Annotated in this window: 51 protein-coding genes and 4 pseudogenes (1 of these 55 only partly in view); 33 read left to right on the top strand and 22 right to left on the bottom strand. The window is 70.9% G+C overall.

Features of this window, described 5'->3' with window-relative positions:
* Positions 1-188 carry the 3' end of a HEAT repeat domain-containing protein gene (locus AB0435_RS19350; RefSeq protein ID WP_366427491.1) on the top strand. It extends 922 nt beyond the left edge of the window, so only the last 188 of its 1,110 coding nucleotides appear in the window; the start codon falls outside the window, past its left edge; its stop codon occupies positions 186-188.
* Between the two features lie 42 nt (positions 189-230).
* Here the strand turns inward: AB0435_RS19350 and AB0435_RS19345 are convergent, their stop codons facing one another.
* The 4 genes from AB0435_RS19345 to AB0435_RS19330 form a co-directional block, all read right to left on the bottom strand.
* On the bottom strand, positions 231-1,223 hold the full coding sequence (locus AB0435_RS19345; protein ID WP_366003475.1) for an alpha/beta hydrolase: 993 nt from the start codon (positions 1,221-1,223) through the stop codon (positions 231-233).
* A gap of 227 nt (positions 1,224-1,450) precedes the next feature.
* Entirely contained in the window at positions 1,451-2,068 is a 618-nt protein-coding gene (locus AB0435_RS19340) for a hypothetical protein (protein ID WP_366003473.1), read from the bottom strand.
* A gap of 28 nt (positions 2,069-2,096) precedes the next feature.
* A complete protein-coding gene (locus AB0435_RS19335) occupies positions 2,097-2,795 on the bottom strand; it encodes a hypothetical protein (RefSeq protein WP_366003471.1) in 699 nt (232 codons plus the stop codon).
* 398 nt (positions 2,796-3,193) lie between these two features.
* A complete protein-coding gene (locus AB0435_RS19330; RefSeq protein WP_366427490.1) occupies positions 3,194-3,949 on the bottom strand; it encodes an SOS response-associated peptidase in 756 nt (251 codons plus the stop codon).
* A gap of 211 nt (positions 3,950-4,160) precedes the next feature.
* Between AB0435_RS19330 and AB0435_RS19325 the strand changes: the two genes are divergently transcribed.
* Positions 4,161-5,246, top strand: coding sequence for a polyprenyl synthetase family protein (locus AB0435_RS19325; protein WP_366427489.1), 1,086 nt, complete (start codon positions 4,161-4,163; stop codon positions 5,244-5,246).
* 41 nt (positions 5,247-5,287) lie between these two features.
* On the opposite strand, the gene AB0435_RS19320 is transcribed toward AB0435_RS19325, so the two are convergent.
* The 4 genes from AB0435_RS19320 to AB0435_RS19305 form a co-directional block, all read right to left on the bottom strand.
* The gene (locus AB0435_RS19320) at positions 5,288-7,675 is read right to left on the bottom strand and encodes an excinuclease ABC subunit UvrA (RefSeq protein WP_366003468.1); all 2,388 of its coding nucleotides are present in this window, start codon (positions 7,673-7,675) and stop codon (positions 5,288-5,290) included.
* A gap of 286 nt (positions 7,676-7,961) precedes the next feature.
* Positions 7,962-8,372: a VOC family protein gene (locus AB0435_RS19315; RefSeq protein ID WP_366003467.1), complete on the bottom strand. Its 411-nt coding sequence runs from the start codon at positions 8,370-8,372 to the stop codon at positions 7,962-7,964.
* A gap of 10 nt (positions 8,373-8,382) precedes the next feature.
* A complete protein-coding gene (locus AB0435_RS19310; protein ID WP_366003466.1) occupies positions 8,383-8,823 on the bottom strand; it encodes a helix-turn-helix transcriptional regulator in 441 nt (146 codons plus the stop codon).
* A 116-nt stretch (positions 8,824-8,939) separates the two neighbouring features.
* Positions 8,940-9,515, bottom strand: coding sequence for a helix-turn-helix domain-containing protein (locus AB0435_RS19305; RefSeq protein ID WP_366427488.1), 576 nt, complete (start codon positions 9,513-9,515; stop codon positions 8,940-8,942).
* A gap of 84 nt (positions 9,516-9,599) precedes the next feature.
* Here AB0435_RS19305 and AB0435_RS19300 point away from each other — a divergent pair, with 84 nt between their 5' ends.
* Positions 9,600-10,523, top strand: a complete 924-nt coding sequence (locus AB0435_RS19300; RefSeq protein WP_366427487.1) for an SDR family oxidoreductase — start codon at positions 9,600-9,602, stop codon at positions 10,521-10,523.
* A 1-nt stretch (position 10,524) separates the two neighbouring features.
* Here the strand turns inward: AB0435_RS19300 and AB0435_RS19295 are convergent, their stop codons facing one another.
* Complete coding sequence (locus tag AB0435_RS19295) at positions 10,525-11,166, bottom strand: hypothetical protein (RefSeq protein ID WP_366003463.1); 642 nt, start codon at positions 11,164-11,166, stop codon at positions 10,525-10,527.
* 8 nt (positions 11,167-11,174) lie between these two features.
* Between AB0435_RS19295 and AB0435_RS19290 the strand changes: the two genes are divergently transcribed.
* The 3 genes from AB0435_RS19290 to AB0435_RS19280 all read left to right on the top strand — a co-directional run bounded on the left by AB0435_RS19290 (position 11,175) and on the right by AB0435_RS19280 (position 12,481).
* Positions 11,175-11,312, top strand: a complete 138-nt coding sequence (locus tag AB0435_RS19290; protein ID WP_366003461.1) for a hypothetical protein — start codon at positions 11,175-11,177, stop codon at positions 11,310-11,312.
* 265 nt (positions 11,313-11,577) lie between these two features.
* Positions 11,578-11,970: a VOC family protein gene (locus AB0435_RS19285; RefSeq protein WP_366427486.1), complete on the top strand. Its 393-nt coding sequence runs from the start codon at positions 11,578-11,580 to the stop codon at positions 11,968-11,970.
* A 49-nt stretch (positions 11,971-12,019) separates the two neighbouring features.
* Positions 12,020-12,481: a GNAT family N-acetyltransferase gene (locus AB0435_RS19280; RefSeq protein WP_366427503.1), complete on the top strand. Its 462-nt coding sequence runs from the start codon at positions 12,020-12,022 to the stop codon at positions 12,479-12,481.
* Positions 12,482-12,530: 49 nt separating this feature from the next.
* Here the strand turns inward: AB0435_RS19280 and AB0435_RS19275 are convergent, their stop codons facing one another.
* The 4 genes and pseudogenes from AB0435_RS19275 to AB0435_RS19260 form a co-directional block, all read right to left on the bottom strand.
* The gene (locus AB0435_RS19275) at positions 12,531-13,052 is read right to left on the bottom strand and encodes a putative immunity protein (RefSeq protein WP_366427485.1); all 522 of its coding nucleotides are present in this window, start codon (positions 13,050-13,052) and stop codon (positions 12,531-12,533) included.
* A gap of 28 nt (positions 13,053-13,080) precedes the next feature.
* Positions 13,081-13,626 (bottom strand): HAD domain-containing protein, encoded by a 546-nt coding sequence (locus tag AB0435_RS19270; RefSeq protein WP_366427484.1) that lies wholly within the window; start codon positions 13,624-13,626, stop codon positions 13,081-13,083.
* 53 nt (positions 13,627-13,679) lie between these two features.
* Positions 13,680-14,928 (bottom strand): annotated as a pseudogene (locus tag AB0435_RS19265) (FAD-dependent monooxygenase).
* A 277-nt stretch (positions 14,929-15,205) separates the two neighbouring features.
* Positions 15,206-15,727 (bottom strand): hypothetical protein, encoded by a 522-nt coding sequence (locus AB0435_RS19260; protein ID WP_366427483.1) that lies wholly within the window; start codon positions 15,725-15,727, stop codon positions 15,206-15,208.
* Between the two features lie 452 nt (positions 15,728-16,179).
* Between AB0435_RS19260 and AB0435_RS19255 the strand changes: the two genes are divergently transcribed.
* From AB0435_RS19255 to AB0435_RS19225, 7 genes are all read left to right on the top strand, one after another.
* The gene (locus AB0435_RS19255; protein ID WP_366427482.1) at positions 16,180-20,121 is read left to right on the top strand and encodes a hypothetical protein; all 3,942 of its coding nucleotides are present in this window, start codon (positions 16,180-16,182) and stop codon (positions 20,119-20,121) included.
* A gap of 56 nt (positions 20,122-20,177) precedes the next feature.
* Positions 20,178-21,923 carry a hypothetical protein gene (locus AB0435_RS19250; RefSeq protein ID WP_366003453.1) on the top strand — a complete coding sequence of 582 codons (1,746 nt, stop codon included), beginning with the start codon at positions 20,178-20,180 and terminating at the stop codon, positions 21,921-21,923.
* Entirely contained in the window at positions 21,920-24,226 is a 2,307-nt protein-coding gene (locus AB0435_RS19245) for a pentapeptide repeat-containing protein (protein ID WP_366427481.1), read from the top strand. The genes AB0435_RS19250 and AB0435_RS19245 overlap by 4 nt, the downstream gene beginning before the upstream one ends.
* Positions 24,227-24,269: 43 nt before the next feature.
* On the top strand, positions 24,270-24,902 hold the full coding sequence (locus AB0435_RS19240; protein WP_366003451.1) for a hypothetical protein: 633 nt from the start codon (positions 24,270-24,272) through the stop codon (positions 24,900-24,902).
* A 331-nt stretch (positions 24,903-25,233) separates the two neighbouring features.
* Positions 25,234-25,914: a hypothetical protein gene (locus AB0435_RS19235; protein ID WP_366003450.1), complete on the top strand. Its 681-nt coding sequence runs from the start codon at positions 25,234-25,236 to the stop codon at positions 25,912-25,914.
* Between the two features lies 1 nt (position 25,915).
* Complete coding sequence (locus tag AB0435_RS19230) at positions 25,916-26,476, top strand: hypothetical protein (RefSeq protein WP_366003449.1); 561 nt, start codon at positions 25,916-25,918, stop codon at positions 26,474-26,476.
* Entirely contained in the window at positions 26,473-27,726 is a 1,254-nt protein-coding gene (locus tag AB0435_RS19225) for a hypothetical protein (RefSeq protein ID WP_366427480.1), read from the top strand. The genes AB0435_RS19230 and AB0435_RS19225 overlap by 4 nt, the downstream gene beginning before the upstream one ends.
* Positions 27,727-27,771: 45 nt before the next feature.
* Here AB0435_RS19225 and AB0435_RS19220 read toward each other — a convergent pair whose 3' ends face one another.
* On the bottom strand, positions 27,772-29,391 hold the full coding sequence (locus AB0435_RS19220; protein ID WP_366427479.1) for an alpha/beta hydrolase: 1,620 nt from the start codon (positions 29,389-29,391) through the stop codon (positions 27,772-27,774).
* Positions 29,392-29,709: 318 nt separating this feature from the next.
* Between AB0435_RS19220 and AB0435_RS19215 the strand changes: the two genes are divergently transcribed.
* Positions 29,710-30,546, top strand: coding sequence for a peptidoglycan recognition family protein (locus tag AB0435_RS19215; protein WP_366427478.1), 837 nt, complete (start codon positions 29,710-29,712; stop codon positions 30,544-30,546).
* Between the two features lie 4 nt (positions 30,547-30,550).
* On the opposite strand, the gene AB0435_RS19210 is transcribed toward AB0435_RS19215, so the two are convergent.
* Complete coding sequence (locus AB0435_RS19210; protein WP_366427502.1) at positions 30,551-31,021, bottom strand: hypothetical protein; 471 nt, start codon at positions 31,019-31,021, stop codon at positions 30,551-30,553.
* A gap of 12 nt (positions 31,022-31,033) precedes the next feature.
* A pseudogene (locus AB0435_RS19205) lies at positions 31,034-31,687 on the bottom strand (AMP-binding protein); the annotation flags it as partial.
* Between the two features lie 47 nt (positions 31,688-31,734).
* On the opposite strand from AB0435_RS19205, the gene AB0435_RS19200 reads away from it, so the two are divergent.
* The 3 genes from AB0435_RS19200 (at position 31,735) to AB0435_RS19190 (ending at position 34,684) form a co-directional block, all read left to right on the top strand.
* Complete coding sequence (locus AB0435_RS19200; protein ID WP_366427477.1) at positions 31,735-32,139, top strand: HIT domain-containing protein; 405 nt, start codon at positions 31,735-31,737, stop codon at positions 32,137-32,139.
* Positions 32,140-32,166: 27 nt separating this feature from the next.
* A complete protein-coding gene (locus AB0435_RS19195) occupies positions 32,167-33,054 on the top strand; it encodes a LysR substrate-binding domain-containing protein (protein WP_366003441.1) in 888 nt (295 codons plus the stop codon).
* A gap of 85 nt (positions 33,055-33,139) precedes the next feature.
* Positions 33,140-34,684: an AMP-binding protein gene (locus AB0435_RS19190; RefSeq protein WP_366427476.1), complete on the top strand. Its 1,545-nt coding sequence runs from the start codon at positions 33,140-33,142 to the stop codon at positions 34,682-34,684.
* A 72-nt stretch (positions 34,685-34,756) separates the two neighbouring features.
* Here the strand turns inward: AB0435_RS19190 and AB0435_RS19185 are convergent, their stop codons facing one another.
* From AB0435_RS19185 to nadE, 3 genes are all read right to left on the bottom strand, one after another.
* A complete protein-coding gene (locus AB0435_RS19185; RefSeq protein ID WP_366427475.1) occupies positions 34,757-35,323 on the bottom strand; it encodes a Clp protease N-terminal domain-containing protein in 567 nt (188 codons plus the stop codon).
* A 2-nt stretch (positions 35,324-35,325) separates the two neighbouring features.
* Positions 35,326-35,535, bottom strand: coding sequence for an HTH domain-containing protein (locus AB0435_RS19180; RefSeq protein ID WP_366003436.1), 210 nt, complete (start codon positions 35,533-35,535; stop codon positions 35,326-35,328).
* Between the two features lie 63 nt (positions 35,536-35,598).
* Positions 35,599-36,429 (bottom strand): ammonia-dependent NAD(+) synthetase, encoded by an 831-nt coding sequence (gene nadE / locus AB0435_RS19175; RefSeq protein ID WP_366003435.1) that lies wholly within the window; start codon positions 36,427-36,429, stop codon positions 35,599-35,601.
* Positions 36,430-37,055: 626 nt separating this feature from the next.
* Between nadE and AB0435_RS19170 the strand changes: the two genes are divergently transcribed.
* On the top strand, positions 37,056-37,484 hold the full coding sequence (locus AB0435_RS19170; protein ID WP_366427474.1) for an Hsp20/alpha crystallin family protein: 429 nt from the start codon (positions 37,056-37,058) through the stop codon (positions 37,482-37,484).
* Between the two features lie 74 nt (positions 37,485-37,558).
* Positions 37,559-38,209, top strand: a complete 651-nt coding sequence (locus AB0435_RS19165) for a CatB-related O-acetyltransferase (protein ID WP_366003432.1) — start codon at positions 37,559-37,561, stop codon at positions 38,207-38,209.
* A 187-nt stretch (positions 38,210-38,396) separates the two neighbouring features.
* Here the strand turns inward: AB0435_RS19165 and AB0435_RS19160 are convergent, their stop codons facing one another.
* Complete coding sequence (locus AB0435_RS19160) at positions 38,397-39,602, bottom strand: cytochrome P450 (RefSeq protein WP_366427501.1); 1,206 nt, start codon at positions 39,600-39,602, stop codon at positions 38,397-38,399.
* 198 nt (positions 39,603-39,800) lie between these two features.
* On the opposite strand from AB0435_RS19160, the gene AB0435_RS19155 reads away from it, so the two are divergent.
* The 3 genes from AB0435_RS19155 to AB0435_RS19145 are packed head-to-tail and all read left to right on the top strand — an operon-like array spanning position 39,801 to position 40,972.
* Positions 39,801-40,490 carry a helix-turn-helix domain-containing protein gene (locus tag AB0435_RS19155; protein WP_366003430.1) on the top strand — a complete coding sequence of 230 codons (690 nt, stop codon included), beginning with the start codon at positions 39,801-39,803 and terminating at the stop codon, positions 40,488-40,490.
* 6 nt (positions 40,491-40,496) lie between these two features.
* A complete protein-coding gene (locus tag AB0435_RS19150) occupies positions 40,497-40,760 on the top strand; it encodes a WD40 repeat domain-containing protein (RefSeq protein WP_366003429.1) in 264 nt (87 codons plus the stop codon).
* A 44-nt stretch (positions 40,761-40,804) separates the two neighbouring features.
* The gene (locus AB0435_RS19145; RefSeq protein WP_366427473.1) at positions 40,805-40,972 is read left to right on the top strand and encodes a hypothetical protein; all 168 of its coding nucleotides are present in this window, start codon (positions 40,805-40,807) and stop codon (positions 40,970-40,972) included.
* A 168-nt stretch (positions 40,973-41,140) separates the two neighbouring features.
* Here the strand turns inward: AB0435_RS19145 and AB0435_RS19140 are convergent, their stop codons facing one another.
* The gene (locus AB0435_RS19140; RefSeq protein ID WP_366427472.1) at positions 41,141-42,703 is read right to left on the bottom strand and encodes an amidase; all 1,563 of its coding nucleotides are present in this window, start codon (positions 42,701-42,703) and stop codon (positions 41,141-41,143) included.
* A gap of 90 nt (positions 42,704-42,793) precedes the next feature.
* On the opposite strand from AB0435_RS19140, the pseudogene AB0435_RS19135 reads away from it, so the two are divergent.
* Positions 42,794-42,904, top strand: a pseudogene (locus AB0435_RS19135) (GNAT family N-acetyltransferase); the annotation flags it as partial.
* A 109-nt stretch (positions 42,905-43,013) separates the two neighbouring features.
* On the opposite strand, the gene AB0435_RS19130 reads toward AB0435_RS19135, so the two are convergent.
* Positions 43,014-44,312, bottom strand: a complete 1,299-nt coding sequence (locus AB0435_RS19130; RefSeq protein WP_366427471.1) for a cytochrome P450 — start codon at positions 44,310-44,312, stop codon at positions 43,014-43,016.
* 593 nt (positions 44,313-44,905) lie between these two features.
* Between AB0435_RS19130 and AB0435_RS19125 the strand changes: the two genes are divergently transcribed.
* From AB0435_RS19125 to AB0435_RS19080, 10 genes and pseudogenes are all read left to right on the top strand, one after another.
* Positions 44,906-46,150, top strand: a complete 1,245-nt coding sequence (locus AB0435_RS19125; RefSeq protein ID WP_366427470.1) for a hydroxymethylcytosylglucuronate/cytosylglucuronate synthase — start codon at positions 44,906-44,908, stop codon at positions 46,148-46,150.
* A gap of 75 nt (positions 46,151-46,225) precedes the next feature.
* On the top strand, positions 46,226-47,218 hold the full coding sequence (blsE, locus tag AB0435_RS19120; protein WP_366427469.1) for a cytosylglucuronate decarboxylase: 993 nt from the start codon (positions 46,226-46,228) through the stop codon (positions 47,216-47,218).
* Entirely contained in the window at positions 47,206-48,135 is a 930-nt protein-coding gene (blsF, locus tag AB0435_RS19115; RefSeq protein ID WP_366427468.1) for a CGA synthase-related protein, read from the top strand. Before blsE ends, blsF begins: the two co-directional genes overlap by 13 nt.
* A 33-nt stretch (positions 48,136-48,168) precedes the next feature.
* A complete protein-coding gene (blsG, locus tag AB0435_RS19110; protein WP_366427467.1) occupies positions 48,169-49,335 on the top strand; it encodes an arginine 2,3-aminomutase in 1,167 nt (388 codons plus the stop codon).
* Positions 49,332-50,510 carry a DegT/DnrJ/EryC1/StrS family aminotransferase gene (locus tag AB0435_RS19105; protein ID WP_366427466.1) on the top strand — a complete coding sequence of 393 codons (1,179 nt, stop codon included), beginning with the start codon at positions 49,332-49,334 and terminating at the stop codon, positions 50,508-50,510. Before blsG ends, AB0435_RS19105 begins: the two co-directional genes overlap by 4 nt.
* Positions 50,507-51,790, top strand: coding sequence for an ATP-dependent carboxylate-amine ligase (locus tag AB0435_RS19100; RefSeq protein WP_366003420.1), 1,284 nt, complete (start codon positions 50,507-50,509; stop codon positions 51,788-51,790). Before AB0435_RS19105 ends, AB0435_RS19100 begins: the two co-directional genes overlap by 4 nt.
* Entirely contained in the window at positions 51,787-53,019 is a 1,233-nt protein-coding gene (locus AB0435_RS19095) for an MFS transporter (RefSeq protein ID WP_366427465.1), read from the top strand. Before AB0435_RS19100 ends, AB0435_RS19095 begins: the two co-directional genes overlap by 4 nt.
* Positions 53,020-53,135: 116 nt before the next feature.
* Complete coding sequence (locus tag AB0435_RS19090) at positions 53,136-54,995, top strand: hypothetical protein (RefSeq protein WP_366427464.1); 1,860 nt, start codon at positions 53,136-53,138, stop codon at positions 54,993-54,995.
* 52 nt (positions 54,996-55,047) lie between these two features.
* Complete coding sequence (locus tag AB0435_RS19085) at positions 55,048-55,665, top strand: class I SAM-dependent methyltransferase (protein ID WP_366427463.1); 618 nt, start codon at positions 55,048-55,050, stop codon at positions 55,663-55,665.
* Positions 55,666-55,820: 155 nt separating this feature from the next.
* Positions 55,821-55,946, top strand: a pseudogene (locus AB0435_RS19080) (quinone oxidoreductase); the annotation flags it as partial.
* Between the last annotated feature and the right edge of the window lie 91 nt (positions 55,947-56,037).

The raw sequence follows: 56,037 nt of genomic DNA, 5'->3' as shown, positions 1-56,037 counted from the left end.
TGGCCGGATGCCTGAGCGATGACGAGGAGGACGTACGGGTCACGGCGGCAGGCTGGCTGGCCATGAGTGACGATCCGCGTGCCGACGAAGTGCTGTGCTCCTACGAGGGCATCGGCGAGGACTCGCCGTACTACGGGGAGCTGTACAGCGCGTGGCGGCGCCGCGAGCGGCAGGTCGCGGCCCGCTGAGGGCTCCGGTCCGCGGCGGATCGGCTGGACGTGGGCCCTGGCCTATCCGGCATCGGGCCGTGTGAGGACGCGGCGAAGCCAGCGGGTGCGGGCATCGCGGGCGTCCTGGCTGAGGGCCGCTTGCGGGGCGAAGGTGTCGAATCCGTGGAAGGCCCCGGGCCACACGTGGAGTTCGGCCTGGCCGCCGGCCTGCCAGATCGCGTCGGCGTAGGCGACGCCCTCGTCCCTGAGCGTCTCGGCCGACCCGACCTCGATGTAGGCGGGAGGCAACCTGGACAGGTCCGTGGCGCGGGCCGGAGCCGCGTAGGGCGGCAGGTCCGCGGCGCCGTACCGGTCACCCAGCAGCGCCTGCCACGCGGTGGTGTTGGACGTCCGGTCCCAGGTGTCGACGCCGGCCATCTGGTGGCTGGAGAAGGTGTTGTCGCGGTCGTCGAGCATCGGGCACAGGAGCAGCTGCCCGATCGGAGTGGGGCCGCCCCGGTCACGGGTGAGCAGGGCGAGGGCGGCGGCGAGCCCGCCGCCGGCGCTCTTTCCGCCGATGATGATGCGGTCGGGGTCGATGCCCAGTTCGCCCGCGTGCGCGGCTGCCCGGACGAGTCCGGCGTAGCAGTCCTCCAGCGGACCGGGGTAGCGCGTCTCGGGTGCCAGCCGGTATTCGACGGAGATGACGGCCAGTCCCAGCGGGAGGGCCCACTGTCGCAGCAGTTGCGGGAGCACGGACCACGCGTTGCCCATGATCATTCCGCCGCCGTGCATGTAGTAGAGCAGCGGCAACGGCCCGGCCGTCCCGGCGGGCCGCGCGCTCACGAGGGTGACGTCCGGCTCACCCGGCGCGCCCGGCACGCGTAGCTCGTCCGCCTCGAAGCGCCCGTCGGCTCGGAGGTCCCGGAGCGTCGGCCTGGGCCGGGTCGCGGCATCCTGCTCCTGCCAGGCCGCGAGGTTCTCGGGGGTGACCGGCTCCTTCACGGCGGGCCCCAAGGCTGTCAGCACCGCCTTCAGTTCGGGGTCGAAAGGAGGCGCGTCCCCGGCACTCATGGCCGACCGGCCCGTCGGGTGAGGGAACACCGGCCGGCACGGCTTGCGAGCTCGTCCGTGCGTACAGGGGACATTCGCGCGAGATCCATGCGGCGTAGTCAATCACCCGTGGCGGCATCGGGTCGCCGGGCCCGGCGGCCCTCTCGGTACCAGGGCCGGACCTCGGCACGGCACCGGTCGTGGATCCGTGGACAGCTCGGCTGTTGCAGCGGACGGCCCAGCCTGTTCTAGCCCAGGTCGTCGCCCGGAAGGCCCGTGGAGAAGGTGGGCCGGCCCCGCACCGGGCCGGTCGGCCGGAGGTCGTGCGCCGCGACGGTCACAGCGCGCTCGACGATGGTGTAGGTGAGACCGGCGTCCATGCCGTCGGCCCCCAGCCCGGCCAGGGGGACGCGAACCTCCACCACGTCGCCGCGCGAGGTGCGCCCCACGGCGACGTCCGTGTTCCGGTCGCCGTCGGTCTCCACTCGGAGCAGCTCGACCGGTTCGGCGAGGTAGGCGTACCAGGCGTCGCTCCGCCGCCCGAGTTCGTCGAGCAGCCAGCCGTGGGCGGTGAGCGGTGAGGTCGTGGGGTCCGCCGGCTCGTCGTCGGTGAGCCGGGCGGGGCCGGCCGCGGCGATCGACTGCAGGAGCGCGTCGCGGCCGGCCTCGGGGTCGGGCAGGAGGGTGGTGGTGGCACCGGGCCATTGCACGGTCACCTGTGCGCGGCCGGAGGTGAGGTCGATGTTCCGGACGCACAGGCCGAGTTCGGCGCTCCCGCGCTGAACGGCACCCAGGTCGACGAGCAACGGCGCCCACCACTCGGCCGCAGGCAGTGTGCGGGACGGCCGGACGGGGTGTCGGCTCATCGGGTGGACCCTCCTGACACGGGGCGGATCAGATGTTGATGGCGTTCTTGACCCAGTCGGGGCAACGCCCCTGCACACCCTCGCAGTAGGCGGTGATGACGCCCTTGGGCAGCATCGGGATTTTGGCGCTGAAGTCTACTCCCGCGCGGACGGCCTGGACCTTGTCGACGCGACAGGTCTTGAAGATCCACCAGCCGCTGCACTTCACGTGCAGCACGTCGGTGAAGTAGTTCCAGGTGTCCGGATACCCGGCGAACTTCTGCTTTCCGGCGGCTCCCGGGCGCGGGTACTGCGTGGTGGCCTGGACGGCCTTCATGGTGAGGTTGTGCTTCTGCTCTATCTTGGTGAGCCCGAAGCCCTTGTCCTTGGAGGGGTCGTAGTACCCCTGCCGCATGTAGACGGTCCAGCCGTCACGGTCCTTCCACTGCCCCACCAAGTCGTCGGGGCCGCGGAGCGTCGCGCTGTCCGTCGCGGCGGTGCGGGGTGTCTTCCCGGCGCCGAGCTGCTTCACCGCGGATTCGGGGATCCCGTGCCGGTCGAGATCGGCCAGCCGGAACGAGGAATCTCTCGGAATCCCGGACCCGTTGTCGAAGACGGAGAACTCCACGTCCCCGGACGAGCCCTGGGCGGTGGGCGCTGCTGTCATCGCGGACGCCGGTGCCGCTGCGAACAGCCCGGCCGCGAGGCCGAGGGCCGCCGAGGCGACGGCGTACCGACGTGCATTCACCTTACGCATGGTCCCCCTTGAGGTGACTGCCGTGCACTTCCGTTGCCGGACCCTCACGCTGCGATCCGGCCACCAGCAAGCTAGGGAGACCACTCGTGACGCGTCGACCCCCGCGGGGGCGAATCGGCCAGCCTCAGTTGCCTCCGACAGCAATCACCATTTGCAACAAGGGCGTTGCACGCCGCACAGCTCACCTGCTCGGGGCCGCGGACCGGGGGCGGGTTCCGTTTTCAGCAGGCCGGGGCCCGCAATGTGACCGAAAAGTTTCGGACACGGTCGGGCGACAGCCGCTCCCAGGACGAGCTCCCGATGGCGGCCTACGGGCCGTACCACCGGGAGACGCTAAAACCCCGACAGCACCGTACGAGAATGCCCCTCCGGCCATCACCACCGATGGCTCAGGCACCGGGCTGGTCGTCAGCGGCGTCGTCCAGGAGGTGCGGGCCGTTGTTGCGCACGCTGTTGACGGCCGTGGACACCGCGCGGGCATCGAGGTGGCCGTCGGCGGGGGCGGTCAGCAGGGGGCGGAGTTCGTCCGGGTCCTGATGCGCGGGGTCGAGCCAGCTGTCCCAGTCGGCCGGGGCGACGGCCAGCGGCATGCGCGGGTGGATCCGTCCGGCCGCGTCGGTGGCCTCGGTGGTGATGATCGTGCAGGTCGTCCACCAGGCCGCCTGGTCGTCGTCCGCCGTCACCGCGGGGTCGCGCCAGAATTCGTACAGTCCTGCCATCGCCATCGCCATCGTCCGGCCGTCCTGGGGGCTGATGAAGTAGGGCTGCTTGTACGCCTTGGCGGTGCCGATGGCCGAGACCGTCCGCCACTCGTAGAAGCCGTCCGCGGGCAGCAGGCAGCGGCGCTTGGCGAACGCCCGGCGATAGGCGGGTTTCTCCGTGACGGTCTCCACCCGAGCGTTGATCATCTTCGCCCCCACGTCCACGCTCTTCGCCCACGACGGCACCAGCCCCCACCGCAGCTGCCTCAGTTGCCGCACCACCTCACCCGTCGCGCGGTCGGGACGGTCCAGCACCGACCACACCTGATCGGTGGGGGCCACGTTCCAGCTCGGCGCGAGGGTTTCCCGCGGATCCCAGCGGGTGACCTGGAACAGCCCGGCCAGATCCTGCGGGCTGCGGGTGGAGACGTATCGGCCGCACATGACTCCACACCCTGCCACGCGACGGTCCCCGGTGGCCGGTTGCCACGGCGTCAGGCGCGGGGCGGCGCGACACCGGAACAGTGCGGTCTCATCATCCCGACTGGCTCAAAGGACCCTGGCCGGGCACGCCTGTCTGGCAGATGCTGAGGACGCTCGTTCGGACGGCGCTCGGTAGCTGCACGGACACCCCCGTCGAGAGGTGGACCGATCGGTGAACGAAGTCCTGGCCACAAGCTCCTCTCAGGGCACGGCTGCGAGCGGAGGAAGAGTCGATGCCTGTCTGAGCGACTTCCTGGCGTCCAAGATTCTCGACGCCGAGGAGCGGTGCCTGTCCGTCGAGGTCACCCAGGCGTTGCGCGACTTCGTCTGTGTCAGTGGCGGCAGACGCGTCAGGCCCGAGCTGTGTGTGGCCGCCTGGAGCGCCGCGGCCGGCGGCGGACCGGCGCCGGCCCCGGTGGTGCGGGCAGCGGCCTCACTTGAGCTCTTCCACGCCTTCGCCCTCATCCACGACGACTTCATGGACCGTTCGGCCACCCGCCGCGGCCGCCCGGCCCTCCATCGGCTCCTGGCCGACCGCCACGGAGCCGCTCGGAGCGCGACCGATGCCGGGCACGTGGGGGCCAGTGCGGCGATCCTGACCGGCAACCTCGCCCTGGCCTGGTCGGACGAGTTGCTCCACACCGCCGGTCTTACCCCTGATCAGCTCTTACGTATTCTGCCGCTGGTCGCCGGCATGCGGGAGCGGGTCCTGCACGGGCAGTATCTCGACATCACCGCCACCGGCCCGGTGCCCGAGATCAACACGGCTCTGCACGTCGCCCGCTGCAAAACCGGCAGCTACACCTGCGAACACCCTCTTCAGGTCGGTGCGACGCTGGCCGGGGCCTCCGGCGACCTGCTCGAAGCGCTGTCCGCCTTCGCACGTCCACTGGGTGAGGCGTTCCAGCTGTGCGACGACCTCCTGGGTGTCTTCGGCGACCCGGCCGCCACCGGCAAGCCTGTCCTCGACGACCTGCGGGAAGGGCGGCACACCGTGCTCCTCGCGCTGGCCTGGCAGCGCGCCACCCCTGGCGAGCGTGGCGTGCTGCGCGCCGTGGTCGGCAAGAGTGACATCACGGAGGAGGACGCCCTGCGCGTACGGGAGATCCTCACGGCGACCGGCGCCCGGTACGAGGTCGGCCGGATGATCGCGAACCGCCGCCGCGAAGCCCTCGATGCCCTGCGGTCGGCGCGGTTGCCCGCCGATGTGGTCACACGGCTGGCACGCATCGCCGATGTGGCCACAGGTTTCGCCTGATCCCGTAGGACGAGGAAGTGAGACGGCTCCGCACTTCAGAGTCAGGCTCCGACATACGCCGCCAGATGCTCGCCGGTGAGAGTGGGGCGAGCCGCGACGAGGTCCGCCGGGGTGCCCTCGAAGACGATCCGGCCACCGTCGTGACCCGCGCCGGGACCGAGGTCGACGATCCAGTCGGCGTGCGCCATGACCGCCTGATGGTGCTCGACCACGATGACCGACTTGCCTGAGTCGACGAGCCGGTCGAGCAGACCGAGCAGTTGCTCGACGTCGGCGAGGTGGAGGCCGGCGGTCGGCTCGTCGAGGACATAGACGCCACCCTTGTCGGCCATGTGCGTGGCCAGCTTGAGCCGTTGCCGCTCACCGCCGGACAGTGTGGTGAGCGGCTGGCCGAGGGTGAGGTAGCCGAGGCCGACGTCGGCGAGCCGTTCGAGGATCTTGTGCGCGGCCGGCGTGCGCGCCTCGCCGGCGCCGAAGAACTCCTCGGCCTCGGTCACCGGCATCGCGAGCACCTCGCTGATGTCCCGCCCGCCGAGGTGGTATTCGAGGACCGAGGCGTCGAAGCGCTTCCCGCCGCACTCCTCGCACGTGGTGGCGACACCGGCCATCATCGCCAGGTCGGTATAGATGACACCGACACCCTTGCACGTGGGGCAGGCACCCTCGGAGTTGGCGCTGAACAGCGCCGGCTTCACACCGTTGGCCTTCGCGAACGCCTTGCGGATCGGGTCGAGCAGTCCGGTGTACGTCGCGGGGTTGCTCCGCCGCGAGCCGCGGATGGGGCTCTGATCGACCGACACCACGCCCTCCCCGGCGGGGACCGACCCGTGCACGAGCGAGCTCTTGCCGGAACCGGCGACGCCCGTGACGACGGTCAGCACACCGAGCGGGATGTCGACGTCGACGTCGCGCAGGTTGTGTGTCGTGGCACCGCGGATCTCCAGCGCGCCCGTGGGCTCGCGCACCGTCTCCTTGAGAGTGGCCCGGTCGTCGAAGTGGCGGCCGGTGACGGTGCCGCTGGACCGCAGCCCCGCGACCGTACCCTCGAAACAGACACCGCCGCCCGCCGTACCGGCGCCGGGGCCGAGGTCGACGACGTGGTCCGCGATCGCGATCATCTCCGGCTTGTGCTCCACGACGAGCACCGTGTTGCCCTTGTCCCGCAGCCGCAGCAGCAGGTCGTTCATCCGCTGGATGTCGTGCGGGTGCAGGCCCGTGGTGGGCTCGTCGAAGACATAGGTGACATCGGTGAGCGAGGAACCGAGGTGGCCGATCATCTTGACGCGCTGGGCCTCACCGCCCGACAGTGTGCCCGAGGGCCGGTCGAGCGAGAGATAGCCGAGGCCGATCTCCACGAACGAGTCGAAGGTATGCCGCAGTTTCTCCAACAGCGGTGCCACCGAAGGCTCCTGGAGACCGCGCACCCACGCGGCCAGGTCCCTGATCTCCATCGCGCAGGCGTCCGCGATGCTGACCCGCTCGATCTTCGACGCCCGGGCGCCCGCACCGAGCCGGGTGCCGTCGCACTCCGGGCAGGTGGCGAAGGTGACCGCCCGCTCGACGAAGGCCCTGACGTGCGGCTGCATCGCCTCCTTGTCCTTGGAGAGCATCGACTTCTGGATCCGCGGGATCAGACCTTCGTAGGTCATGTTGATGCCCGCGATCTTCATCCTGGCCGGCTCGTGGTGGAGGAAGTTCTGCAGCTCCCGCTTGGTGTAGTCGCGGATCGGCTTGTCCGCGTCGACGAGGCCCGACTCGCTGTAGAGCCGGTGGTTCCAGCCGCCCGCCGTGTAGCCGGGGATCGTAAGCGCGCCCTCCGCGAGCGACTTGGAGTCGTCGTAGAGCTGGGTGAGGTCGATGTCGGAGACAGCACCGCGGCCCTCACAGCGCGGGCACATGCCGCCGGTGCGGTCGTAGGTCACCTTGACCGCCTTCCTGTTCCCGCGCTCGACGGTCATCGCACCGGCCGCCCGCACCGACGGGACGTTGAAGGCGTAGGCGCTGGGCGGGCCGATGTGCGGTTCGCCGAGCCGGCTGAAGAGGATGCGCAGCATCGCGTTGGCGTCGGTGGCGGTGCCGGCCGTGGAGCGGGGGTCGGCGCCCATCCGCTGCTGGTCGACAGTGATCACGGTGGTCAGCCCGTCGAGGACGTCGACGTCGGGCCGGGCGAGAGTCGGCATGAAGCCCTGGACGAAGGCGCTGTACGTCTCGTTGATCAGCCGCTGCGACTCGGCGGCGATCGTGTCGAACACCAGCGAGCTCTTGCCCGAGCCGGAGACGCCGGTGAACACCGTCAGACGGCGCTTCGGGATCTCGACGCTGACGTCCTTGAGGTTGTTCTCGCGCGCACCGTGCACGCGGATCAGATCGTGGCTGTCGGCGACGTGCGGCGCGGGCGACTGCGCGTCCGTCTTCGGGGCCTTGCTCATCGTCTCTCCATCTGTGGGACGGGCGAGCGGCGGAAGCCGAGGGCCTGTCCGGCGGATCTTGTGATCGAGTGCGGGTGGTTGTCGTCCACACCACCGCTGCGCGGCGGTGTCCTCAAACGCCGGACGGGCTTGAGTTAGCTGATGTGGGTGCGCAATTTCAGCCCATGGGGGCACCTCTGGGGGCACCCCCGGACGGAGTCTGGGGGAGATTGAGGACACGCCCGAAGGGCGCCCCGCCGCAGGCAGCAGACGACCCCAGCCCGGCAGCGGTCCGCCGGGCAGGCGGCTACGCCGCGGGCGCCTGCGAGATCCGCACCATGGTGCCCGAGGGGTCGCGGAAGGCGCAGTCACGCGGGCCCCAGGGCTGGTCCATGGGCTCCTGGAGCACCTCGGCGCCCGATGCCCGTACCTTCTCGAAGGTCGCGTCGAGGTCGTCGGTGCGGAAGACGATGTTCGGCAGGACACCCTTGGTGAGCAGCTCCTGCAGAGCGTCCCCGTCGGCCTGGGGCCGGCCGGCGTGCGGCTCGGAGAGCACGATCTCGAGGCCCGGCTGGTCGGGGCTGCCGAGGGTGACCCAGCGGAATCCGCCGGAGGCGACGTCGTTGCGCACTTCGAGGCCGAGGGCGTCGCGGTAGAAGCCGAGCGACTCGTCCGGGTCGTTGACGGTGATGTGGCAGTACTGGAGTGCGATGGTCATGTCGCCAACGTTAGGCGGCGCTTTCCCTGGCCGCTTCTCCGATCCTGCTCGGCTTGTTCCTGGTCGGTCTGGTGTTCACCTTCGCCACGCACGCGGGCATCGCCGTCACCGCGGGGTGCTCCCGCGTGCCGTAGGCGCTCGGCGTCTCCCCCACGATTTCGGCGAACCGCGAGCTGAACGAGCCGAGCGACGTACAGCCGACCGCCATGCACGCGTCGGTGACGCTCACACCCGCGCGCAACAGGGCCATCGCCCGCTCGATGCGGCGGGTCATGAGATAGCTGTACGGCGTCTCGCCGTAGGCCGCCCGGAACTGCCGCGAGAAGTGCGCGGGAGACATGAGCGCGTGCCGGGCGATCGTCGGCACGTCGAGCGGCTGCGCGTACTCCCGGTCGATGAGATCCCGCGCCCGGCGCAGGTGCCGGAGGGTGGCGAGCTCTTCGGGGGTCATGGGAGCAGGGTATCAGCGGCCTCTGGAAAACGCCTCTGACCTGCGGTTATGTGACTCTACGGGGTTCCGTCGGCGACTGGGTCGGAGGCGCGCGAACCGATCGTGGGACGCACCAGTCAGCCTATCCGGCCGCCTGCGGTCACAGCCTTGAGCTCGGCCAGCGATTCCCGCGTCAGCTGCGACAGCTCGCGTTCCTCGCCCGCCGCGACCCAGCGTTCGAAGCCGACCTTGAAGACGGCGACCCCCGCCTCGGCGAGCAGGCTCGCCCCCGATTCGGCCATGCCGCGGCCGCGCAAGGCGTCGGTGAGCGCCGCCGCTATCGAAGCCAGCTTGATGAGCTCGCGCTCCCGGAGTTCCGTGGTCGCCGTGATCACCGCCTGCCGCTCACGCGCGAACTCCCGGCGGTCGGCGAACATCCCGGACACCGCGTCGAGCCCTGCCACCAGTGCGTCGACCGGTGTCGCCGACCGCGGAGCACCGGCGACGCCCTGTACGAACACCTCCCGCATCTCGGCCGAGCCGGAGAAGAGCACTTCGCGCTTGTCGGCGTAATGCCGGAAGAAAGTCCGTTCCGTGAGCCCGGCCCGGCCGGCGATCTCCGCCACGGTGGTCTGCTCGTACCCGCGCTCGCTGTAGAGCTCCAACGCCGCTTTCGCCAAGCGCCCGCGCGCGTCCGGCTCCCATCGTCCCATGCGCGGATTCTACGTGATGACAGAGCCTGACATCGGGTGTAGCGTTGATGACAGGAACTGACATCAACAGTTTGGGGTTCTCCCATGCGCATCTTCGTGACCGGCGCTTCCGGCTGGATCGGCTCCGCCCTCGTTCCCGAGCTCATCGACGCGGGGCACCAGGTGGTCGGGCTCGCACGTTCCGACGCCTCCGCCGCCGCGCTCACCACGGCCGGGGCGGAGGTCGTCCGCGGCAGCATCGACGACCTCGGCGTCCTGCGGGACGCGGCCGCCGCGTCGGACGGCGTGATCCACCTCGCCTTCAAGCACGACATCGCCTTCTCCGGCGACTTCCAGGGCGCCGTCGAGGCCGACCGCCGCGCCGTCGACACCTTCGGCGACGCGCTCGCCGGCACCGATCGCCCCTTCGTCCTCGCCTCCGGGGTCGTCGGCCTCAAGCCGGGACATCCGGCGACCGAGCGGGACACTCCCGCGGTGGACGGCTCCCCGGTCTCGATGCGGTCGACCACCGCCGAGGCCGCGCTGGCACTCGCCTCGCGTGGCGTGCGCTCGTCCGTGGTACGGCTGTCTCCGACCTGCCACGGCGAAGGGGACCATGGCTTCATGGCGACCCTGGTATCCATCGCCAGGGCCAAGGGCGTGTCCGGCTACATCGGCGACGGCACCAACCGCTGGTCGGCCGCCCACCGCCTCGACGCCGCACGGCTGTTCCGCCTGGCGGTGGAGAAGGCACCCGCCGGATCGGTGCTGCACGGAGCCGCGGAGGAGGGCGTCGCGATCCGCGACATCGCCGAGGTGATCGGCCGTCACCTCGACGTGCCGGTGGCCTCCGTGTCCCCTGAGGCCGCGGTCGACCACTTCGCCTGGCTGGGTTCCTTCCTCGGTGTCGACGCCCCGGTGTCAAGCACCCTGACCCGCGAACTGCTGGACTGGAAGCCGACACATCCCGGCCTCCTCGAAGACCTCGACAAGGGCCACTATTTCCACTCTCCTGCCGCTGCGGCCTGACCTACGGCGTCGGCAGTACGGCCGGCGGGGACAGGGCGAGGGCCCGAGCGAGGGCGGCGGTGACAGGCGCAAAGCGGCCGGGCAGCCAGTGGGCGGCCCAGTCGGCGGCCAGCGCGAGGAAGTTGGCCAGGTCGTCCTCGGCACCGTCGAGCAAGCGGCGGAGCTCGGTGACGGGCAGCTCGATCACAGGACTGTCGCTCTGCTCCGCGTCGACGGTCAGCCGGACGGTGTCGCCGAATCGCTCGGCGAGCGGGGCGGGGTCGTGACCGAAGGAAGCCCAGCCACTGCCGTCGACGACCTCGCCCCAGTCCCGCCACTCCTCCAGCCCGTTGCAGCAGCCGGGCAGGAAGGTGGCACCACCGGAGGTGTCCGTGACCCGCATGCCGCCCGCCGCGAAGAGGTCGTCGAAGGTCAGCAGTCCGTGCAGGAAGAATCCGAGCGGGTCGGCGGGCCGTGGCGGCCGCTCACCCTCCTCGGGGTCGATGTCATTGCAGCCCGCGATGCTCATCACCGCCGTTCCGACCTCGGCGGGGGTGAGCTCGCCGCTGAGCGGCAGGTGGCTGAACGGCTCGATCTCGGCGACGGGCCATAGGTCGAAGCCATCGGGGGTACGGGCCTCCAGGACAGGCTGCATCACGATCATCCGGTGAAGTGTTCCGTATTTCTTCCCGGTTGCCCCTGACCGGCGCTGTGGCGCCCCTGAGCATCGAGAAACTGCTCCGCGTGCGCGAGCGTCCACTCGCCAAGAGCGAGCAGCGGGCCGTCTGCGAGGCCGGCGCCCAGCCGTGACCGACCGCGCCAACGCGGTGGACCACGCCTCCGGCGCGCCCGCTGTGCTCGGCGGCCCGGCAGCTCGAAGAAGTGGCGGGCTTCGTCATGCGCCTGGCCGCCGCGGGCCGCGACCCCGCCACTGCCGTGCCCTTCATCGCCCCTTCAGAACGCTGAGCAGATCATTTAAAGTTCGGCGACGAGGGCGTCGAGGTCCGTCGCCTGGCCTTCGGCACCCTCGTCATGCCGTTGAGATCGCCGCTCGCACCGCCCCCAAGGGACATCGATGGAACTCTCCCAAGTCCGTCTTCTCGTCACGGACTTCCCCGGCTGCTACCGCTTCTACCGGGATGTACTGGGACTCAAGCCGCAGTTCGACGCGGAGGACGGCCCGTACGCGAAGTTCACTCCCGACGGCGGCACGGCGGGCATCGCTTTGCAGGACCGCGCGCAGCTGGCCCGGGTTCTGGGCGAACTCGACGCCGAGCCGCACGGCCACCGCTCTCTCGTCGCCCTGCGGGTTGACGACATCGACCGCTGCTGCGAGGAGTTTGCCGCGCGGGGAGCCGTGTTCGTCCATGGCCCTGCCCCGATGACGGATCGCATGCGCGTCGCCCACCTCAAGGATCCGGAGGGAAATCTTGTCGAACTTCAGGAGTGGCTGGTCCTCCGTGGGTGACATACGTATCAGACCAGGCGGCCCGGCCGACGCACCGGCCATTCTGAGCATGCTCGACTCCGCGGTGGCCTGGATGAACGCACACGGCAACACCGAGCAGTGGGGCACAACACCGTATTCGCAGAAGCCCGGTGGCGTGACGCGGGTCGAGCGGTACACGACCGAGAACTCGCCGTACGTCGCGGAGTGGGACGGAACACCCGTCGGAGCCCTGGTGCTGGACTCCGGCCCCAGCCCGCAGATGCCGATCGCCCCGGCCGGGGAACCCGAGCGGTACGTCCGGCTGCTGGTCTCCGACCGACGGTACGTCGGCAAGGGCATCGGGGCGGCACTGCTTACCCATGCCGCCGAGGAGACCCGACGGGCCGGCGTGGAACTGCTGCGGGTCGACTGCTGGGCGGGCGGCGGGGGCGAACTGGTCGCGTTCTACGAGCGCAACGGTTTCACCCCTACTGACCGCTTCCTCTCCGATTCCTGGCCGGGACAGGTGCTGGCCAGACGGGTCGGCTGACGACAGTACCGGTGAGCTGCTCGGCGTGCTCCCCGGCTGGGCTCACCGATCAGCTGCGAAGGGCCGCGTCGAGCTCGTGGTGGAGCGAGTCCAGCCGGCTACGACCCGCGCTGCGCGGCGGCATCCGACGCAGCAGCTCGCGCACTTCCGGCGGTGCGTGCTCGATCGCCCGATAGATCTCCTCGTCACCGACGCCGGTGTCATCGCCCGCCGCGATCTCACGAGCGCGCGCCGCGTAGACCGCGGGGCCAAGGATGTGCTTGGACTGGTGAGAGGTGGCCAGTGGGTGGATGTACGGGGTCGCCGCCGCGTAGCACGCGGCGCGGGCGGCGGCCGCGGCTGCCGGATCGCCCACTTCGCGTGCGGCTTTGTGCGCCGCCCAGGCGAGGGAACGGAGTCGCGCTGTCCGTCTCCCCTCGCGCACGAAGGTCCGGATGCCCTCGATCGCCTCGCGAGGGCGGGTGTCGCAGGGAGCCTTCGTCTCGAACAGCGGGAGCACGCGCTCGACGCAATCGGCAGCCCAGACTCCGAGAAGTCGGCGGTCGTCGTCGCTTATGTTCACCTCGTCCATCCGCACATCATGCCGGTTCGATTGCCCCCTAAACGTGCCCGGGCGAGGCCGGCCGCCGCAGCCACGACTTGAGGACGGCATAGTCGTCGTCGGTCAGGCCACGGCGGGGATCGACGCGGTGGAGAAGGGCGTGTCCCTGGTGATGGGTGGCGACCCATGTCCGGTCCGTGTCGGTGATCTCGTCGTCGACCCAGGCGAACGGGCGGCCCGCCGCCCATGCGACAAGGGCGCGGGTCTTCCAGTGCAGACCGTTCCGTTCGTCCAGGTCGTCGGTGTCGGACGGCTCCGGCCAGGCCACCACGGCGAGCTGCGGCAGACCGAGGCGTGGGGCGATGCACTCGTTCGCGTCGGCCATCCATGTCGTGGCCCACACCACCTCGCACGGAAGCTCCGCCAACCGCCGCCCGTGTTCGGGATCGATCCTGGTCAGCAGCGGGTTCGCGGCAGCGTCGAGCGATTCACGACCTGTCGCACAGGTCGGATAGGTCGGGTACTCCTCGGGAGCCGCGCCGAACGGGATGAGTGGGCCGTCGACGTCGAGAAACAACAGGGGGCGCTGCGTGTAACCAGTCACGGAAGCACGATAACGACCCCGTCGGCCCGGCTCGGAACGAGCCGCCCGTGCGCTCAGCCGGCGGCGGTGCCGAACCACCTCGGCAGTTGGCCGAGCAGATCCTGCTGGTCTTCACCGGCCCACGCCGAAGTCGTAGCGGACCCCGACCGCGGTGATCATCTCGGTCACGTACCGGTTCACCTCCTCGAAGTCCATCAGCTTCGAGAACAGCTCCCGCAGCGCGGTCGGTCCCGCCTCGGCTCCCATCAGCGTGATCTGCGCACGGGTGTTGTCCAGCACGGCGGCGCCCACCGGGTGCCGTTCCGCGTGATAGCTGTCCAGCAGCCCCTCCGGCGCCCAGCCGTCGATCTCGGCGGCCAGCTTCCAGCCGAGGTTGAACGCGTCCTGCACGCCGAGGTTGAGCCCCTGCCCGCCGGTCGGCGGGTGGATGTGCGCCGCGTCGCCGGCCAGCAGCACCCGGCCGGCCCGGTAGCGCTCGGCCTGCCGGGAGGCGTCGCCGAACCGGGACAGCCAGCGCGGCGAGTGCGCGCCGAAGTCGGTGCCCGCGAAGGCGCGCAGCTGCTGCTTGAACTCCTCAAGGGTGGTCGGGGCCGTGCGGTCCTCGACCACGCCTTCGGCGGGCACGATGGCGCGGTACGTCCCGTCGCCGAGGGGCAGGGCGCCGAACCGCCGTTGGGTCTTGTTGACTTCCGCGACGACGGCGGCGATCGTCGCCGCGTCCTCGGTCATCTCCATGACGCCCAACAGCGTCTCGACCTTGCTGGGCTCGCCGGGGAATCCGACGCCGAGCAGCTTGCGCACCGTACTGCGGCCGCCGTCGCACCCGACGAGGTAGCGCGAGCGCAGGCGCGTGTCTCCCCCGCCCGCCGCACCCTCGTCGGCGGGGGCGCCCGCCAGCTCGACGGTCACCCCGTCCTCGTCCTGGCTCAGCCCGATCACTTCGCGGCCGCGCCGGATCTCGGCGCCGAGTTCGAGGGCACGCTCGTCGAGCAGCCGCTCGGTGACCGGCTGCGGGACGGCGACGCCGTACGGGTGCGCGGTGTCCAGCCGGTCCGGCCACGGCTTCATGATGCCGCCGAAGAGACCGCCGACGCTGAACTTCTCGCTGGTCGCGAGGAACCGGTCCAGCAGACCACGCTGATCCATCATCTCGACGCTGCGCGCGTGCAGGCCCTGCCCGCGGGACTCCTGCGTCGGCTCGGTCAGCTTCTCCAGCACGACCACGTGCACGCCGTGCAGCCGCAACTCGCAGGCCAACATCAGACCGGTCGGCCCACCGCCGGCAATGATCACGTCAATCATGAAATCCCTGTTTCCGCTGGTCCTGGCTTCGGTCGATGATTGTGCGGCACGACCGGGGCCTTGCGGCAAGCCCCCCTGTGCGCTATACCTTGAGAGTGGCAAGGAGAGGTTCCACCTCCTTGCCTTTTCCTTTTCCCGCCCGCTGCGGCTCCTGCCCACTGCGGCCGGAGGGCCGTGGCTGCCCCGGACCGCCCGGTCCGGCTCCGGTACGGGAGCGGCCCCGGGCACGGAGCTCTGACGCGACCGGGCCGCCCCCATGCCTACCCGGTTTCCGGGCCTATTCGCCCCCCACCGAGGCCTGGATGCTGTTCACATCACCCACCTTCAGGTTGTCCGGCGTGCTGTACTCCCCATAGCCGGCGATGACCGAAACGGACACCCCGGAATCGGGCTGCCAGAACCTCCGGTAGTAAGGCGCGTTCGCCGGGTCCGGGATCTCCACCAGGGGGACGCCGCGGCGCTCCAGCAGGCGCCGCAGCTTCTCGAAGCGGAGCCTGGGGGCGAAACGCCCGTAGCGAGCGCGGAGCGTCTCCTCGACGAGGGTGCGGTCCCGGCGCGCGAGCCTGTGCACCTGCAAGGTGAGGTGGTGGCCCGACCAGGGGTGGTCCGCGGAGGGGCGGTCCCAGAAGAACTCGGTCAGGCCGTAGTCACGGCACATGCTCCGGTCACCGAAAACGTTCTCGCCGAAGTCCGGCCCCAGGACCTCGGTGACACGGTCGGGAGAGTCCGTCGGGCGTATGCCGAGCACGGTTCCGGTGGCGACGACGTCCGTGTAGAACGCCAGGGAGTACGGAGTCAACTGCGTTTCCTCGAAGCGGTGGGTCAGAAAGGGTCCACCGATTATCGCTCGACATGTGTGCGCCCCGAGTTCGACGGCATGCTTGGTGACCTCCACACACCGGGAGGCAAGGCACGTGCGCCTCCTGGAAGGCCGTGTCGGCGATGGCCGCGCTCCGGGTGGGCGCACTCGAGCCTGGTTCCCGTGGCCGGCGACGGGACATCACGGGCAGCACAATCTGACGCTGCGGCAAATCCTTCCTCTGCCGGACGGCGGAAACTGAACGCCTTATTCATATGATCCGATCGAATGACGACTTAGTTATTGAGATTTCGTGTTTGGTCGCTCGGTCTCGTGGACAGCCTGCGTGCGCTGTCGACGCGCCGTAGCCCAAAGCGTCGCAGAGCGCACCACCCCGATCAGCGCAAGTGGACAGAGCTCTTCTCCCGTTCCGCGTCTGCCCGGAGGAATTCGTGCCGCTTCTTCACTTCGATCTGGACCATCTCAGCGACACCAGCGGCCTGTTGGTGGAGTACGCGGGGGTGACGGTCACACCGGCTGCTCACACCGCCAAGACCCGGAATCTGCGGGACGCGAACCGGGCGCTGCGTTCAGCTCCCCTGCTGCGGAGCGGGTCCGTCTTCACCCACTTCGTCAATCTGCCGGACCCGCGTGACGACGACCCGGCGATCGACGGGCTCCGCTGGGTCAAGGTGACCCGTCCGGGGCCGGGGACAGCCAAGCTGCGCGAGGTGGTGCTGATCGCGCCGATCTTCCCGGAGCGTCAGCTGGAGGTGTTCTTCCGAACCGCCTTCCGCATGCCGGGCAAGCCGTACGAAAGCCTGGTGCAGCGGCGGTCCGGGCTCAGCGCCCTTCCCGCTGTGTACAGCGGGAAGGGCGCCTGGCTGGGCTTCCACGAACTGTCGGTGAAGGGGAAGGCCGGGGAGGACGACGCGCTGGCGGTGCTGCGCGACGCTCAGACCCTGATCACGCCGATGGACACCGCGGCCGGCCTGGTCGGCCACTACGCGGACCTGGCCAGCACCGACCCGTACACCGCCACCGTGGTCCACCACGACCACATCCTCCCCGATCCCGAGGTCGCTCCCGACCAGTACAACGCCATGTCCCTGCTGGCCAAGCGCATCCGCGAAGCCGGTGACTCGTGGTCCCCGGTCGTCCCCTGCGAGGACCACAAGGGCAATCCCTTGACGGCGGAGTACGCGCTGGGTGACATCGAGGTCGGTGACACGATCCACACCTACGACGTCGAGCCCGCCGTCCTGGAGGCGGCCGGTCCCGCCGTCGCGGGAGCCTGTCGCACCGCCGCGGACGATCCGCGCCTGCGCCGGCGGCTGTGGTCTCGTTCGTCGGGGACCTCGACGCTGGTCACCCACCGGTCCGGGGCGACAGCAGGCGAGAGCGGTGAGCCGTCCGGCATGGGCACGCGGTCCCCCGCCACCGAGGAGGCGGGGGCCGGGAGCACTCCCGCGTACAAGTGGACGCTCGACCAGCGCACGGAACACCACGGTGTGAGCGTCGCGCTGGGCGGGGCGCCGGCCGGGGACACACTGCGCGTCGATGTCTGCAACGACTACCTCCGTACGCTCTACGCCGGCTATCAGCTGTTCGGGGCCGAGGGCGGCACTGTCGGGAAGGTCGAAGGGCTCAGCGCGGTCTCCGCGGTCAACACCGTCCTGGGCATCCCGATGCCGACGGACCCGCATCGCCTGGAGGTCCCGCTGGCGGACGCCGCTTCGGTGGAATTCCTCTTCGGCAGCTTCGGCACCTCGGACTGGGTGGGGGACGTCAGCACCAACGGAGCCGTTCTCACCGCGCTGTGGCAGTACGCCGTGCCTGTCTTCTGCCTGGCCGCCGGGGCGGCCATCACCCATACGAGCCTCTACCACGACCTGGTCAGCGATCCCGATCTCTACATGCCGGCGATCGCCCTCTTCATCGCGATCGCGGGCGGGAGCATCGCCACGGGCTCGGCGCTGTACAACTTCAAGTACGTCACCAGCCTCGCCGCCAAGATCATCGGCGGGCTCCTGCTCCGCAAGGGCATGGAGAAGCTGGGGAAGTGGCTCGTGAAGCAGGTGGCCGTAGGGACCGTCTCCCAAGCGTTGGGCCCTTTGGGGTGGACGCTGCGGCTCTGCGCGGTGGCCCTCAACGCGAGCGCCATGGCGGTGACCACCTGTCAGATCCTGTCCTCTCCGGCGTGTGTGCGGGTGCGGGCCCGACGGGCCCTCGACGTGGCCGTCACGGTGCTGCCCGACGAGCGGCACGGCGAGGCCGGGAAGCCCGAGACGGCAGTGTGGCCGGCGCTTGCCCGACGGTACGAGGCCACCCTGGTCTACGAGGGAGGCACCACCCGCAAGGTCACCGGCGCGATGGCCGCCACCACCAACTCGACTCCGCTGAAAGTGCGGTTCGACGACGTACCGGCGGGCGGCCGGGCCCGCGTCCACGTAGGGGTCTACAGCGACAGCGGCTGGCTGACCGGTGCCTGGCAGAGCGACTGGTTCGCCACCAGGCCCACGAGCGGTCATCTGCTCGATCTCGGGTCGGTGCGCATCACCGAGCACCTGGTGCCGCTGGCGGGGAGCACCCAGTACCGCTACAAGGAGAAGATCGCCTATCAGGACGGCAGGTTCTCCTGGCGGGCCGGTGACGAGCCGCCGACAGCCACCCGTGCCGACCTGGACTGCCAGGGGCGGCAGCACCTCTGCGAGGTGGTCTCCGCCACGCTCAACAACAGCGCCCAGCAGATCGGTTACCTCTGGCGCGCCTCCGGCCAGCACCTGCCGCCCGACCACGGCTCGTTGCCCGGGTCGGACGAGCAGCTGTACGTCGCCCAGAACCTCTCCTTGCTGGAAGACCCCGACAGCCGGCTGCGCTGTTCGGACGTCGGGCTCACCCAGCGCCCGGCCCTCGGATATGCCGCCGGCACCAAGAGCGGCAAGGCGATCGATCCGGACAACTACCTGCTGGATCCCCGGGGTGACGGGGAGATGCACCTGCGCAGGGTCGCCCTCGACAGCCGCAGCGACCTCCCGCTGGCCCTGCCCGGCCCGTCCTGGGGACGGTTCCCCCTGCCGTCGGTCGACGCGCTGGTCGTACATCCCGACCGGGCGGTGCTGGCCGCGTCCTGGCGCCACCACAAGTTGATGATCCTGCAGCTGCCGGAGACGCCGAGCGAGGACGACAGCAAGGCGCCCGTGGCAGTCATGGTCGGCGGCGAGGGCATCTCCGCGGGCCTGCTCCGGGGGCCCAAGGCGATGGCTGTCGCGCCGGACGGCCGGATCCTGGTGCTGGAGTCCCTCAACAACCGGGTGCAGGCTTTCGACACCAAGGGGAATCCGGTGCCGAGCTTCACCACCGCTCCCCCGCTCGGCACGGTGCGCACGGCCGACGTCCGGGCCGACCTCGACGCCGGGACGGTCCCGGAGGTGGTACGGACCGTGCTGCGCGGCGCTCTCACCAGCGTGGCCTGCCGCCTGGGCACGGAACACACCGCCCAGCTGGACAAGGCGGCCTTCGAGCCCCGGCACGACCCGCTCATCGGTGACCTGGGCCGGCGGGGCGTCCATCTCGCCTACGACCCCGAGCGGATGGGCGATCCGGAGGTCAGTGCGCAGATCGCCGTGATCCGGGCCGGTGCGGAGTGGCGGATCAGCGACCCCCGTCACTTCGCCTGGGACGTGCGGCTGGAGGAGGAAGAGCTCTGGGTGTACCGCCGGATCACCCGGTACACCGTCGAGGTCCAGGAGGCGGGCCGCCAGTGGCTGGTCCGGGACGCCGACTCCACCGACGCCTGGAAGCTCGCCCCGGCCCGCTCCTCCTCGACCGGCACGGACGTGCTGTCCTGCACGTCCTTCTTCGGCCTGGCCACCGGCACCGGGAGTGCCGTGACCTACCTGGACCTGGCGGTCGAGGCCCAAGGCCACATCTATGTGCTCTCCGCCGCGGGACCGGGTGCAGCCTCCCGCGACTACGTGCTGGGGGTGTACGGCCCGGACGGCCGCTTCCTGTTCCGCAGCCCGGACACCAACCTGACCCGTACGCCGCAGAACATCGCCGCGGGCGCGATGGCCGTCGACATCTGGCGGAGTCTCTACGCGGTCGGCTACGAGACGCTGTTCGCCCAGCAGGGCACGCCCCAGCCGACGGTCGCCCACTGGGTCCCCACGCCACCGCTGTTCAGCCTGCCGCTGGGGGCGCGCGAGAGGTACGACGACCGCAACATCTCCGCCATCGCCGAGGACTTCTCCGCTCGCGGTATCGACCTGAGCAACGACGCCTACGCCACCGTGGTCGCCAAGGGGGAATCGTGGGAGGTGCGTGACGGGCCGACCGTCTACCGCGTGTACCGCACGGCCGAGGGACTCCAGGTCTACGACCTTCCGGTGTGACGACCCCGAAGCACCCCGCGAGGCTTCCCGCCCACAGCCGCGAGAAGAGGAGTGGCATGCAGGCCCTGACCCTGGCCATCGGCCCGGAAGGCGTCAAGTTCTTCACCCGGTGGCTGGTGAACGAGTCACTGATGTCGAGGCTCCAGCAACTCAAGCCGCCCGGCCGGACCATCAACCTGCCCAACTTCGATACAGGGGCGAGCACCAGGTGCCGCAATCTGCAGATCGTCCTGAGCAACAGCCGGCTCGATGACTTCCGGCCGAGCTACCAAGGAGTGACCCAGGGAAATGGCGGCAAGTTCTCCGTGGGGCTCAAAGCGGTGGATTTCGCGGCTTCCTACAACTGGAGGGAGACCTGGCAGCAGGAAAGGTGCACACCACACATGTGCTACTACAGCGACATGGGCCCCGACGACTACCAGTACCGTCCCCTGGTCGCCTCCTTGAAAACGTCGGTCACCCTGGGCTTCGCGTACCGGTCGGAGACCAACACCTACGACGTCACCTGCGAAGGGATCGGCACACCGGCCGTCGACTCGAACGGCGACATCCCCGGCGGCAGCATCCTGAACAGCGGACGGGACTGCTATCACAACCAGGCCAAGGACGAGGCCGCGAACGCCCTCAAGAACATCGACTTCACCTCCGCCCTCAACGGCGTGATGCCCAAGCTCATCAAGTCCATCGCGGCGAGCGGCGAGCTGGTACCCGGCCTGATCACGTACGACTTCGCCGTCGGGGACTCCGGAGTGACCTTTCCCGACAACGACCAGGGAATCCGCATCGGTGTCACCGGAAGGGTGGCCTACCAGGGCACCTGGTATCCCGGCGCGGAACCGCCGAACCTGCCGGTCCCGACACCACCCGGTGCCGGCGGCAAGCATCTGCGGGCGTACGTCTCCGACTACGAGATCAACGCCCTGCACTGGGCCTACTTCAACGCCAAGCGGCTCAACCGGGTGGTCAAGCCGGGAGACCCCAGCATCACCAACCCCGACGTGCTGAAGGTGAAGACCTACGCGAGGAAACTGCCGTCCCTGCAACCGTACGACTGGTGCACCTTCCGCGTCGAAGCGACCCCGCTCATCGCTCCCGTCGCCGCGTTCCAGAAGGTCTGGCACTACACCAAGGCCGTCATGGACACCCTGGCGACACAGCTGCCGGAAGACGTCGTCAAGAGGATCCAGGGCCTGGGCGGAGAGGTATTCGCCGAGCGGAAGACCGTCGTCGACCGGCTGATCAAGTCCAAGGTCCCGGCGGAGCACCACTCCAAGATCGCCGACACCGCGGAGACCATGGGCATGGTGATCAGCCAGGACGTCCGGTTCAAGATGGTGATCCAGGAAGACGACGGCGAACCCGACATCATCTTCCGGATGAAGCGGACCAACTGCCTGGTCGACCTCGGGCTGGGCCGGGGAACCGACGACTCCAGGATCCAGACGATGAAGTACAGGTTCCACCGGGTCTCGGAGAAGCCGCCGGAGGTCTCCTTCGTGTCCTCCACCGTGCCCGGCTTCGAAGGGCAGGACTTCGGCGGGGACTTCTGGGACTACACGGGTGAGACCGCGTACGCCCAGACCCTCGACATGATGGGGCAGAACGGCGTTCCCCTGCCCATCATGGACGGCTTCGGCTTCCGCTTCGACGACGCCAAGCTCCGCATCCAGACCGGCTACGTCGAGATCGACAGCAACATCGAGTTCGTCAGCCGACGGGTCCGGCCCGCGCCGGGGACCGACGGGCGCCGGTCTGCCGGGACCACGGACCCCGCGGAGGACAGGGAGCTGGTCGCCGTATGACGCGCCTCGGACGCTTCGCCGGAAAGTTCACCTTCGGCTCCGACCCGGCCCAGGGCGAAACCGTCTACCTCACCGCCCGCAAGCTGCCCTCCGGGCGCTACGCCCCCGCGATGATGGCATCGACCGCGGGTGACGAGGAGCGCGTGACCTGGTACCGACAGGACGACGGCACCCTGCTGATCGCCCTGCCCGGTCCGCTCTGGATCACCCTCGACGAGGCGTCGTCCCTCGGGTACCTCAGCCTCTCCGCCGACTTCACCCAGGCCGCGCGTCTCACCACGGAGACCGTGGGGAAGGAACAGCGCTGGACCGTACGCACCAGCCAGGGAGAGGAACGGCGGGTCCGCTACACCCTCGACACCGTCGCACCTCTGATGACCACCAAGGGGTCCGAGGACATGCCGGACCTGCTCCACCCCGCCTCACTGGCTCCCTCGCTCACCACCATCCAACAGACCAAGGACGCGTTCGGCGCCGACCTCTCCGACGTCGACCTCGCCGGGCAGGACCTGTCACAGGTCGACCTCAGCCAGGCGGACCTGCGAGGCGCGGACCTCACCGGAACCCGGTTCGACGGCGCGACACTGCACTTCACCCGCTTCGCCGGGGCCACGCTCGCCGGCATCCGCTGCGAGGGGGCCGATCTGGACGACGCCAACTTCACAGGAACCGGCCTCGACGGTCTCGCCTGGGGCACACCGAGCAGCGCGCGGCGCCTGTCACTGTCGCAGAGCTCCGCACGAGGCTTCCTCCCCGCGACCAAGCCGACCGACTTCACCGGGGCCAACTTCTCCGCCACCGACCTCACCGGGGCCGATCTCCGGCAGCTGACACTCACCGGAGCCCAGTTCCCGGGAGCCGTCCTGGACCGCTGCCGACTCGACTCCGTGGACCTCACCGGGGCCAGCCTCAGGGACGCGGTCGCCGTCGGTGCCGTGCTGCGCCGGGCCACCCTGCGCCAGGTCGACGCGCACGGTGCGGTCCTCGCCCGGGCCGACCTCTCCGGCGCGGACCTCTTCCAGGCGCGCATGGGGGCCAACGCCTTCCTCTTCCCCCTGACCGGCATCGCCCCCGGCGACCTGGAATCCGGGGTCTACGTCACGTCCAAGGTGATCGCGGCATTCGCCGCCCAAGGAGGCATCACCCTGCGCTCGGACGACAAGATGCGGACCGTGCAGGCCGGGAAGCGCTGGCTGGTGCTCAACGACGGTGGCCCCTACGACATCCGGCTCACCGACTCCACCATGGACGTGTACAACGACGCCCCGCACCTGCGTCCCGCGGTGCTCCACGGCGCCTCCTGCGTGGACACCAAGGCATCCGGCGCCGGTCTCGCAAAGGCCGATCTTCGCGGAGTCCGCTGGCACGGCCCCAGGGCCACCCTGGACCACGCCGACCTGGAGGGAGCCGTGCTGACCGGCGGTCTCTTCGTGGGGACGGACATCAGCCAGGCGTTCCTCGCCGGAGCCGACTTCACGGGCGCGGTCCTGATCCAGGCCAAGTTGCGCGGCTGCTCCACCACCTCGGGCGAGGGCGGACACACCCTCTGTCTCTCCGGCGCGCTGCTGCACGGCGCCGACCTGTCCGAGACGGTGATCCGCTCCGGATCCGCTGTCGGCGCCACCGTGGCGACCGCCGAGGGGGCACCGTTGTTCAGCCTCCCGGCCAGTGACCGCGAGTCCTTCGACAAGAAGGACGTCCCCGCTCTCGCACCCAAATTCGCCAACGCCGGCTTCCCGCTCTCCGACAACGCCCGGATCTCGGCCACACAGCTGTGGCTGCTCGACAACAGCGGCAGCGGTGACCCGGGGTCGCCACGCCGCTACAAGGTCATGACGATGAGCACCCGGCTTCGCGTCATGAACGCGGACAACGACCAGCACCTCTTCTACCTTGCGTCGGAGGACAAGAAGCACCTGGAGGGGGCCGCTCCCACGCCGGCTCTGGTGCGTCTCTTCAAGGACGCCGGCTACGCGCTGGACGGATCGGCGCCCATCACCGCCCGAACGTACTGGACGGTCATCACCGGAACCGGGACACCGACAGGCGTCCCCACCTCCTACGGCACCCTCCGCGTGTTCCCCACTGCCGACCGCTTGCGGGTGACGGGTGTCTCTCCCGTACGCCTGCGCGATCACCCGGAGTACACCGACGGCGTCGCTTTCGGTGCCACGGCAAATCTGACCGGTGCGTTCGATGCCAACACCCTCGGCCCCAGCGGCCACCCGCGTCGGCACGTCGACGAGGGGCTGCTGGACCGGGACCTGTACCTCACCCCGGCAAGCACCGAGTCCACGAGCTGACACGGGTGCCGAGCTCCCCGACAACGCAGAGGAGAAGAACGGTATGCCCGGACCCGCCGGCTCCGCCCCCGACCGACTGACCCGTCTGGTCAGGCCCGACCCCCTTACCCCGGGCAGCGAGGCGACCCTGTTCGTCATCGGCCTGCCCTACGGGACAAGCCTTGAGAAGACCGAGTTCCGCTCGGCCATGTGCGAAGGCGGACCGGAACGGGCCTACCCCATGCAGCCGTTCGAATCCGGCACCGCCGCCGGGCTCTTCCAGGGCGGCTTCACCGTGGGCCGTGGTGCCGCGCCGGGCACCTACAGTCTCGTGGTCCGGCAGGAGTGGACGGAGCAGAGCCCAACCGAGGAACCGTTCACCGTGGTCATCGGCGACCCGCGCAGGCGCTTCCCCCGCCGTCACCTCACCGCTGCCTACGAACTGAGCGACAAGCAGATCGTCCGGGCCTGGGCCGACCCCGGCTCCCCCACGGTCCTGACCGTGCCGTACGGCGAGACCGTCCTGGGCATCACCGAAGCGGCACTCGTGGAGCCGTCGCCCGCACCGGGCACCCTGCACTGTGAACTACGGGCGGTCCACAACGACAAAGCGCTCGTCGCACTGGTGCCACTGACCCACGACCGCCCGGCGACCTGCCGGCTGACCGTCAGGGTCACAGGTTTCGGAACACTGTGAACGCGCCCACCCGTCCTGCCCGTGCCACCCACGACGTGCCCAGCCGTGCGCTGTCGCACCTCCGGCACGGGCAGGGGGGGCAGTCGCAGGCGGCACATGCCACTCGCATACCCGAACTCGAATAGCACATACGGTCAAGAGTGCCTTATTCGCCATACATGCGTTCCATAGCCGTCGTAACGTCCCCGCCACAAGGCCGCCCGGGCCGCCACCGGGGCGACTCGCGGTCCAACAGGGGGAGTTGGGTGCCGTGCGGGTACCTCCTGACGTCTTCATCGTCCATTTCGGCATACGCAAGTCACGTTCGGCCGGCCGGAGGGTGACCGGTACCGTGGCCGCGGGACTGGCGCTGGTGCTCGTCGCGGCGTTCTCCGGTGCGGCCCCCGCGAACGCTATGGCGCCCCGCCCCGCCCCGGCGGTGGATCCGGGGCAACCCGTGGCCGGTACGAACGCGTTCCCGGCCGACGCGTCCTCCCTTTGGGGCGCCCACTACCAGGGCACCGCGAAGGTGACGGCCACCCCCTACGACTACTGCGGTTCCGGCAACTCCCTCGAGGCCGGTCAGGCGCAGACGTACGAGCTGCCCGCCACGCTCGACCTCGGGAAGCCACGTGAGGCCGGCGGGCAGAGCGACGGGAACCCGTTCACGCTGCAGCTCGCCGTCGGACCGCCGTCTCAGGACGGCGCCATCTCCCTCCAGTCGTCGGCGACCGCGTCCGGTCAACTGCTGCTGACGTACTGGCACCTGTCCTGGGACGGCAGCGACCTCAGCGGCGAGCTCACCGACACCCACGTCAAGGAGGGGGCCGCCCTCAACCTCGTCAACTGGCCCGGCCTGCTGGTGCCGTGCCGCCCCGAGCTGGGCAAGATGCCCGGCGGACTGCCGCACGACATCGCCACCGGTTCCACCCTGTCGGGGAGCCTCAGCCGCGGCAGCACGTCCCTCACGGCCAAGGCGAAGAGCGAGGACGGACTGGTGGAGTTCTCCTTCGACTTCAGCGGGAGCTCCTGAGATGACCACGATGGACCTCGAACAGTGGGGGGCGCGGATAGCCTCCCTCGTCGCTCCGCACGAGGCCGAGCCGGCCGGCGCGGTGGTCCGGGCCTACGCCGCCGGGGGCCGGCAGCGGCGGGATCTGTTCCGGGGAGCGGGGGACGCGCCCGGCGGCATGGGCGGTTCGCTGACGACCGTACTGCCCGACGTGCTGGACGCCCTGGCCTGGGCGGGCCGGACGGTCAACGCGGCGCTGGGCAGCCGGCAGTTGGGCAACGCCGTATCGGCGACGGCACTGCTCGTCGCCGTACGGTCCCGGTACAGGAGCGATCCGGGCCAGGCGCCGACACCGCCGGGCGTGGAGGCCGCGAACAGGATGAGCGAGCGGCTCCGGCAGCGCGGCATGAACCCCGCCGACGCCGAAGAGCTCGCCTGCACGCTGCTCTCGGGGCTCTGCGAGCACGCCGATCCCGAAGACGTCGCCGCGTTCCTCGACCGGTTGGTCGCCGTGGAGCCCCCGCAGCCGGTCCGGAGGCCGCGCGCACTGCGGTGGCTGCTCGGCCGTGGCGGCCGGGGATGAACCGGCCGCCCGGCCCGCCGCCGTGGCTGTGGCCGGTGACGGCCGTGTACGCGGCGCAGGTGCCGGCGGCGGTCGGATGGTGGGTGGCCCAGGTCAAGGATCTGACGGGGCACGGGGCGTATTCCGCGCAGGTCGCCGCGACATGGGGCTTCCGGGTGCTGCTGGCCACGTCGGTGGTCCAGGTGCTGCCACAGGTGTGTGTGGCCGTGGGAGCACTCGGTGTGCTCCTGCCCCGGGTTCGGCGTCGGCTCGTCGAGTGGCGCTACGGGCTGCTGCCGCCGGAGGCGGTGGGAGCGGGCGAGGGCATCCAGAGGTTCGTCGCCGAGCACGCGCCCGGGGTGGAGACGCGGATCTCGCTGCGGCGCGGGCAGCCCGCCCGCGTCTACCCCGGTGGCCGGCGCGGTACCAGAGTCGCGGGGCTCGGCCCGCTGTTCGCGCTGTGGGAGGAGGACCGTCGAGCGGCCGAAGCGACACTGCTGCACGAGCTGGCCCACCACCGGTCCGGTGAGCAGCACGTCGCGGGGCTCGGCAGCCCGTTCACCGGCATGTTACGGGCCTGGCCGTGGGTCTTCGGGCTGTGCGGGCTGCTGCCCGCCGCGCTGTTGCTCGTCGTAGGTGAACCGACCGGTCACGAGTTGCTCGCCCAGGTCGTGTTCGTGATCCTGCGGGTGCCGCACTTCCTGATCGTGCCGCTCGGCGCGCTGTGGACGGCGGAGCTCGTCGCCGACCGGTACGCGAGCGCGGCGGCGGGGCGGGACGCCGTGCTGCGGGCGCTGCGCCGCATAGGAGCGGTCGGGCGGCACCGGGGACTCCGGCTCCACCACCCGCCTGTCCGTCTGCGACGGTGGTGCGTCCTGCGTGCCGACGAGCGGCGGGCCCAGTTCGTGGCGGCCTCGCTGCTGCCCGCTGCCGCCCTCGTCGGCACGTCGCTGGACATCGCCGGTGTCACGGTCGAGTACCGCCTGCTGGGCGAGGGCTGGGGGTGGAGCGTGCGCCGGGCCCTGTGGCTGGCGCACGCTCAGCTCACCGGCGGTCCTCTGTGGCCGGTTCTGCTCGCCGTCTTCACCGTCTGGCCGCTGCTCGCGCGGCTCCGGCCCCGGCTGTGGGGGTGGCGGGAGGAGCACCGGGAGGTCTTCTCGGTACGGGTGTACGCCGCGGCGGCGCTCGTACCGGTGCTCGTGCTGGCTGTCGGGCTGGTCCCGGTGGCCGCTCCCCCGCTGCCCTATGCCACTGCGCCACAAGGCCGTTGACCCGAGGCCGACGGCCGTCGGACCGCCGGCTGGTCGGCGCGGCGACTACCTCAGGACGCCGTGCGTGGCCTCGCGGTCGGTGGGCCGCAGGGGTGCGGTCGGGGTGGCGTTCTTGGTCGTGGGGGTTGGAGTCACGTAGACGGGAGTGGGCTCCGGTTCGGGAGCGCAGGTTCTGGCGATGCGGCCACTGCCCTTGGGGAGGCTGCCGTCACGGAGATAGGCGGTGAAGGTGTCGTCCAGGCAGGCGTTGCCGTGGAAGAGGATCTCGTGGAAGCTGCCGCCGGTCTGGACGACCAGCTTCGAGCCGGGCAGCGCGTCATGCATGGCCAGCCCGCCCTCGTACGGGGTGGCGGCGTCCTCGGTGGCCTGGAAGAGCAGGACGGGCGGCAGGCCCTTGCCGGTGATCTTCATGCGGCCGGCGGGGTTGCCCTGGTACGGCCAGAACATGCAGGCGGCGTTGTACCACATGTTGTTGTAGGTGTAGAAGGGTGCGGCGGCGTTGACCTTGGCCTGGTCCTTCTTCCAGAACTCCCAGTCGCGTGGCCAGGCGTTCTCGGTGCACTGCGCCGCGTTGTACGCCGGGAAGGTGCCGTCGTCGGCGCCCGGTGCCGCGTAGCGGTTGTAGGCGATGTTCAGGGGCCGGGTGTCGTGCCGGGTGACGTAGCCCGAGAGCGCGGTGGCCATCTGGGGCCAGCGCAGGAAGTTGTAGCCACCGCCGTAGAAGGTGTCCTCGAACTCGGCGGGGCCGATCCTGCCTGTGGCCGGGGCGGCGTCGACCGGGTCGGTCCGCAGGGCCGTCTCGACCTGGTAATACGCCTTCTCGACCGTGGCGGCGTCGGTGCCCAGGTGGTAGACGGAGTCGGCCCTGGCGGTCCAGGCCGCGAAGGCGTCGAAGCGGCGCTGGTGCTCCTTGTCCTGCAGGATGTTGTGGTCGTACCAGCTGATGGTGGGGCCGACGATGCTGTCCAGCACCATCCGCCGGACGTGCGAGGGGAAGAGCTGGCCGTAGGTGGAGCCGAGTGAGGTGCCCCAGGAGCCGCCGTAAAAATTGATCTTCGGTGCTCCGAGCGCCCGCCGGATGCTGTCCATGTCGCGGGCGCTGTCGGCGGTGGTCATGTGCGGCAGCAGCCACGACCAGTCGGCCGCGCAGTCGGCGGCGTATCCGGCGGCCTTCTTCAGCCAGGGCTTCGAGGTGCCCTGGCTCAGCTGGTAGTCGGGTCTCTCGGCGTCGAAGTAGTGGGCGTCGCAGACGACATGGGGCTCGCTGCCGTTGGTGCCGCGTGGGTCGAAGCCGATCCAGTCGTAGGCAGAGGCGACGTCCTTGGGAAGCTGCCCCGAGATGTAGGCGGGCATCCAGAGCCCGGAGTCCCCGGGGCCGCCGGGGTTGAGCAGGATCGGCCCCTGCCGCTTGCCCTCGGGCGCGGTGGCGGGGAGCCGGTTCAGCTTGATCTTGATCTTGGGGCCGTTCGGGTGCGCGTAGTCCACCGGTACGTCGAGCAGCGCGCATTGCAACGCGGGCGTGGTGGTGTCGTTGCAGGAGCCCCAGACGAGCTTGCCCTGCCTGGCGCTCTCAGGAACGGCGGCGCCGGACGCCGCACTTGCAGACGCTCCGGTGAGGGCCGCGACGGCTGCGGCGGCCGAGAGCAGTGCGATGACTTTTCTCATGGAGGGCATGATGTGATATGTGAAATGTTACAGCCAGAGAACTGACGGGACGTTATAAAGCTGTGACGGGCGGGTGGTTGGGGCGACGGCCGGGCGGTTCACCATGAGCGCCACCGCGTCCGGACGGCGCACCCTGCCACCGACTCGCGCGAAAGGGGCGTGGCCAAGGGATGTGCCAGCGAACGCTGGCGTTCACGGGGCTGCCGAACCCTGTGGCGCGAAAGCTACAGTCGATACGAAGGGCGCCGTGGCCGGGCCGTCGGCGGCCACTTGCCCATGCGTCGGCGGGCCCCGGCCGGAGAGGGAAGGGGCTGGCCCATGACCGGAGACACCGGAAGATCCTGGATGGGGCGCCGTGGTCTGCTGAGCGGAGCGCTGGCGGGCGGAGCCGCCGTGGTGGCCGGGAATTCCTTCCTCGCTCCGGACGCGCGGGCCCAGGCGAGGACGGGGTCGGCCGAGGGCTGCCGCGTACGCCGCCCGCGGCTCCACACGCGCGAGGAGTGGCGGGCCGTTCCGCCCACGGATCCGCACGGCGTACTGGTCGAGCCGTTCGCACCGGCGCTGATCGTGGTGCACCACATGGACTACCCGAACACCACCGACTATTCGCTGGAGCACGCCTTCCAGCTGTCCAGGGACTGTCAGTACGACCACATGCACCACAACGGGTGGAACGACATCGGTCAGCAATTGACCATCAGCCGGGGCGGATTCCTCATGGAGGGCCGGTACCGGTCCGCCAAGGCCATCCGGAGAGGCGATCACGTCATCGGGGCGCAGGTCGCCAATTGGAACACCGCCAGCCTCGGCATCGAGAACGAGGGCACGTACATCACGGAATTACCGCCCGACGCGCAATGGCACGCGCTGATCGCCACGTGTGCCTGGCTGTGCGACACGTACGGGCTCCCGCCGATGACCGCGATCGTCGGCCACCGTGACCTCAACCAGCCCGGGACCTCCCTCGCCACCGAATGTCCCGGCAATGCCCTCTACAAGCAGCTGCCGACTCTGCGCAAACAGGTGGCGGAGGCGATGGGTCTCCCTGTCGGGGACGGCTCCCCCAACCATGTGGCCGGCGACGTCCCCGCTTCGACGCCGTCCCGGGAGAGGGACCATGGGCCGGCGACGGGGCCGCTGGATCCCACCCGCTGACGACTCAGCGCCCAGGTCCGGCATCCCCCGCGGACAGCTGTTCCCGTAGGGCGATCCGGTCCGTCTTGCCCGCGGGGGTGCGTGGCAGACGGCCCATCACCGTGATCCGGCCGGGCGTCCACGCGCGGGGGATGCTGTCCGTCGCCCACCTGAGAAGTTCGCGTGACGTCGCGTGCCTGCCCGCGGCGAGGACGACGGCCAGGCCGACTTCCGCGGGGCGGCCGGCTGTCTCGTCGCCGGGGAGCAGGACGGCCGCTGCCTCGCGTGCCGCCGGGTGGGACTCGAATGCCGCCTCGATGTCGCCGAGTTCGATCCGGTGCCCCCGGATCTTCACCTGTTGGTCGAGGCGGCCGAGGAATTCCAGTCTGCCGTCCTTGTGGAGGCGGCCGAGGTCGCCTGTGCGGTAACAGCGGCGTCGTCCTTCCGGAAGATCGAGGTCGACGAAGCGGTCGGCTGTCAGTTCTTCCCGGTCCATGTACCCCTGGGCCAGGCACGCTCCGTGGATGAGGATCTCGCCCTCGACACTGCCGTCGGCCGGGTGGACGGCTGCTGTGCCGGCGTCGGACTCCGGAAGCTGGTGCGCACGCGAAGGATCGAGGTGGAGGCCGGTGTCCGGCAAGGGCCGGCCCAGGTCGATGACCTCGGGATCGGTGACGCGTTGGGCGCTCGACCAGATGGTGGCCTCGGTCGGGCCGTAGAGGTTCCAGAGTTCGGCGGTCAGGGGCAGCAGGCGCCGTGCGAGCGGTGTGGTCAGGGCCTCGCCGCCGCACCAGATGCGGCTGCCGGGCAGTCCGCCCCAGCCGGCGGCGGTCACCAGGCGCCAGAAGCCCGGCGTCGCCTGCAGGACATCGGGGCGGTACGTGCCGACAGTCTCCGCGAAGAGGCCCGGATCGGTACGAGCCTCCGCCGGGGCGGCCACCACAGCGCCACCGACCTGTAGTGGAAGCAGGAGTTCGGCCAACGAGATGTCGAAGGAGAGCGCGGTCAGCGCCAGCATGGTCTCACCGGCGGCGAGCCCGGGGCTGTGGGCGAGTCCGCCGAGGCGCCTGCCGAGTGCCTGGTGAGAGACGGCGACCCGCTTGGGGACACCGGTCGAACCAGAGGTGTACATGACGTAGGCGACGTCTTCGAGTCCGGTACGCGGTGAGTGATCCTGGGTGCTGGGGAGGGGTTGAGTTCTGTGCCATCGTGGCCGGCCGCCTTCACGCGGAAATCCTTTTCGAGGACGAGGCGACCATGGCCTTTCTCGACCGCACCGCCGTCATGGAAGGCCACACTCTTGTCATCCCGAAGAACCACGCCGCCGACATCTGGTCCGTGACCGAGGACGACGCGGCCGCCGTCATGCGCACGGCCCACCGTATGGCGGCCACGCTCGACCACGTCTTCGCGCCCGACGGGCTGACGCTGTTCCAGGCGAACCGCCCGGCCGGCTGGCAGGACGTGTTCCACCTCCACCTCCATCTCGTCCCACGCCGGGAGGGAGACCACCTCAACAGGCCGTGGCGGGTGGACCGGGCGGACCCCCGGGAACTGGCCAGGACGCGTGAACGCATCCATGAAGCCGAGAAGCCGCCCCCGTGCCAAGGGTGAGCGCGAGGTCCGGGCGAGACTACCGTCATGGATCTGCTGTCATTGCGATATTTCCAGGCCGTGGCCCGGCACCAGCACATCAGCCGGGCCGCGGAGGAACTCAGGGTCGCCCAGCCGTCGGTGAGCCGGACCATCATCCGGCTTGAATCGGAGCTCGGCCTTCCGCTGTTCGACCGCCAAGGCCGCCGGATCCGGCTCAACGAGAACGGCGCGGCCTTCCTGCACCGGGTCGATCGGGCACTGGCCGAACTCGACGACGCCCGGCGCGAGATGGCCGATGCCGCCGGTGACGGACCGGGCCGGATCGCCGTGGCCGCCGAGACCCTGCTTCATCTGGCCCCGGTGCTGGCCGACTTCCGTGCGCGCCGCCCAGGGGCGAGGGTACGCCTGTTCCAGACGCCGGTGGACTCGATGCTGCGTCATCTGCGCTCCGCGGAGGTGGACTTCGCGATCGCCTCCCAGCCGTTGACCGGACCCGGACTGTGCTCGGTGGAGGTGGCACGGGAAGAGGTGCTGCTGGCCGTTCCGCTGGGGCATCCACTGGCCGACCGGGAGCGCGTCGCGGTGGCCGAGCTCGCCCACGAGGAGTTCGTCAGCACGCCCACCGGCCACTGGCAACGCACCCTGCTGGACCGGCTCTTCGCCCGTGAGGGTCTCACACCGCAGGTGGTCTGCGAGGGTGACGAAGCATCCGCCACCCCGGAGCTGATCGGCGCCGGACTGGGCATCGGTCTGATGCCGGCCGCCGCCCGTCGGGCTCTCGGCGAGCGCCGGCGGGTGGCCTGGCTGCGGCTGGACGCCCCGGGCTGTCAGCGGACGCTGACCCTGGCATGGCGCCAGGACGCGTACCTCTCCCCCGCCGCCCTGGACTTCCGTCAGCTGTCCCTGGAACAGTTCATACCCGCCGAGTCATGAGCACATGGCAATACCGGTCGTGGAAGGCATGAGCGGGCAGGACTAGCGTCGTGGGCATCCACCGGTTCCGACAAGGGAGACGCCCATGAGCCAGCAACCCGCCGCCGCGGAAGGCCGTTTCAGCAGCTACGTCGAGGTCGTCCTCGACGTGCTGTCCGCCGAGCCGCAGCGGGCGGCCGTCACCACCGCCGAGGGAGTGGTCATCAGCGCGGGGGAGCTCCGGGACCGGGTCCACCGGCTCGCCGGAGAGCTGGCGGAGCGCGGAGTGGGCCGCGGCGACACGGTCACCCTCCTCACCGGCAACACCGCCGAGGCCCTCGTCGCCCGCTATGCCGCCAATCTGGCGGGCGCCCGGATGGTCGGCCTCTACGAGGGCATGAGCCCGCCGACCATGGCCCGCATCATGGCGAGCGTGGACTGCTCCCTGTTGCTGGTGGACGACCGGCGGTACGCCACCGCCGAGGAACTGCTGCGGCTCGACGGCGTTCCCGGCATGCTCTCGCTGGGCCCGAGCGGCTTCGCCGAGGACGTACTGGCCGCGGCCGCCCGGCGCCCGGCGCGGCCGATGGAGAGCCCGGTGGGCCCGGACGACGACTGGTGCGTCCGGCACACCGGCGGAACCACCGGGATCCCCAAGGGCATCCGGATGACCCACGGCTCGTACCGGCGAAGCCTGGACCACCGGTTCACCGACGCCGGGGACCCGCCCCGCTTTCTGGCCTGCACCGCGCTCGCCCACCTCGCGGGGGTCTTCATCGACGTGACGCTTTGTCAGGGCGGCTCGGTGGTCCTGCGGCACGGCTTCGAGCCCGGGGACGTGCTGGCCACGATCGAGCGCGAGCGCGTCACCCACACCTGGCTGCTGCCGCCGCTGCTCTACCGGCTGCTGGACCACCCGGACCTGGCCGGCACCGACCTGTCGAGCCTGAGCCGGATCAGCTACGGCGGCACCGCCGCCTCGGCGGCCCGGCTGCGACAGGCGGCCAGGACACTGGGCCCCGTGCTCTACGGCCTGTACGGGCAGGCCGAGGCGCAGTACATCACCGAATCGGGCCCGGCGGAGCAGGAGATCACGGGCCGGGGCGGGCATCTGACGGTCGGCCGTGCCGCGCCCGGAGTGGAGATCGTCATCCGGGACGCCGACGGCACCACGTTGCCGCCCGGGGAGCGCGGCGAAGTGCTGGTGCGCACGCCCCACATGATGCCCGGCTACTGGAAGCAGCCGGAGCTGACCGCCGAGGTGCTGCGGGACGGCTGGGTGCACACCGGTGACGTCGGCTATCTCGACGAGGACGGCTACCTCTACCTCGTGGACCGGATCAAGGAGATGATCGTGGTCGTCGGGGGCCACGTCTACCCGGCGGAGCTGGAGGAACTGCTGCTGGGCCATCCCGCGGTGGCCCAGTGCGTGATCTACGGCAGCCAGGACGAGGAATCGGTGGAACACGTCCACGCCGCCGTGGTACCCGCCGCCGGTCACCGGCCCTCGCTGGAGGAGATCCGGGACTTCGTCACCGCCCGCAAGGGCCGCCTCTACGCTCCCGAGACCCTGCGCCTGGTGGCGGAGATCCCGCTGACGGCGGCGGGAAAGCCGGACAGGAAACTGCTGCGGTCGCGGTTGTCCCGCTGAGGGAACGAGGCGCCCCGCTTCCTCGGCCCGGCATCCGGCTCCCCCGGAGTGATCATGATCGAGGCCGGGGACTCAGCCCGCCATCGGCCGCTGCTCGCCGCCGCCTCCGAGCACGCGCTCGACCGCGGACCGCGACGCCCCGCACTCGGTGAGGACGTCCGCCGCGACGCCGGGGCCGGTGGCGAGTGCCAGCAGGATGTGTTCATCGCCGATGTGGCGCTCGTCCCGGGCCAGCGCGGCGCGCAAGGAGCGTTCCAGTACGGCTTTCGCTTCGCGGGTGAAGGGGCGGTGGCCGGCGGGCCGCCGGCGCCTGGGCCGCCGGCGGGTGGCCAGGGCGCCGGGGCCGTGGGTGTCCTCGACGCGGGCGACGATCTCGGCGACGTCGATGCCGAGACCTGCCAGCGCCTCCGCGTCCGCCCGCGAGATCCCGCCGTGCCGCCGGGCCTCCCCCAGCGCCCTCTCCACGCGGCGCCTGTCCACGCCGAGCGCGGACAGGGCGGACGAGGCCGTGGTGCCCGCCGAGTCGAGCAGCGACAGCAGCAGATCCTCCTCGGTCACGGCCTCCGCCCCGGTCCGCTCGGAGTGCCCGACCGCACCCTTCACCACGTCGCGCGCGCTGCTGGTGAACCTCTCGAACATCGTCAATGCCTCCCGTACTTCTTGTGCACGGCCTGCCTGCTGACGCCCAGCTCGTTGGCGATCTCCTGCCATGACCAGCCCTGGACCCGGGCGCTTCTTACCTGGACGGCCTCGAGCTGCTCGAGCAGCCGCCGCAGCGCGGCGACGGCTCGCAGCCCGACCCGTGGGTCACGGTCACCCGCCCGCTCAGCGAGATCGGTTGCCTCGGTCATAGCTGTCAATTTACGTTGACACAACGGCGGGCGTCAACCCTGGTTGACGAAAGGCGGGTCCGCTCAGGGCGCGATCGGCAGCTGCCGCTTGTGCTCGGTGAAGCGGTAGCGGCGGACGATCGCCTCGAAGGCGGCCTCGTCGACCGGCTTGCCCTCCAGGAAGTCGTCGATGTCGTCGTAGGTGACGCCGAGCGCGTCCTCGTCGGGCTTGCCCGGGTCCAGCGTCTCCAGGTCCGCGGTCGGGACCTTCCAGATCAGCGCCGCCGGCGCGCCCAGGGCCTCCGACACCGCCCGTACGCGCCGCTTGGTGAGGCCGGTGAGCGGGACCACGTCGGCCGCGCCGTCGCCGAACTTGGTGAAGAAGCCGGAGACCGCCTCGGCAGCGTGGTCGGTGCCCACGACCAGGCCGTCGTGCGCACCGGCCACCGCGTACTGGGCGATCATGCGCTGCCGGGCCTTGATATTGCCGTGCACGAAGTCCTGGTGGTGCGCGTCGCGGAAGACCGTGCCCCCGGCGAGCGCCGCCGCCAGCGCGGCGTCGCTGGCGGCCTTCACGTCGACGGTGAGGACCCGGTCGGGCCGGATGAACTCCAGCGCCATCTGCGCGTCCTTCTCGTCGGCCTGGGTGCCGTACGGCAGCCGCATCGCGAAGAACGCCGCCTCGTGCCCGGCGTCGCGTGCCCGCTCGACCGCGAGCTGGCACAGCCGGCCCGCAGTCGTGGAGTCCACACCGCCGCTGATGCCCAGCACCAGGGAGCGCAGCCCCGTGGAGGTCAGCCGGTCAGCGAGGAAGGCCACCCGGCGCTCGATCTCCTGCTGCGCGTCGAAGGACGCGCTCACCTGGAGTTCCCGGGCGATCTCCTGCTGCGGGGATATGGAAGCCAGGTCGGTCACGGATACTCCTTGGTCGGGCTCTCGGATCGGGTCGTCACGCGCCACCGGAGCACGCGAGGACGAAAGAACTCTAGACGGCGCCCACGGCATGCCATGATCGGCGGTCACCGGCCCCGGCTCCCGGCGCGGCGCGGCCCCGGCCACCAGGCCCAACGGGGCTCCCCGCACGGGTGAGCGGCGTGCGATGCGTTCCCCATCGGGTTTGCTCGCGGCCGGTGCGGATCAGGGCCTGTCCGGCGGATCTTGTGCTCGGTACTGCGGGTGACGCTGTCTGTGCACCACCGCTGCGCGGCGGTGTCCTCGATCTCCCCCGGACGGAGTCCGGGGGAGATCGCCGGGGGAGGCAACGGGCCCGCAGACTGGCAAAGGTCCGCCGGACACGGCCTGGTCGGATGCGCGGAACGGGCCGAGGCAGGCCTGAGGAGCGGAATGCCCGCGCCGCATACGCTCACGCGGCGCGGCGGGTACGGGAGAGGCGAGGATGACGGCCGAGGACGCATCACTCTCGGCTGCGGGGTCACTGCCGCGTGATGCCCCGACCGCGCCGACGCGCGATGGTGGAGAGAGAAACACCAGGAGGAACCACCACGAGCGACGGCCGAGCGCCGCCGGGAAGGGAGGCTGTCATGACGGGCTCGTCGGTATCCAGGCGCCGGTCGGGGCTGCCGGAGCTGATGGAATGGCTGGGCTCGGGGTTTCCCGAGGTGCCGGTGCACGGCCAGGATTCCCACGTGATCCCGATCGAGGTGACAGAGGGTAGTGGGCAGTATGTGCTGCGTGCCGAGTTGCCTGATATCGACCCGGAGAAGGACGCCGAGATCACGGTCGAGGGAAACACTCTGACCATTCGCGCGGAGCGCACCGAGCGCGCGGAGGACAAGCGGCATTCGGAATTCCGCTACGGCTCGTTCGAGCGCACCGTCCGATTGCCGTTCCCGATTCCCGAAGTGGGTCCTACGGCCGAATACCGGGACGGCATCCTCACCGTGACCGTCCCCCGCACGACCGAGGAGGAGCCGGCCACGCGCACCGTTCCCGTCCGCCGCGTCGGCTGAGGTCCCGTGCGGCGGCCGCCCGACGCGCTGCGATCATGGACCTGTCCTTCCGTCGCGCGTGAGGAAGCCGATCCATGACGCAAGCCGTTCCCGCCGATCCGACCGTGGTCCACCCGATGCCCGACCAGCCGCGCGTGGTACTGCTCAAACCCCTGGTCACCTCGCCGCTGATCGAGGTCGGGGAGTTCTCGTACTACGACGATCCTGACAACCCGACAGCGTTCGAGACCTCCAACGTGCTGTACCACTACGGCCCGGAGAAGCTGGTCATCGGGAAGTTCTGCGCGCTGGGCGAGGGGGTGCGGTTCATCATGAACGGCGCCAACCACCGTATGGACGGCCCTTCGACGTTCCCCTTCCCCATCATGGGCGGTTCCTGGGCCGAGCACTTCGACCTCGTCACCGGCCTGCCGGGCCGGGGTGACACCGTGGTCGGCAACGACGTCTGGTTCGGCTACCGGAGCACGGTGATGCCCGGCGTCCGCATCGGTCACGGGGCGGTCATCGCTTCCGGTTCCGTCGTGGTCGACGACGTCCCCGACTACGGCATCGTCGGCGGCAACCCGGCCAAGCTCATCCGGCGCCGCTACAGCGATGAGGACATCACCCGCCTGCTGGCCGTCGCCTGGTGGGACTGGCCGGCCGAGCACATCACCGGGCACATCCGCACGATCATGTCCGGCACCGTCGACGACCTGGAGGCCGCGGCGCCGAAGGGACCGTGACGACGGGAACGGCGGACCTGCGCGTCATGCCACGAGTGGGGCCGCGTTCCAGGGACAGGCGAGGTGATCGTCAACCGGGTATGGGCAGTTGCCCGGCGAGCCGGGCCCACGACCCCTGTACGTGGGCCCGCACACGAACACTCACCATCCGGCCGGGACCGCGGCAGGCGGTCCCGGCGGCGGGTCCTCAGCGGAGCGGGCTGTACCGGACGGGGAGTTCGGACAGCCCCCGGATCAGGCCAGGGCGCCACGGCACGTCCGCGGGGTCCTTGGCGAGGGTGAGGTCGGGGAAGCGGTCGAGCAGCGCGGTGAAGGCGATCTCGGCCTCCAGGCGGGCGAGCGGGGCGCCCAGGCAGAAGTGGATGCCGTGGCCGAAGGCGAAGTGCCCGGCGCCGCCGGTGCCCGCGCGGGGACGGCGGATGTCGAAACTGTCCGCGTCGGGGAAGCGGTCGGAGTCCCGGGAGGCCGAACCCAGCATGATGAGGACGGCGTCACCGGCCGGGATCGTCACACCCGCGATCTCCACGTCCTCCGCGGCCCAGCGGAACGACGAGGACGTCACCGGTCCCTCGTACCGCAGCATCTCCTCGATCGCCCCCTCCAGCAGTGACCGGTCGGCGCGCAGCGCGGCGAGCTGCTCGGGGTGGGTCAGCAGGGCGTACGTCCCGTTGGACAGGAGGTTGACGGTGGTCTCGTGGCCCGCGACGAGCAGCACGAACGCCATGCCGAGCAGTTCCTGCGGGTCGAGCCGCACGCCCTCCGCGTCACGGGCCTGGACCAGCGCGCTGAGCAGGTCGTCCCCCGGGGAAGCGGCCTTGGCCTGGAGCAGATCGTTGAGGTAGTCCGTCATCGACATGGCCGCCGCGCCCGCCATCTCGGGCGTGGGCTGGAAGACCATGGCGTCCGACCAGACCCGGAACGTCTCCTGGTCCGCGGCCGGCACGCCGAGCAGTTCGCAGATCACCGCTATGGGCAGCGGTCGTGCGAGCGCCTCGACGAGGTCGGCGCCGGGCAACGGGGCGATGGCGTCGAGGAGTTCGTCGGTCAGCTGCTGGATACGCGGACGCAGCGACTCGACACGGCGCGCGGTGAACGCCCCCGCGACCATCTTGCGCAGCCGGGTGTGGTGGGGCGCGTCGGTCTGGAGCATGTTGCGGCCGATGGCGTAGCCGCCGTCGTCCTTCCAATGGGCGGAGTTGCGTACGTCGTTGCTCAATCGCGTATCGGTGAGCGCGGCCCGTACCTCCTCGTGCCCAAGGATCACCCAGATATGACCGGCGCCTTCGGTGGCCACCCGGTGCACCGGTCCCTGCTCGCGCAGGTGGGCGTAGACCGGGTACGGGTCGGCTGTGAAGTCCGTACCGGCCGGTGCGACGGTCTCGAACGCGGGCATCGTGCTCACGGGTTGTCGTCCCTTCGTCGTCGGGCTCCGGCCTCGGGCAGGCCACGGCCCCGCCAAGTGGGGCGTGCTCCCCACTTGGCGGTTCGACCCTAACAAGAGAAACGGGGAGTGGTCCACGTTTTGTTGTTAGGGTGCTGTCGGCGAAAGTGGGGGCGGAATCGGCATACGGCACGGGAGCGGTGAGGGACAGTGAGCGCCAAGCGGAGCGGCGAGCCATCTTCGGCGGGCAGCGGTCCGGCACCGCTGCGGCGGGACGCCCAGCGCAACCGCGAGCTGCTGATCGCCGCGGCCCGCGAGGTCTACGCCGAGCAGGGCATGGAAGCGCCGCTCGACGAGATCGCCCGCCGGGCCGGCGTCGGCAACGCCACCCTCTACCGCCGCTTCCCCACCCGCGGCGCGCTCGTCGAGGCCGTCTTCGGCGACTCACTGAACGACACCCTCCGCCGCGGCGAGGACGCCCGCGACGCCGAGGACGCCTGGGAGGGCCTGGTCCGCTACCTCGAGTACATCTTCGAGGGCCTGGCCGCCGACCGGGGCTCCAACGACCTGATGACCACGGGCGTCCAGGACGTACCCTCCCTGGACGCCCTCAAGGACCATCACCACCGGACGGTCTCCCTGCTGATCCACCGCGCCCAGGAACAGGGGTCGATGCGCGGCGACGTCGTCACGGAGGACCTGCTCTTCATGCTGGCGGCCCTCGGGCGCGTCGTCCCCGCCTCCGTCACGGCCGCGCCCGGCGCCTGGCTGCGCCACCTGCACCTGCTGCTCAGCGGGCTACGGGCCGAGGCCGAGGCCGCGTTGCCCGCCGCGCCCCTCACCGCCGACCAGCTCTCGGCGACGCTGCTGGATCTGGCCGCGCCGAAACAGCAGGGCTGACGTGCCGTGAACGGCCCGTGCCCGGAGCGGGCCGCCGGGCCCGGCTACTCCACGGGCTCCAGGAATTCGAGCCGGACCGGCCACACCAACGCGGTGGACGCGGTCGCCTTCAGCCCCGACGGGCACACCCTGGCCAGCGCGGGCGGCGACCGCACCGTACGCCTGTGGGCCACGGACGTCGACGACGTCACACCGCGCGCCTGCGCCCTGATCAGAACGCAGCAGTGGGCACGTCTTCTGCCGGACCTGCCGGTGGGAGAGGTCTGCTGACGTGGTGAGTGGGCGGGTATCGCGACCCACCTCGATCGGCGACCATGTCCGACATGGAAGTCCACGGCAGTTGCAGCGACCGATTCAGTGCCGTACAGGACGAGTTCGCCGACTCCTTGCGCGGCGGCGCGGACGTCGGCGCCTCGGTGGCGGTCTTCCTCGACGCCGATGACGCGCCGGTCCGCACACACAGTCCCCGCACCTGCTACTAGGGTGGAAGAGGCGGATCACTGGTCGTCAACGACTTCGACGCGCGCATGACCTTCGCGTACGTGATGAACCAGATGACCCACCTCGGCCTCACCGACCCACGCGGGCGGAAGCTTCTCCAGGCCGCCTGCAAGGCACTGACGCCCTGATCGAAATCCCTGCCGGATCGGTCACCGGATGGCGTCCGGCCCCACCGAGGGCAAATAGCGCGGTGCCCGCCAGGCGTTCAGCCGGTGCTCCACCGCGGCCCCCAGCGACAGCAGCCTGCCGTCCTGGTGGTCGCCGGCCATGAGGAGGAGGCCGACGGGGAGTTCGCCGACGGATCCGGCGGGGACCGACAGCGACGGGTATCCGGCGACGGCCGCGGGGGTGGAGGACGGGATCACGTCGTTGTCACCCCGCGCGCAGTCGGTCGTCCAGGCGGGCGGGTTCGTCGGCGAGGCGATGGCATCCAGGTGGTGGGCGGCCATGGTCTCGTCGATCGAGCGCCGGGAGAGGTCCTTCGATTCCGCGCGCATGGCCCGGTACTTCGGGTCGGTGACAGCAGGCGCGGCGAGGGCCTGCTCGAAGAGTTCCTGACCGGCGAAGCAGGTCCGTTCCGCCGGGTGGGCGCGGTTGAATCCGATCAGCTCGGCGAGGTTCCGGGGCCCGTGCCGCGTGGCGAGGTAGGCGTCGATGTCGCGGTGGAACTCGCTCAGCAGCACGGGGAACTCGAGCTCGGCGAGCCGCTCCTGGTACGGGAGCGTCACCTCGACGACCTCGGCTCCGGCGGCGCGCAGCTTCCGCGCCGTACGGCTCATCACGGCGTCCACCTCCGGCCCGAGCGAGGGAAGCCGCCACAGGCCGATCCGCCGACCGCGCAGACCGACGGGGCGCGTCGTGCCGTCCGAGGCGCCACCGCTCAGCACGGACAGCGTGAGCGCGGCGTCGGTCACGTTGCGCGCCATGGGCCCCGCGGTGTCCTGCTCGGCGGAGATCGGCACCACTCCGGCCCGGCTGACCAGCCCGAGGCTGGGCTTGTGGCCGACGATCCCGTTCATCCCGGCCGGACACACGATGGAGCCGTCGGTCTCCGTGCCGATCGCCACCTGCGCGAGCGACGCGGCGAGCGCGGCGGCGGAGCCGGAGGACGACCCGCACGGGTTGCGGTCCAGTACGTACGGATTGCTGGTCTGGCCGCCCACCGCCGACCACCCTGATGTCGGCTTCGTCGCGCGGAAGTTCGCCCACTCGGACAGGTTGGTCTTGCCGAGGATCACCGCCCCCGCGTCCCGGAGCCGGGTCACCAGGGCGGCGTCGGTGTCCGGCGGGCTCCCGGCCAGCGCCAGCGAGCCCGCCGTCGTCGGCATGTCGCGGGTGTTCACGTTGTCCTTGAGGAGGGCGGGGATGCCGTCCAGCGGGCCGCGCGCGCCGCCGTGCCGATGTCTGGCATCACTGGCGGCAGCCTGGCGCGAGGCCGTCGGGTCGGTGCGCAGCACCGCGTGGATCCTGGGGTCGACGGTCTTGATCCGCCACAGGTAGGCGGCGGTCAGCGCCGACGAGGTGAGCGAACCGTCGGCCATCCGGGCCTGCAGCTCCGGGATGGTCACCGTGTCGAGGTCGACCCCCAGCTTCGGTGGCGGACCGCCGGCGTCATCGGCCCCTGCGGCTTCGGCGCGCGGATACGGCGTGCCCGTGAGCAGGGATCCCGCGACCAGCGTGGCGATCAGTGTGGCAACGCTCCTCTTCTTCATGGGGGTCAGCGGACTATACGCCGACGGCCCGACGCAAGGGTGCCGCAGCCGGGGCCCTCCCATGCCGGGGCCCATGACCGCACCGATCGCCTCCCTGTCTACGAGCACTTCGGCTTCACCGTGCGCGAGGAGCTTCCGCTGCCGGGGGACGGGCCGACGCTGTGGACGATGTGGCGCGAGCCGCGCCCGGCCGGCGCCTGATCCCGGCCAGTGCCTGATCCCGGCCGACGTCTGATCCCGTTCGGCACCTGATCCCGTTCGTGCCGGCGGACCGGCGGCGCGCGCATCGGCCGTGCCCGCCGGTACCGCCTCAGGTCCGCGGGCTCACGGTCATACGGATGTCGTCGGCCGCCCAGAGCACGAACCGTTCGACCGGGGTCACCTCGTGCCCCGGCACCGGCCGGAACCGGAGGCGCTTGAGCAGGACGGCCAGGACCAGCTCCGCCTCGACCATGGCCAGGGCGGCGCCTTCGCAGCCGCGCGGCCCGAGGCCGAAGGGGATGTAGGCCAGCCGCGGCCGCTTGGCCGTCTCCTCCGGGGTGAAGCGCTCGGGCATGAACCTCTCGGGTTCGGGCCAGTGGTCGGGGTTCATGTGGACGGCCCAGAACGGGTAGAAGACCGTCGTCCCGGCCGGGATCTCGTAGTCGCCCAGGACCAGGGCCTCGGTCGTCTCCCGCGCGCCGTACGGTCCGGGCGGGTAGAGCCGCATCGCTTCCTTGAGCACCCTCTCCAGATACGTGAGCCGTCGCAGGTCGGCGTATTCGGGCGCCGCACGGTCACCGAGCACACGGTCGAGCTCCTCGGCGACGCGTCCGGCCGCTTCGGGGTGCCGCCCCAGCAGGTGCAGGGTCCACGAGACGGCCAAGCCGGTCGTGTGGTGGGCGGCCAGCATCGCCACCATGACGGTGTCGCGGATCCGCGCGGGCCGTTCACCGGCCTCGATGATCCTGTCCGCGCGGTCGCCGGAGCGGTGCGCCGCGACCACCCGGTCGACCACCGCGCGCAGGTAGGCGAGGGCCTCCGCCGCCCGCTCGGCACGCTCCTCCCTCGAGCCCGGCAACGGCGCCTGGTAGAGCCGTCCCAGATGTTCGGTGAGCACTTCCTCGAACGCGTCGACGACGCGGTCCGGGTCCTCGGCCTCGCCGCCCAGCGCGTACGCGCAGATCATCCGCAGCGACAGCGCGGTGAGGTCCTTCTGCAGTTCCACGGGCCCCTGGCCGGCCCGTTCGGCCCAGCGGTCCGCGAGCTCGGTGACCAGTTCGGTGAACCGCGCGAAGTGCCGCTCGTGGGAGGGGCGTCCGGCCAGGACCGACAGCAGCAGACGCCGCCATGGGGTGTGCTCGTCGGCCGGCATCACCTGCACGTTGCCCGCCTCGAACAGCGGGGCCAGGAACGCGAACAACGGCTCCGGCCGCTTGTCGACGTGTGCCGTGGCCTCCAGCAGTACGGGATCGGCGACCGACACGGCCGTGTCCGCGCCCGGCAGCTGGAACCGTACGACGGGACCGTACTCGGCGTGCAGCCGCAGCTGGTAGACGTGCAGTCCGCCCGCCGCCGCGACGGCACCGGCCCCACCGTCCGCCCGGGGCTCGGGACCTGGGATGTCCATGGCGTCTCCTCCTCGCCGACAGTCGGATCGCGCGCCGCGTTCGCACGACGGCGCTCGTTGTGTACGGGCTTCAGGGTGCGGCCCTCGCGGTCGGCCACGCCAGACACCGGCGGACGGAACCCGGACGACGGCTGCGGTGACGCCATGGGCAACGGCGCGCCACGCCCGGCCGGACACACCCCCGTGCGCTACAGAGCGCAACCACCAACCCGTGCCCGATTTCGGCCATATCACGGTGTTCGACACGTGAGCCGATCGCACCGTCCGGCATCACTTCCCGGCTTCCACACGCCCCGCCGCCCCCATGGGACGCACGCATCGGGCACATCGCCGGGCTGGACGACAGACAGAACATTCGACGCCTCCCTCTCATCCGGCCCCGCTGTTCGGACCGTGGCCTGAATCCACCGATACCGGACCTTGCGCCCGTCGGGGACATCCGTGAACGTTGGTTGCACGCACCACCGGACGGCGGTCGACCGCAACTCCACTACGGCAAAAGCACGTTGTGGCCATACCTGACCGTTGCGCCCTCTCCGCCCCCACCGCTCACCCGACAGCCGCGGCCCGCTCCGGAAAGCGAGAGTGAACCGATGCTCCCTGTCCCCGAGGTCGCCGACGGCCGTGAGCCGGACCGTGTCCCGGCTCCCGGCCGCTCCGCCGCGTGCGGCGAGCCCGTGACCGTGGCCGTCGCCGGTGTCGAGTTCGGCTGGGGCAGTTCGGGAAAGCTGAGTGCCGTCCTGTCCGCGCTGCGCGAGCGCTCCCCGTCGCCGCTCCGGTTCGTCGGCCTGGCCTCGCGCCTCGGGCGCCCCGTACTGGCCGGGCACGGCATCCACCGGTGGTACGACCTGCCGGACGGCGGCACCGTCGAGGACATCGTGGCGTCGGAGCGCGTACGAGCCGCGGTGGTCGTCCTGGACGGACCCGCCGCGACGGCGCTCGAAGGCGCCGGAGTGCCCACGGTGTTCGTGGACAGCCTCCCGTTCATGTGGTCCGAGGGCGACCGCTCCACGCTGCCGTTGGACGTGACGGCCTACTGCGCCCAGCAGTGCCTGGAGCTTCCCCCCGAATGCCGTGACGTGCTGGCTTCCGTCCGCGCCCTGCGCTGGGTCGAGGCGGTCATCGGCACTCCCCCGGTCACCGGAGCGGCCGACCCGTCACCGGACAGGCCGTACCGCAGGGCCCTGATCAGCCTGGGCGGGCTGCGCGCGCCCAGGCTCACCGACTGGTCGGCCTACCCCACCGTCGTCGTTCCCGCCGCACTCGGAGCGCTCGCGGCCCACGGCGTGCGGGAGGCGCACGTGGCGGGAAACCTTCCCGCCGATCTGGCCGGGCAGCTCATCGGCCGCACGAACGGAGAGCTGCGCGTGACGGCGGGCGCGCTGTCCCACGGTGAATTCCTCGCCGGGCTCGCCGACTTCGACGTCCTGCTCGCCTCGCCGGGGCTCACCACCCTGCTGGAGGCCGGCAGTCTGCGTGTCCCCACCGTGTGCCTGCCGCCGCAGAACCTGAGCCAGATCTTCAACGGCCGGTTCCACAGCCGGGCGGTCGACGCCGACGTGCGCGTCGTCTGGCCCAAGGACGTCTTCTGCGAGGACGAGGCCCTGGCACTGCGCTCCCGAGGAGAGGACGAGGCCCTGGACCTCATCTACGGCGGGATCGGTTCGGCCGGCGCCGACGCCGTCGCCTCTCTCCAGGAAGGAATCCTGACCGCCCTGCTCGCTTCCCGGAAGGTCACCGACTGGGGCGCGCTCACCGCCGGTGTCGGCGCCGGCGGCGCGGCCCAAGTGGCCGACGCGCTGCTGGCGATACTGGGCCAGGGCCCTCCTCCCGCTTGATCCGCTTCGCCTTCTCCCTCTCTCGGCAAACGCCTCTCAGCGAACGCCCCTCAGCGAACGGCCAGGATGCCTTCCATGCACGAGCGACACCGCTATCTCTTCATCAGGATTCTGGAAGCCTGCAACGCCGACTGCTTCATGTGCGACTTCGCCCTCTCCCGCGACACCTACCGTTTCTCCCGTGCGGAATTCGACGACCTGCTGCCCAAAGCCGTTGCCGCCGGGGTGGGTTACGTACGGTTCACCGGCGGGGAACCGCTCATGCACCAGGACGTCGTCGAGCTGGTGAGCGCGGGTACGGCAGCCGGCATGCGGATGTCCCTCATCACCAACGGGACGCTGCTGCCGAGGATGGCGGAGCGGCTCGCCGAGGCGGGCCTGGCGCAGGTGATCGTCAGCCTGGACGGCGCCTCGGGCGCGAGCCATGACGTGTACCGGCGCTCCCCCGGGATGTTCGACAACGCTCTGCGAGGGCTTCGCGCCATCGCGGCCCTGGGCGTCCTGCCACGGGTGAACACGGTGGTCGGACCGCACAACTACGCCGAGATGCCCCGGCTCCAGCAGGTCCTGACGGACGCCGGGGTGCGGCAGTGGGAGCTCTCCGCCCTCAAGCTGGACCGCCCGGTCACCTACCCCGTGCCGGAACATGTGCGCGAGGTGTGCGACCCGATCTACGACGCCGACCCGGCCTCCCTGCTGGTCCCTATGGGGAAGCGGTTCTACGGGGACACCCCTGAGGAGCGGGAGCAGTTCTTCGCCCTGTCGCTGACGCCGCGCGCCTCCCGTCCGCTGTGCCATGTGGTCGATGACGTCATCTATATCGACGGCAGGTTCGGGCGGATGTACGCGTGCAGTTGTCTGCCGCACCGGGAGCCGGAGGGCGGGCCCGGCGACGGTGCTCCCCTGCGGGAGAACGGCGTGCTGCTGCTCGATTCGCCGGTCTTCCGGTCGCACGTCGACTTCTTCCGCGAGCAGGGGCCGGTGCTGTGCGGCGGCTGTTCCACGACGGCCGCGGGTTACAGCGACGACGTCGCCCGGCTGGGGTCGGTGCAGCCATGGCGGTACTGAGCCCCGAGCCGCACGGCGGCCGCGCGGGGGCGCTCCCGCCCCGGAGGGTGCTGCTGGTGTCCCGGGACGCGGAGCTGGACTCGCTGCTGGCCCGGCACCGCATCGCGGCGCATCTCGGTGAACTCACCACGGTCAGGGTGGTCTCCGGCGGTGCGCTCCCGGACGCGGCACTGGTCTGCGACGACGAGGCGGCCACGGAACGGCTGCTGGAGCTCGGCGTCCCGGTGGTCCACCTGACGTCGGGCCACTCGGGTGCCGCGCCCTCCCCCGCACCGGACGGGCGGGCCCTGCACCGGCTGCACCGCCCAGGCTGGCTGCCCGGTCCATGGCCCGGGAGCGGTGGCCGGCCCACGGGGATCCTCGCGCCCGCCCGCCTGACCGGGAACCGCACGCGCGCGGGCACCTTGTTGCTGCTGTCGTCATGGGGCGTCCCGGGCGACGAGTTCGGGGGGTTCACCGCCGGTCCGCTGCGGGCGCTGGTGCGTGCGGCGGTGCGGCGTACGGGCCGGTGCGAAGTGGTGTGCGACACCCGGCTCGCACCGGTCCGTACCGCGGTCGAGGGTCTCGCCGGCCCCGAGGGGGTGCGGCTGAGCCGTGCCGCCGACGTGGACGTCGACGCGCTGCACGCCACCGCCGCGGTCTTCCTGGCCTCGCCGACGCTGGGGGCGCTGGCACTCGCCCAGGCACGGCGCGCGCCTGTGATGTTCCTCCCGCCGCTGGGGCCTGTGCAGCGGGATCTCGCCGAGCGCGTGGCGCGGGCCGTTCCCGTGCCCGTGACCACCGACGGCGAGGACGCGTCCTCGTGGGGGTCCCGGGGCGAGGGGCCGTGGGCCGCGCTCGATCCCGACCTGGACGACCTGCGGGGCGCTCAGCGCGTCGCCCGCAGTCTCCGTCAACTCTCGCTCGCCCCGATGTGAACGCACCCACGTTCCGGAGCCCTTGGAGCCGCCATGTCCGCAACGCCCGGCGAACCCGAACCGACCTCGGGGTCCGCTCCCTTCCGGCCCCGGGTCCCCGCCGCCGAGTGGGACGACTGGCGCTGGCACATGCGCAAGCGCATCACCAGCGTCGCGAAGGCCCGCCAGTGGATCAACCTCAGCCCCGAGGAGGAGAAGGCCATCGCCGGGTCGGCGGGGAAGTACCGCTGGAGCATCACCCCTTATTACGCGTCCCTGATGGACCCCGACGACCCCTCCTGTCCGGTCCGCCAGCAGGCCGTGCCCGCACCGGGAGAGCTGGTGGAGTTCCCCGGCGCCGAGGTCGACCCGGTCGGTGACACGTACTACCGCAGGACCAACCGCGTGGTGCACAAATACCCGGACCGGGTGATCATGCTGGTCACCGAGGCGTGCCCGGTCTACTGCCGGCACTGCACCCGCAAGTTCCACACCACCGACGTGCACGGCACGTACTTCCGTGACGACGAGGGCGGGTCGTTCGACGAGGACCTGCGCTACATCGCCGAGCATCCGGAGATCCGGGACGTGCTGCTCACCGGCGGCGATCCGCTGTCCTACCGGGACGGCAAGCTGGAGGAGATCGTCTCCGGGCTGCGGGCGATCCCCAGCGTGGAGGTCGTCCGCATCGGCAGCCGCTTCCCGGTGCTGCTGCCGCAGCGGATCACCGAGGACCTGTGCGAGATGCTCTCGCGCTACCACCCCGTGTGGCTGAACACGCATTTCAACCACCCCAAGGAGATCACGGCGGAGTCCGCCGCCGCCGTGGACCGACTGCTGCGGCACGGCATCCCGGTGGGCAACCAGACCGTGCTGCTGCGCGGGATCAACGACGATGTCACCACGATGCGCACGCTCATGACGGAGTTGCTGCGGATCCGGGTGCGCCCGTACTACCTCTACCACTGCGACAACGTCACCGGTGTCTCGCACTTCATGACCTCCGTCGAGAAGGGCTGGGAGATCATGGAGGGCCTCCAGGGCCACATCACCGGGTTCGCCGTGCCGCAGTACGTCCTGACCACCAGGATCGGCAAGGTCCCCCTCGCGCGACCGTACTTCGCCCGCACCGCCGACGGCCTGCGGCTCCGCAACCACCAGGGCCAGGAGATGACCGTCGACGCCACCGCGTACCCGATCACGGAGCCCGATGCGCCATGACCCTCGACAAGCGGCTCGGACAGCGTTTCCTCCCCTACGGCGCCAACTACCTCGACTGGTCCGATATGCACGAGCTGCGCGAGGCCGTCGAGCACGGCGTGCTCTTCCGCTACCAGACGGAGAACGAGAGCATCGCCTCCCGGCTCGAACGACGTGTCGCCGAACGGCTGGGTGCCGGGCACGTGTTGGCGGTGCACAACTGCACCGAGGCCCTCCGGCTCGCCCTGATCGCCACCCGCCCGCGCAGCGGTGACCTCGTGCACATCCCGGCGGTCACGTTCGTGGCCGTCGCGGGCGCGGTCCTCTCCAGCGGCCTGATCCCGGTGCTCGTCGACGTCGACGACTCCCTCTCGCTGGACCGCACGCTGCTGCCGCCGGGCACACAGCGGGTGATCGTGGCCCACATGGAAGGAACGGTGGCCGCCCTCCCGCAGGGTGTGCCGTACGTCGTCGAGGACTGTGCCCAGGCGCTCGGCGCACGGTTCCCCGACGGGCGGCACGCGGGGACGGCGGGCTACGCGGGCACCTTCAGCTTCCACCACAACAAGGTGCTCACCTCCGGCGAGGGCGGTCTGGTCGTCACCGGTGACGAGGACGCCTGGGCGACGATGCGCTGCTACCACGACCACGGTTCGGCGCGGGTACCCGGCCGCTATCCGACGTGGAACCAGGACGCGTACTACGGGGAGAACTTCGTCACCAGCGAGGGCGTCGCGGCCGTCCAGTACCAGCAGTTCCGCCATCTCGACGAGGTGCTGGCGGGGCTGGAGCGCATGCACGCCATCGCCATGGAGGAACTCCCCGACCGCCAGGGCCTCCACGTCCTGCCGCGGGCCGCCGGCGACGTGAAGATCAGCCTGCGCTTCCGGTGGGAGAGCCGGGAGCTGCGCGACGCCGCCGTGGCCGCGCTCACCGAACGGGGTATCGCCAACTGGACGCTGAACAAATACCTCCTCCCGGAACACCCGGTGCTCACCGGCCGGCGCTCCCTCTACAGCGACGGTTTCCCCTGGAACCTCGCGCCGGGCGGGCCCCTGGCCCTGAGCCGCGACGGCTTCGCCCGTACCCGTGACCTGCTCGACCGCACCCTGTGCGTACCGCTGTCGCCGGAACTCCCCGAGGCCGGCCAGGTCCTCGCGGTCAAGGCCGTGCGCCAGGCCCTGGAGACCGTATGAGCGGGCGGGAGCCGGCGCTGCTGATGGTGGACGACCGGGCGTCCACCTTCACCCGCTACGCGGCCCAAGCGCTCGGGGACAGGCTGGTGCTGCTGCGCTTCGCCGAGCTCCGCCGGGACCTCTCGGACGACCACCTGCGCCGGACCGCGCACCTGCCCGCGTTCTGGGTGCGCGCGGGTGTGCCGCTGGAAGAGGAGGCCGGGCGCTACGCGGCATGGGCCGACGGCCTGCCCGTACGCCCAGGGCGCTTCTGCAACCCCTCGGAGCCGAGGCAGGCCGTCGCCCAGCGTTTCGCGCGGCTGGCCGGCCTGCCGCACCTGACGGAGCGGCAGGTGGCCTGGGTCCGGGACAAGGCCGCGATGAAGGACAAGTTCCGGGAACTGGGGCTGCGCACCGCGCGGTACGCGCGGGTGGCGGACGCGGGCGACGTCGAGCGGTTCGCCGCGGTCCACGGCTGGCCGCTGGTGCTCAAGCCCACGGACTCCTTCGCCTGCGTCGACACCTTCCGGCTGACCGGGCCCGCTTCCCTGGAGCGCGTCGACTTCGCCGCGCGGGACTGGATGGTCGAGGAGCACCTCGCCGGGACCGAGTGGGAGGTGTGCGGGCTCGTCCACGAAGGCGAGGTGCTGGACGCCTGGCCCAGCGCGATGCCGTGCCGGCCGCTGGACATCGTGGACGGCGCGATGAACGCCAACATCAGCGTCGCCACCGACGAGGGGCCGCCCGTCGACCTCCGCGCGCTGCTCCAGACGATCACCACCGGCATGGGCCTCGACCACGGCTATCTGCACATGGAGTTCTTCCTCGTCGACGGGAAGGTCCACGCCGGTGAGATCGGGGTACGGCCGGCGGGCTGCGAGATCACCGCCAACCACGGACACGCCTACGGCTTCGACGTGTTCGGCGCCACTCTGGACGTCTACCTCGGCCGCCGCCCCTCGCTCCGCTACGGTGCGCGGCGCTGCGCCGGCGACCTCCTGCTGCCCCTGCCGGGGTCGGGCACCGTCCGGGCCATCACCTCGGAGGAGGAACTGCTGCGCATCCCCGGGGTCGTCGACGCCGTTCTCAAGGTGGGCGTCGGCGATCCTGTGGCGGCACGCCGCGCCTCGCACAACGCGTCCGGGTACGTCCATGTGACAGGCACGTCGATCGGGGAGGTGGAGCGCCGCATGCGAGCGGTCCTCGACGCCTTCGCCATCGATGTCGTCCCGACCATCGATGTCGTCCCGGCCGCGGCACAGCAGGCCGGCACGGCCGCCGAACGGAGACTGACGCCGTGACCCGGAGGCTGCCCCGCCGATTCCTCGATCTGCTCACGCGCCGCCATGTGGCCGGGCCCGCGTGGTGGAGCGTGGTCGCCCGGATGCCCGTGTACCTGCTGTCGCTGGCCGTGGTGCTGGTGGTCCGGGAACAGGGCGGCGGCTACGCACAGGCCGGCCTGGTCGCCGCGCTCTGCACGATCGGCATGGCGGTGGGCAGCCCGCTGATCGCCCGGCTGGTGGACCGCGGCGGGATGCGCCCCGTGCTCGTCGCCACCGGGCTCCTCCATCCCTCGGCTCTCGGCGCGCTGGTGTGGGCCACCCGGCCCGGTGGCTGGGCCCAGTCGGCCGTGGCGGTCGTCGCCGGGGTCGCGCTGCCGCCGGCCAACGCCTGCATGCGCTCGCTGTGGGCACGGCTCCCCCTCCAGGACGAGGAGCGGGAGATCGCCTATCTGTGGGAGGCGTTGCTCACCGAAGTCCTCGTGATCGGGGCGCCGTTGATGCTGGCCGGCCTGATGCTGGCGGGCTCCGCCGGCCTCGCGCTGACGACGGTGGCCGCCGTCGGCGGCGCCGGTGCGCTGGGGCTCGCCCTCACCCGGCTCCCGGAGGGCACCGGGCGGGCCGGCGGGGAACGGCCGGGCGGCGCACCTCGCGGCCTGCTGGGGCCGCTCAGGGAGGTCCCGATGCTCGCGCTGATGAGCATCATGGCGGTGTGCTCCGTGCCCATCGGGCTGATGACGTTGGCCATTCCGGCCTTTGTCGACGAGCACGGCGGCCGGGGCAGCACCGGTGTGGTGTACGCCTGTTGGGGTGTGGGCAGTGCGGTGGGCGCGCTGTGGCTCGGGCGCTCCCAGTCGGAGGTGGCGGCGCACCGGCGCTTCCCGTGGCTGGTGCTCGCGTTCGCTGTCGGCACGGCCCTGCCCTTGCCGGCCACTTCGCCGACGGCGCTGGCGGTGGCGCTGGCGGTGGGCAGCGCTCCCATCGCCCTGGTGTCCGCGAGCGAGATGACGCTGGTCAGCACGGTGGCGGACAGCGGGCTGCTGACCGAGGCGTTCACCTGGGCTTCGCTGGCGACCGTGGTGGGTGACGCGGTGGGCCAGCAGGCCGGTGGCCTGCTGATCGCACCGGTCGGTCCGCACGGGGTGTTCGCGGTGGCGTCCGGCGTGGCGCTGGCGGGGGCCGGGCTGGCGTTCGCCTGCCGCGGGGTGCTGGCCCACGGTGCCGCCGTGCCCGCGGAGTGCCCGGCGTGAGCGCTGCCCGGGTGGCCCGTGCCCCGCCGCAGCGCCCCGCCTTCCGCCCGTTTCCGCCTCTCCCACCCCTCTCTTCTGTCCCACCTGACCGGCGCAAGAACACGAGGTAGACCCGCATGAACCGCTCCGTCACCGAACCGCCTTCCGCCGCTGTCTTCCGCCCGGTCGCCCGCGGGGGCTTCGCCGCTGCCGTCAAGGAATTCCTGGCGGACCCCGGCCGGCTGCCCGTGCCCGTACCGGTCGAGGGCCGTGCGGATCTCGACCGGAGCGTGGGGCTGGCCGCCGGCCTCTACGACGGCGTGCGCACGCCGCCACAGGTGGACTTCGGCATCGTGCTGGGGGCCGGGGAACTGCTCGACGGCGTCGTGGAGTTGGCCCGTCCGCTCGCCGGTCGCTGGCTGCCGGAGGAGGAGCTGGACGATGCCGCCGGATTCCGGTGTCCCGGATCGCTCGTGGTCGTCGGCGGCTACGACCGGCTCGGTCTCGATCCCGTCAGGGCACTGCTGCTGGCCACGTACCGGGGTGCGGAACGCGCGCTGACGCTGCTGAGCGGGCGCGACGACGCCTCCGTCGCCTGGAACATCGCCAAGCAGTACGGCCGATCCGTGCCCGGCGTCGACGCGCTGGGCCTGTTCACCGATACGGACCGGCCGCCCCGTCTGCCCGGTGTCCGGGTCTTCGACGACCGTGACTTCGAACGCAGCGACATCCAGCGCGAGATCCTCGGCACCCGGTGGCGCAGGGTCGTCTTCCAGGGCCACGGCAAGGACGACAGCGTCAACCTCGGCGAGTTCACCATCTGCGGCCTGAACCCGGCCGTGCCCGCCGCACCGGGCCTGCTCGGCCCGCGCTGCGCCTACGGGCTGCCGTGCTACAAGCCCGAGGACAAGCTGATCCCCCTCAACCGCGTCGAGGCCGTGGAGGTGGTGCTCAACGCCTGCAACAGCGGCCCGCTCGCCGACCTCGCGCTCTACGACCCCAGGTACCAGCTGCTGCTCAACGCCCTCGACGGGCCGGCCCGTACCGTCGTCTCCGCCGTCTCCGTCCACGACTCCGACCGGCCCGAGAACGTCGCGTGGATGCGGGCAGCCCTCACCGGGGCGGATTCCGTCGACACCCTCAACGCCAGTCTCGCGGGCTCGCACCCCTATCCGGCCTTCATGCGCTTCGGCATGCCGGGGGAACCCTCGCGGACGCCCGCCGCGCCCAAGCCGTCCGAGCACCGCCCCGACCCGCTGGTCCTCACGGCGGGGCGCCGCCTGACCGCCCTGCTGGCCTCCGGACTCCTGCCGCACAACCACGGATTGCGCCCCCGCCTGAGCAAGCTCGCCCGGAAGGTCGACCTGTGGGTGGCCCGCCCCACGCATCTCGCCGACCAGTCCTCCGAGGAGATCCGCTCCTCCCTCGCCGCGGATCTCCAGTCGCTCGACCACGTCATCGCCGAAGCGGTCGCGGCGAACCCCGAGGACGAGATCATGAACTACCCCGCCCACTTCGGCGACCGCAGCTCGCTGGACCCGCGGGTACGGGAGGTGACCTGCCACTGCGGGCGCCCGGCCCAGGAGTTCACCCGGCGCGGCCTGCTGCCGCAGGTCCTGGACACGACCTGCGCGGTCTGCATGCGCTGCGGCGACGTCACCTTCCGCGTTCCCGGCGCGCCCGCGCTCCTGGCCCACGCCGCCGACGAGGTCGAGCAGGGCGGCGTGCTGGAGGTGCGCGCCGACCTGCTCGCGTCCCGGACCGGGCCCGTACGGCTGGGCCTGTTCGTACCGACGTACCTGCGGCAGGACACGGTCGTCGAACCGGCCACGGTCAAGGTCCGGGGCTCCGCCGGGGAGCACCGGGACGTCACCTTCCGGGTGCGGTTCGCGCCCGGGACCGCACCGCAGGCGTACTACTTCACGGTGTTCGCCGTGCAGGACCTCGCCGTGTCCACGGCCCGGAGGCACTTCGGCGTCGTCCCCCACCGCACCTGAGACAGCGCCCGGCACCACCTCCCCTCACCCGACGGACGAAGGACGGTTTGCCATGGAGAACCAGACCAAGCCCGCGATCGAACTCATCGAGCACGATGGCGAGGTGACGCTGAGCATCGGCGGCGAACAGGCCATGCAGGCGTGGGAGCGCGACCTGATGTGGGCCAGCGCGGACCTGCTGTGCGAGCACGGCCACGACTTCTACGAGGTCGGGCTCGGGCTCGGCCTGTCCGCCCTGCGCATCGCGGGCAACGCCGCGACCCGCAGCCACACGGTCCTGGAACTCTTCGCCGAGGTGGAGAACCTCTTCCGCGCCCGGCACCCGGAACTGCCCGGCAACCTCGCCATCGAACGCGGTGACTTCTTCCAGCGCGTCTTCGACCTGCCCTCGGAGAGCGTCGACGGGATGTTCTTCGACCCGGCCCTCGACATGCACGTGTGGACGGACAAGGAGCTGTGGGCCAGGACCATGCCGGAGGTCGTCCGGGTGCTGCGCCCCGGCGGCGTCTTCATCCCGTTCTTCAGCACCAGGCCGGAGCTGCGCTGGCAGTACCTCCCGCACTTCCGCACCATCCGCGTCGTGCGCCACCCGTACCTGGCGTACGACACCACCGAATACACCCATGGCATCAGCGGTGACGCCTACATCCAGTGCTTCCACAAGGACTGACGTCCTACGAGGCGACAAGCCGGCCGTACTCCTGAGGCTCTGGTGCGGGCAACTCTCATGCGCTGCAAGGTGTTTGGACTTGTCGGTCCAATCCCGGCGGCCTACCGTGCTGCCGTTCCCGACAACGCACCCGTTCACCCAGAGAGGTGTCACCCATGCACGCGATCCGTATCGAAGAGCACGGCGGTCCCGAGGTCCTGCGCTGGACCGAGCTGCCGGACCCCGCACCGGGCCCCGGTGAGGCGCTGGTGCGCCTGGGCGCCGCCGGGGTGAACTACGTGACTCCTCCACCCCCTGAAGGGGGTGGCTTCTCGCTATGCCGGTTGAGCTTCGCGACGGACCAGCCCGGCCCGTAGAACGTTCAGGGCGCCC

Source organism: Streptomyces sp. NPDC051173 (genome assembly GCF_040689515.1).
Lineage (GTDB): Bacteria > Actinomycetota > Actinomycetes > Streptomycetales > Streptomycetaceae > Streptomyces.
This window is presented reverse-complemented; position numbering and strand designations above follow the sequence as displayed.

What these genes read in the sequence shown, in the direction of transcription:
- AB0435_RS19320 (WP_366003468.1), bottom strand. Translation starts at nt 7,675, where the DNA reads ATGAGCAAGGCCCCGAAGACGGACGCGCAGTCGCCCGCGCCGCACGTC.
- AB0435_RS19285 (WP_366427486.1), top strand. Translation starts at nt 11,578, where the DNA reads ATGGAACTCTCCCAAGTCCGTCTTCTCGTCACGGACTTCCCCGGCTGC.
- AB0435_RS19345 (WP_366003475.1), bottom strand. Translation starts at nt 1,223, where the DNA reads ATGAGTGCCGGGGACGCGCCTCCTTTCGACCCCGAACTGAAGGCGGTG.
- AB0435_RS19305 (WP_366427488.1), bottom strand. Translation starts at nt 9,515, where the DNA reads ATGGGACGATGGGAGCCGGACGCGCGCGGGCGCTTGGCGAAAGCGGCG.
- blsF (WP_366427468.1), top strand. Translation starts at nt 47,206, where the DNA reads ATGGCGGTACTGAGCCCCGAGCCGCACGGCGGCCGCGCGGGGGCGCTC.
- AB0435_RS19240 (WP_366003451.1), top strand. Translation starts at nt 24,270, where the DNA reads ATGCCCGGACCCGCCGGCTCCGCCCCCGACCGACTGACCCGTCTGGTC.
- AB0435_RS19190 (WP_366427476.1), top strand. Translation starts at nt 33,140, where the DNA reads ATGAGCCAGCAACCCGCCGCCGCGGAAGGCCGTTTCAGCAGCTACGTC.
- blsG (WP_366427467.1), top strand. Translation starts at nt 48,169, where the DNA reads ATGTCCGCAACGCCCGGCGAACCCGAACCGACCTCGGGGTCCGCTCCC.
- AB0435_RS19310 (WP_366003466.1), bottom strand. Translation starts at nt 8,823, where the DNA reads ATGACCCCCGAAGAGCTCGCCACCCTCCGGCACCTGCGCCGGGCGCGG.
- AB0435_RS19090 (WP_366427464.1), top strand. Translation starts at nt 53,136, where the DNA reads ATGAACCGCTCCGTCACCGAACCGCCTTCCGCCGCTGTCTTCCGCCCG.
- AB0435_RS19195 (WP_366003441.1), top strand. Translation starts at nt 32,167, where the DNA reads ATGGATCTGCTGTCATTGCGATATTTCCAGGCCGTGGCCCGGCACCAG.
- AB0435_RS19100 (WP_366003420.1), top strand. Translation starts at nt 50,507, where the DNA reads ATGAGCGGGCGGGAGCCGGCGCTGCTGATGGTGGACGACCGGGCGTCC.
- AB0435_RS19085 (WP_366427463.1), top strand. Translation starts at nt 55,048, where the DNA reads ATGGAGAACCAGACCAAGCCCGCGATCGAACTCATCGAGCACGATGGC.
- AB0435_RS19165 (WP_366003432.1), top strand. Translation starts at nt 37,559, where the DNA reads ATGACGCAAGCCGTTCCCGCCGATCCGACCGTGGTCCACCCGATGCCC.
- AB0435_RS19315 (WP_366003467.1), bottom strand. Translation starts at nt 8,372, where the DNA reads ATGACCATCGCACTCCAGTACTGCCACATCACCGTCAACGACCCGGAC.
- AB0435_RS19300 (WP_366427487.1), top strand. Translation starts at nt 9,600, where the DNA reads ATGCGCATCTTCGTGACCGGCGCTTCCGGCTGGATCGGCTCCGCCCTC.
- AB0435_RS19210 (WP_366427502.1), bottom strand. Translation starts at nt 31,021, where the DNA reads ATGGACCGGGAAGAACTGACAGCCGACCGCTTCGTCGACCTCGATCTT.
- AB0435_RS19125 (WP_366427470.1), top strand. Translation starts at nt 44,906, where the DNA reads ATGCTCCCTGTCCCCGAGGTCGCCGACGGCCGTGAGCCGGACCGTGTC.
- AB0435_RS19145 (WP_366427473.1), top strand. Translation starts at nt 40,805, where the DNA reads ATGTCCGACATGGAAGTCCACGGCAGTTGCAGCGACCGATTCAGTGCC.
- AB0435_RS19245 (WP_366427481.1), top strand. Translation starts at nt 21,920, where the DNA reads ATGACGCGCCTCGGACGCTTCGCCGGAAAGTTCACCTTCGGCTCCGAC.
- AB0435_RS19220 (WP_366427479.1), bottom strand. Translation starts at nt 29,391, where the DNA reads ATGAGAAAAGTCATCGCACTGCTCTCGGCCGCCGCAGCCGTCGCGGCC.
- blsE (WP_366427469.1), top strand. Translation starts at nt 46,226, where the DNA reads ATGCACGAGCGACACCGCTATCTCTTCATCAGGATTCTGGAAGCCTGC.
- AB0435_RS19330 (WP_366427490.1), bottom strand. Translation starts at nt 3,949, where the DNA reads ATGTGCGGCCGATACGTCTCCACCCGCAGCCCGCAGGATCTGGCCGGG.
- AB0435_RS19215 (WP_366427478.1), top strand. Translation starts at nt 29,710, where the DNA reads ATGACCGGAGACACCGGAAGATCCTGGATGGGGCGCCGTGGTCTGCTG.
- AB0435_RS19130 (WP_366427471.1), bottom strand. Translation starts at nt 44,312, where the DNA reads ATGGACATCCCAGGTCCCGAGCCCCGGGCGGACGGTGGGGCCGGTGCC.
- AB0435_RS19185 (WP_366427475.1), bottom strand. Translation starts at nt 35,323, where the DNA reads ATGTTCGAGAGGTTCACCAGCAGCGCGCGCGACGTGGTGAAGGGTGCG.
- AB0435_RS19280 (WP_366427503.1), top strand. Translation starts at nt 12,020, where the DNA reads ATGCTCGACTCCGCGGTGGCCTGGATGAACGCACACGGCAACACCGAG.
- AB0435_RS19225 (WP_366427480.1), top strand. Translation starts at nt 26,473, where the DNA reads ATGAACCGGCCGCCCGGCCCGCCGCCGTGGCTGTGGCCGGTGACGGCC.
- AB0435_RS19180 (WP_366003436.1), bottom strand. Translation starts at nt 35,535, where the DNA reads ATGACCGAGGCAACCGATCTCGCTGAGCGGGCGGGTGACCGTGACCCA.
- AB0435_RS19170 (WP_366427474.1), top strand. Translation starts at nt 37,056, where the DNA reads ATGACGGGCTCGTCGGTATCCAGGCGCCGGTCGGGGCTGCCGGAGCTG.
- AB0435_RS19230 (WP_366003449.1), top strand. Translation starts at nt 25,916, where the DNA reads ATGACCACGATGGACCTCGAACAGTGGGGGGCGCGGATAGCCTCCCTC.
- AB0435_RS19340 (WP_366003473.1), bottom strand. Translation starts at nt 2,068, where the DNA reads ATGAGCCGACACCCCGTCCGGCCGTCCCGCACACTGCCTGCGGCCGAG.
- AB0435_RS19105 (WP_366427466.1), top strand. Translation starts at nt 49,332, where the DNA reads ATGACCCTCGACAAGCGGCTCGGACAGCGTTTCCTCCCCTACGGCGCC.
- AB0435_RS19160 (WP_366427501.1), bottom strand. Translation starts at nt 39,602, where the DNA reads ATGCCCGCGTTCGAGACCGTCGCACCGGCCGGTACGGACTTCACAGCC.
- AB0435_RS19140 (WP_366427472.1), bottom strand. Translation starts at nt 42,703, where the DNA reads ATGAAGAAGAGGAGCGTTGCCACACTGATCGCCACGCTGGTCGCGGGA.
- AB0435_RS19275 (WP_366427485.1), bottom strand. Translation starts at nt 13,052, where the DNA reads ATGGACGAGGTGAACATAAGCGACGACGACCGCCGACTTCTCGGAGTC.
- AB0435_RS19295 (WP_366003463.1), bottom strand. Translation starts at nt 11,166, where the DNA reads ATGATCGTGATGCAGCCTGTCCTGGAGGCCCGTACCCCCGATGGCTTC.
- AB0435_RS19250 (WP_366003453.1), top strand. Translation starts at nt 20,178, where the DNA reads ATGCAGGCCCTGACCCTGGCCATCGGCCCGGAAGGCGTCAAGTTCTTC.